This is a genomic window from Bacillus sp. Root131, from assembly GCF_001429475.1.
GTDB lineage: Bacteria > Bacillota > Bacilli > Bacillales > Bacillaceae_G > Bacillus_A > Bacillus_A thuringiensis_S.
Map to the genome: position 1 here is coordinate 533,900 of NZ_LMJQ01000001.1, position 57,671 is coordinate 591,570.

Here is a 57,671-nt window from a genome sequence, read left to right on the forward strand (position 1 = left end):
AGAGCTAGGGATTGTGACAAAGGTGATTCTGGTTGGTATATCGGTCCTGTCGATGAAACAGAAGAAACTGACGGTGAATTAGAAGCATATTACGCATATCAGCTACTAAAAATTAGACCTTCAATTATTCAAGTTTTAGCCTTACCTTATGAATATCTGGTAGTTTTTGAGAAAGATAAAATCAAAGCCATTTTAGATGATAATGATGTCGATGTTTGGAATGGAGTTACAAACTAAGATTAGTTAAGTTCTAAAATAATTGAGAGGGCTTAACCGCATGAACTCAAAAATCCCGGAAATTCTAGGAATATTAGACGGTTATGAGAAAAGGGTAATTTTAGTAATTATAGAAACTGAAGCAATGGTTTAAATTAAGCTAGAAACTTACAGGATGGAAAATAATCAATAATGAATAAATTATAAAAGAGCATCCCACCATTAAAAACTGAACTGCACCCCAATTGTTAGACACAGTCTAACAATTGGGGTGCAGTTTTTCTATGGTTAAATTCACAACTGATGAAAAAATATACATCGTTCAACGTTATTTGAACGGAAATGAAAGTTACCGAGAAATTAGTAAAGCTATTGGTATAAGAGACACCGCAATTTTGAAATGGGTAAACCAATATAAACAAAATGGCTTTTTATTTGAAAATAGGATGTAATATTTTATTCATATTCCGTTCATAAACTTTCCGTAAAATGATTGTAGCGAATATAGAAAGTTTGCAACAGGAGGAATAGAATGAAGAAATTATATAATGCGGCATTTATTTACTTAATTATTGGTTTATTATCAGGTGTATTTGCAAGAGAGTATACGAAAGCACAAGGAATTAAAGGATCCACAATGTTGCAATTAGTGCATACACATGTATTAGTGCTCGGTTTTGTATTCTTTTTAATTGCTTTAGCTTTATGTAAAGTGTTTCATGTACAAGAAACAAAGAGCTTTTGTGCATGGTTTGTTGTTTATAATGTAGGAGTAATCTTTACTATTGCTACAATGCTATGGAGAGGTCTTTTACAAGTAAATGGAACTGACTTTTACGGTTTAAGCCATATGGCTGGATTAGGTCATGTTATTATAAGTATCGGGCTCGTTTGGTTTATGATTTTGCTCAAAAAGTCTTTTAAATAGATAGGAGTGAGAAGAGTATGATAGCACTTTTATCAAGTGTCATAGCGTTTTGTATGGCTGTTGGAGTAATGTTTCTACGTTTTAAAGCAGCGAAAAAGCCGGTAACGAAAAAGAAAATTATATTACCACCAATTTTTATGAGTACAGGCGCGATGATGTACTTTTTACCAGAGTTTCGATTAACATCGTTAGAAATAGTCGAGGCAATTAGTATAGGGCTTATTTTCTCTATTTTTCTTATTAAAACAACTAAGTTCGAAATAAAAGGCGAACATATATTTATGAAACCGTCAAAAGCATTCATATTTATTTTAGTAGGCTTATTAGCTGTACGCGTGGCATTAAAGTCATATTTAAGCCAATCAATTGATTTGGCAGAGTTAAGCGGAATGTTTTTCTTACTTGCATTTGCGATGATTGTGTCGTGGAGAATTGCGATGTATCGCTCGTTTACTAAATTAGAAAAGACAATAAACAGAGCTGGAATTTCTATATAGGAAATCCAGCTCTGTTTATGTTTTATTGAAATTCTTTAGCGCGGAACTCATTTGCTTAATTTTAAACGTATTTGAGCATCTTGTAATGCAACTGGTGTAACGTTAAGACCATTAGGATCAACAATTTTTGTATTTAATAAAATGGAATCTAGGCTTCCACGAAATGTTTCTGTATAGTTTTGACGCAACATTTGTTGTTCTTGTTTTTCATCAACTGTTAATCCAGATGTTCTTTCTTTTTTTGATAATTCATTAATACGGAATAAAATGTTTTGCATTTTGTTCACCTCTTATTTAAATTTAAATTAGTAACTTACTAATTTATAGTTATTGTAACTTGTTTAGTTGTCTGTGTCAATACTATCTAAAATTTAGTTAAAAATTGACGAAAAATTATAACAATAATAGAATGAAGTGTATTGAATAATTAGTTTCACAATTATACATAAAACGCTAGGGGGATTATTATGAAATCAACATTTTTTGCTCAAAATAGAGAACGATTAGCAAACACATTACCAGAGGAATCCATTACGATTTTATTTGCTGGACAAGCACCTCATATGTCAGCCGATGCACATTATAAATTTGTACCGAATCGTAATTTTTACTACTTAACGGGAATCGGTGAACCAAATGTTATTTTTATGCTGAAAAAGTTTGGGAATAGTGTAGAAGAGACACTTTTCATTGAAAAATCAGATCCAGTAATGGAAAAATGGGTTGGGAAAACAGTTTCTAGCGAAGAAGCAGAGGGAATTTCAGGTATAAAGAAAGTTGTATATTTAGATAGCTTTGAAAAGACAATGTCAAATATACTTTTTACAGAAAATGCGAAGCATCTATATTTAGATATAGAAAGTCGTGAGTGGAATGGTATGGAGACAAAAACATTAGCATTTGCTAAACATGTAAGAGAAAAATACCCACACGTAACAATTGGTAATGTATATCCGAACATTTGTGAATTACGAGTATTTAAAACAGAAGAAGAAATTGAAATTATTAAAGAAGCGATTGCTATAACGAAAGACGGTATTTACAACGTACTTAAGCATGCAAAAGCAGGCATGATGGAGTATGAATTAGAAGCACAATTTGATTTTACACTGAAATCATCTGGCATTAAGCACCATGCATTCAATACAATTTTGGCGAGTGGGAAAAATGCTACAGTTCTTCATTATGAAGATAATGATGCACAAATTCAAAATGGTGATTTAGTATTGCTAGATTTAGGCGCTCAAAAAGACTACTATAACGCTGATATTAGTTATACATTCCCGGCAAATGGAACATTCTCTAGTCGCCAAAAACAAATTTATAATATTGTATTAAAAGCATTAAAAGAAACAACAGAGATTATTAAGCCAGGATTAAAGTTCGCTGCATTAAATGAGCATACAAAAAAGGTACTGGCAGAAGAGTGTAAAGCAATTGGTTTAATTCAAGAAGATGAAGAGTTATCAAAATACTATTATCATGGTGTCAGCCATTTCCTTGGTTTAGATACACATGATGTAGGAACATATAAAGATAGAGTGTTAGAAGAAGGTATGGTTATTACGATAGAACCAGGTCTTTATATTGAGGAAGAGTCAATTGGTATTCGAATAGAAGATGATATTCTTGTAACGAAAGACGGGTATGAAAACTTGTCAAAAGATATCATTAGAGAAGTTGAAGAAATTGAAGAATTTATGAGTATAAATAATGAACATGTAAAAGGAAACCAAGCTGTAGTTAAATAATAAAAAGTCATCACTAATTTATTTGAACTTTATCTCGAATCGCGGACAATTAAAAAATCCATGATTCGGGATAGGGTTCTTTTATCTTCGAAATACTAATCTTTAATTATTAATCCTAATAAAGTTGCAAACTGAACAGCTTGATATGTTGATACTTTACATCCTCTTAAATCGTTCACTGAAACTGTAAGCGTATCAAAGCTAGAAGAACTAATATCTATCCCCTTCAGTGATGTCTGATCAAAATTAGCTTCATCAAGACTACATAATTGGAATTCAACTTTTTTAAGTTTACAGTCAAAAAAATCTGCAATATTTAATGAAGTTTCATTGAAGATGATTTTTTCTAGTTTGGAATTTCCAAATGCCGCTAAATTCAAAATTGAATTCTCAAATTTAACATTTCCTAAGCTAGATTCTGTGAAATTTACTCCGATTAATTTACTGTTTTTAAATTCGACTCTGTGAACAGAAGAATTGCTTAAATTAACATTTGATAAATCACAGTTTTCAAAACAAACATCTGTAATATCAATATTGCTAAAGTCTGTATTAGTAAACTTACAGTTTTTTATCACCGCATCATATAATCGTACTCTATCTACAGATTCATTTTCGAAAGTGGAGTCTATAATTTCACACACTTCCAATGTTGGATCTTCTTCATAAAAAATATCTTGAAAATTCTTTGAAGATAACTCTGGTGAAATTTTTGGTCTATCAATTTTCATCGTATATCAATCCTCTTCTATTTGATATATTTGTGTAATTTGAGTCTATTGTCTGTGAAGAACATTAGTTCTTATTATACAAAAATCTAAGTTCTTTTGTGAAGAGCATTTTAGCTACATTTTTCTTATTTAATAATAGAAGTGTTATTGTTTCTTAAGAAATAACGTCAAAACAAATACGAGAACGGCTAATATAGTCGCTACAAGGAAAGCATTTTGTATTTCTAAAATATTCGCCTCTTGTAATGTCTCCACTTTTAGTAATCTTCCAATTAGCTTACGTAAAATCTAATTACATCTCCTTATTTTCTTGAAAATCAACTTCTATAATGATTTTGAAAAAGGAGGGATTTTCCATGAAGCGATTTGTATTAAAAGCTGTTACGGTCTCTGTAATATTTTTAATTGCTGCATGTTCTTTGGCCACAAATACAACAAATGATCATAAAAATATGAAAGATAAAAAAACAATACAGACTGAAACAGCTACAAAACCATTGAAGGTTCAAAAAGGACCAGAAGTTACTTTAATAGCGAAAGAAGAAAAGCAAAAGTTAAGTAACGGTGTTATTGTTCCAGTCTGGACATTTAATGGATCATCTCCTGGTCCAGAAATTCGGGTGAAAAAAGGTGAAAAGGTGAAAGTGACATTAAAAAATGAATTATCTGCACCAGTATCTATTCATTGGCATGGATATCCTGTCCCAAATAACATGGATGGAATTCCAGGCGTGACACAAGATGCAGTTGAACCAGGAAAAAGTTTCACTTACGAATTTGAAGCGAACGTACCAGGAACGTACTGGTATCACTCGCATCAAGATTCTGTAAATCAATTAGATAGAGGTTTGTATGGAGCGCTCATTGTAGAAGATACAAAGGAAAAATATGATAAAGATTACACATTAATGTTGGATGAATGGGTTACAGATAAAGAAGAAATGAATAAGCAGTTAAAAGAAATGACAAAAGGGCAAATAGGTAATAAATCTAAAGGTAATGAAAATGAGGAAAAGAATGATGATAAGAACGGCATGGATCATTCTGGTATGGACGTGGGCAGTGATCAAAAAGACTCTAGTAATATGGAAGGAATGGACCATGGAAATATGAAGATGGAAGGTCATGATATGAGTATGTATGATTTATTCACAATCAATGGAAAAAGCGGTGATTTAGTAGTGCCATTGAAAGTGAATAAGGGAGATAAAGTTCGTTTTCGACTCGTTAATGCTGGTTATCTATCACATGATATACATGTTCACGGTCATGATATAAAAGTAATTGCGACAGATGGTCAACCAATAAACGATCCAAAAGTTATAAAGGATAAAGTAATTTCAATCGCACCGGGCGAACGTTATGATATTGAATTTACTGCTAATAAAACTGGGAAATGGTATGTTGAAGACCATTCGAAAAATAAAGGTGCAAAAGGAATGAAAGCTGTTATTGAATATGATGGCAGCAAAGAGATGAAAGATAAAGCAGACGAAAAAGAAAAATTACCGAAAGTAGATATAATGAAATATGGTACTAAAAAATTAGGTAGTTTCACGTTAAATCAAGAGTATACTGCCACATATAATATGGACTTAAATACGCAAATGAATGGAAATGAAATGGTATATACAATTAACGGAAAGGTATTTCCGGATATTGACCCAATTCAAGTAAAAAAGGGTGATTTAGTAAAAGTGAAGTTGGTAAATCGTTCTAAAATGGATGATCACCCAATGCATTTACACGGGCACTTCTTTCAGGTGTTGAGTAAAGATGGAAAACCGATAAAAGGTTCTCCAATTGTAAAAGATACATTGAACTTAAAACCAGGAGAAGAATATGAAGTAGCCTTTGTAGCAGACAATCCCGGTGAGTGGATGTTCCACTGTCACGACCTACATCATGCTTCAGCAGGAATGGTAACGGAAGTGAACTATACAGATTATAAATCTGACTATGTTCCAAACCAAAACATTCCTAATAAGCCAGAATAATAGGAAGCAGTTATCCTATGGATAGCTGCTTATTCATTTTTGTTGCAAGTACTAATGTATATGTTGATTATGCCCAGGTGCAGGAGTATGATCTGGGAATGTCGCGAATACGGCAACGATAATTACTACACTAATTGAAAGTAATAACAAAAAACGCTGTTGGATAAAAGTAGAAAAGTTCTCCGATAACAATTGAATCACACAGGACATAGTAATCGTTATAGTAAGTAAAAGGCTAATGAACAATATACTATGAGCTTGTTGAGCGTTTAACATTTCTGTAATCATTGCTCCCATCATACTTGCCATTAATCCAGAGAACATTCCTTCTAAAGCAGTATATAGATGAAAACGTAGACCCACTAATTAAAATAGCAAGTAAAGTAGAATATAGTAATTCCCCCTTAAAGAGAATGCCTAAATAAAAACCAATACTTAAACCGATACTCATACTAAAAGACATAATAAATACCATATACTCCATTAGGGTACCCTTACGTTTGGAAATATTGGATGCAATAAGAATTGAGGTACAGCAAAGTGTTAAGGTAGTTAACGTATAAGCAAACATTATGATACCTCCTTGTCCTATCGTTCATTTCATCATATGTGTACTTATGATAATTTATATCTGCATATTATCTGCACAATTTCATAGATGTAAGCAAAGGAACGCTTGATTTTTTAGGGCGTCTTTTTTAATTGTAAGCATGTGAAAGAAATTGTTATATTATGAGTTTCTATTGTGAAGCCATAAAGAATAAGCGTATAATATTATAGGTCTCACATTTGCGAGACAAACCGCGAATGATAAATAAGATTGTTGTTTTATCATCGCTTCTAAACATATAGACAATGAAAGTAACACTGGAATACAGATAGGGAGTTATAAAATGAAATTAATTATTGCCGAGAAACCAGATCAAGGGTTGGCTCTTGTTTCACAGTTTAAATATCGCCGGAAAGATGGATATTTAGAAGTAGAAGCAAATGAGTTATTTCCAAATGGAGCGTACTGTACATGGGCAATTGGTCATTTGACGCAGTTATGTAATCCAGAGCATTATCACGCAGAGTGGAAAAAATGGTCACTTAATACATTACCGATGATTCCAGAGCGTTTTCAATTTGAAGTAACAAAGTCAAAGTATAAGCAATTTAACGTTGTGAAACAGCTGTTACATAATCCACAGGTAACAGAAATTATTCACGCAGGCGATGCTGGGCGTGAAGGGGAACTAATCGTACGAAATATTATTAATCTTTGTAACGTGCAAAAGCCTATGAAGCGTCTATGGATTTCGTCTTTAACGAAGCAAGCTATTTATCAAGGGTTTAAAAATTTACTTGATGAATCAGATACAATTAATACGTATTACGAAGCATACACAAGATCTTGTGCTGACTGGGTTGTTGGCATGAATGCATCACGTGTGTTTAGTATTTTGTTAAAGAAAAAAGGAATGAATGATGTATTTTCTGCTGGTCGTGTCCAAACACCAACGTTAGCATTGATTGTAAAGCGTGAGAAAGAAATTGAAAACTTTAAGTCAGAGCCTTTCTGGGAAGTGTTTGCAACCTTTAATATAGAAGGAAAGAAATATGACGGGAAATGGGAGAAGGATAATGAATCCCGCTTAAAAGACCCTGATATGGCGAATAAAATTGCGGCATTTTGCCAAGGGAAACCGGCTGTTGTGAAGGAAATGAAAACGGAGCGTAAAGAGTTTCAGCCGCCGCTTTTATTCAACTTATCATCACTGCAAGCAACGGCAAATAAAGCCTTTAAGTTTTCACCGAAAAAGACGCTTGATATAACGCAAGCACTCTATCAAAAAGGGATTGTTTCTTATCCACGTTCAGATTCTAACTATGTTACTCAAGGAGAAGCAGCGACTTTCCCTGATATTTTACAGAAGTTAAGTCAGTTTGATGAATATAAAGGTTTATTACCGGCTCCGGTTGAATCCATTATGAACAATAAGCGTTATGTAAATGAAAAGAAAGTAACAGATCACTACGCGATTATTCCGACAGAGCAAGTTACAAATCCAAGCAAACTATCAGGTGATGAAAAGAAAATTTACGATATGATCGTAAGAAGACTAATTGCGGCGCATTATGAAGTAGCGATTTTTGACTATACAACGATTACAACTCTTATAGACGAACGTGCTGCGTTCATTTCGAAAGGAAAACAGCAAATTCAAGAAGGTTGGCGTAAAGTTATTTTCCAAGATGATAAAGATGACGAAACAATTCTTCCAATTGTTGCTGAAGGCGAAGAAGGAAAAGTTGTAAAGGTGAAAGTGAAAGAAGGAAAAACACAGCCGCCGAAGCGTTATACAGAAGGACAACTTATTACGTTAATGAAAACGGCAGGTAAGTATTTAGAGAATGAAGAGCTTGAGAAAGTATTAAAGAAAACAGAAGGTTTAGGTACTGAGGCAACTCGTGCAGGTATTATTACGATGCTGAAAGACCGTAAATATATAGATGTGCAGAAAAACCAAGTGTATGCGACCGATAAAGGAAAAGTATTAATTACAGCAATCGGTGATAAAATACTCGCTTCACCAGAAATGACTGCAAAATGGGAGCAACGCCTTGCGGAAATCGGGGAAGGTACAGCTTCACCAGCTACATTTATGGAACAGACGAAAAAGCTATCAGCTAAAATTATTGAAGACGCAGTGGAAATGTCTGAGAAGTGGGATTTCACGGGACTACATGTTGAATCGATTGAACGAAAAGGATCGAAATTTACAACGGGTAAAAAGGTTGGTAGCTGTAAAAAATGTGATGGCGATGTAATTGATAAGTCAACGTTTTACGGTTGTTCTAACTATAATACAACGCAATGTGATTTCACCATTTCAAAGAAGATATTAAGTAAAACAATTTCGCAAAAGAATATGACAAAGCTCTTAAAAGGTGAAAAGACTGATTTAATTAAAGGCTTTAAAAAGGGCGAGAAAACGTTTGATGCGAAATTAGAGTGGAAAGATAATAAGATTAATTTTGTATTTGAGAATTAATTTGTTAAAAGAGCATGACATAAAACTGTCATGCTCTTTTGTTTTTTCTTTTATATAAAATTTAACGATAAAAAAAATCCTTTAAATAATAATTTTTTATTGTAAAACGATAAATTTTGTATTAAAATCAAAATCATAATAAATGAGTGAGGTGCTTTTGTTAAAAGGTAACAACCTTATTTTTAAAATTAGAGGAGGTATAACTATGAACAGTAACAATTTGATTGTTAAACATATGGATAACCCCCATGAGTTGGAGAAGATGTATAGAAAAGATCCGAAAGCTTTTAAAAAAGCATTCTCACAAGCATGGGGCCAAAACCCTGATTCTCAAATTCTAGGTGCTTGGTATGAAAGGTTGCATTTTAAGGAGAAAGTAAATAAAGAAAAAACATCTTTGTTTCAAAAAGGTTTCTTATTCATGGGCCTTTTAGCTATTCTGGCCGGCATAAGCACTAGAATCATTTTCCACTTTGTTGAGCAGGAAGCAATTGCTCCAATTAATTTGGCTTTTGGTGTAATTCCCTTTATTGCTGCTTATTTTGTTTACAATAATAAGCCGAAAAAAAGTATTATTTATTCCCTTATAGCGTTATTCCTAGTTTCCGGGGTGTATCTTAATACGTTGCCAATAAATTATAAAGACAGTACCATACTTGCGTATTTACATCTTCCTATATTTTTATGGGTCTTAGTAGGGCTTGCATTTACAGGAAATGAATATTCAAAAGGCAGTACAAGATTAGCCTATATTAAATTTAATTTAGAATATTGTCTTCTCTACGGGAGCATGGCAGTGAGCGGAATGATACTAGCAATATTCACCATGCGTTTATTTAGCTTTGTTGATTTAGATATAGGAGAATTCTATTTTAGTAATGTTGTTTTATTTGGAGCAGCGGCTCTCGCTATTGTGACTGCATACTTAGTATCAATGAATCTTAAGCTTGCTAAAAATATTACACCATACATATCTAAAATTTTTAGTCCTCTCGTCCTGATTACCTTGCTTATCTATCTTATAACGGTAATTTTGGTCGGGAAAAATCCATTCTTGGATCGCAATTTCCTAATGGCCTTCAACGGAATACTGCTTGGTGTATTGGCTGTTACTATATTTTCTATCGTTGAGAGTGACTCAGACGAGAAAAAGAGTATTTCAGATTATATAAATTTTGCCTTAATTGTTCTGGCACTTATTATTGATACTGTTGCATTGTCAGCCATCGTATTTAGACTTTCTTCTTACGGGATTACACCTAATAGACTAGCTGTTTTAGGTGTAAACATACTGATCTGGGCAAATCTAATTTGGATTATGTTTTCCTATATGCGTTTCTTGCAAAATAAATCAGGACCAAAAGCTATCCAAGATGCCGTTACGAAGTATTTGCCAATATACGGACTTTGGGCAGCTTTCGTCATATTTACGTTTCCTATCATTTTTAATTAGAAAGGATCTGTTAATGCGGGAGTGGTGAGGGCTAATAATCATTGGGGGATGAACAAAACCCCCAATGATTAAAGTTTCACTTTATTATAATTGGTATTATTACGTTTGTAGTTTCGGTAATTTCATTTGTAATGATAAATAAGAAATAAGTGTTGTATGTAATCTTTCCATAATAAAAAACGTCCCAAAATGGGACGTTTTTTATTATGCGTATTGCCGTTTTTTCTTAATAAGCAACAAAACTTGTGACACACAAGCTAGTACTGGTAACTCAATCAATGGTCCAATAACGAGTGCAAGTGCGATAAGAGGCTCATCTGGAAAAGCGGTCACAGCGATAGCGAGTGCAACAGGTGAGTTTCTTGCTAACGTTGTTAAGCTTAGACTTACTGTATCTTTGTAAGATAAATGCATCATGCGCCCGATAAATTGTCCTAGTAAAAAATTAATGATGAAGAACAATAGAACAGGAACGAGTAATAATAAAACGACATTCATATTTTGCAGTAAATATTTACCTTGTGATGCAAACATCGCTACTATTGCTAAACTTAAAAATACAATTTGAGCAGAGCTGAAAAACGGAATGAGTTTATTCTCGAGAGTTTCAGCTTTTTTCATTTTATTCATAATGAATTTTGTAGCATGTGCAAGTATAAATGGTAAGACGATTACGATAACAATACTTTCTACTAAAACAAAAACCGCTACAGTTTTCATGACACCAGCAAATAAAAATAAATAAATTGGAAGGAGTAGAACTTGCAAAATTAAATTTACAGGTAAAATTGCAGTAGAAAGTGCTACATTTCCTTTCGCTATTTCAGTAAAGATTAAGTACCAATCTGTGCATGGAGTAACCATTAACATTATAAATCCAACCCAAAGTGCTGGATGATCTGAAAGAAATAGTGCCCCTAACCCCCCAAGCGAGTAAAGGTGTCCATAAGAAGTTAATAGTAAGACTTGTTCCAGCAAATTTTAAATTGCGAAATCCGTTTTTTATTTCTTTTAATGGGATGCTGAGGAATAATCCATATAGCATAAAAAATAAGAAGGGAACAATAAACTTGTCTGAATACGTATGTATCATATTAAATTGTCCGAGTACGATGCCGCATGTAACAGCAAAAAGAATAATAAAAGTTTGAATCTTTTCTATAGTGCTCATGAGTAAATCCTTTCTATATTATGAATTTTCCTCTCTAATTTTATTATACAAGTAATACAGATGTATTTGGTGTTCAATTATATTTTAGTTAATATTTTTAAATTGAGATTTTATTTTTTATCAAAAGTTACTTGACTAAAATAAGTTACTATATTACAATCACTTACATAAGGTAATTAAATAACAAAAAGTTTTAATTGGCTTTACTTAAGGTATCAATTGGAACTTTTTATTGGAATAAGAATTTTTATGATGATGAATAATGAATATGATAAGAAAGTTTAGGTGAAGAAAATGGGATTATTTAGCTCGTTATTTGGTAAAAAAGAAGAAAATAAGAATGTAGAGGGGAATAAAAAAATGTCAAAAGTATTATTTGTAAAAGCAAACGATCGTCCAGCGGAGCAAGCAGTTAGTTCAAAAATGTATGAAACATTTGTAAGTACTTATAAAGAAGCAAATCCAAATACAGAAATTACGGAATTAGATTTATTTGCATTAGATCTTCCTTATTACGGAAATATCGCGATTTCAGGTGGATATAAACGTAGCCAAGGCATGGAGTTAACAGCTGAAGAAGAGAAGGCAGTTGCTACAGTAGATCAATATTTAAATCAGTTTTTAGAAGCTGATAAGGTTGTATTTGCATTCCCATTATGGAACTTTACAGTACCAGCACCATTAATCACATATATTTCATACTTATCTCAAGCTGGAAAAACGTTTAAATATACAGCAAATGGCCCAGAAGGTTTAGTTGGTGGTAAAAAAGTAGTTGTGTTAGGTGCTCGTGGTTCAGATTACTCTTCAGAACAAATGGCTCCTATGGAAATGGCAGTTAATTACGTAACAACTGTACTTGGATTCTGGGGAATTACAAATCCAGAGACAGTTGTAATTGAAGGGCACAATCAATATCCAGATCGTTCACAACAAATTGTTGAAGAAGGTCTAGAAAACGTTAAAAAAGTAGCAGCGAAATTTTAATTCATGATAGTAAATGGAAAAACCAACATGGATGACCATGTTGGTTTTTTAGTCTATTTTTCATGTTAAAAAATGTATATTTATAAAATAAAAGAAAAGTTCGAAAATAGTATTGCAAAATATTATATAGCAAACTATAATGAGTTCAAGAATAGTTGATACTTAAATTAAATATTCAGAAAATTCAATTAGTTAAAATTGGAAAATGAGATAAGGAAATTTGAATGGGGGTTATATTATGGCGAATAAAGTACCGTTTTCGTTCATAGTAGTTATTGGATTAATGTTATTTGCACTATTTTTTGGAGCGGGAAATTTAATTTTCCCAGCGATGCTTGGTCAATCAGCAGGAGAGAATGTATGGATTGCTAACGCTGGATTTTTAGTAACTGGTGTTGGACTACCATTACTAGGTGTACTAGCATTTGGTTTTTCAGGTAAAGATGATTTGCAGTCATTAGCAAGTCGCGCTCACCCAGTGTTCGGGATTGTGTTTACAACAGTTTTATACTTAGCGATCGGTCCGTTATTTGCAATACCGAGAACAGGAAATGTATCTTATGAAATTGGTCTTAAGCCGTTTATGCCAGAGGGAGTAGGTTCTACACCTTTAATTCTTTTCACAATTATATTCTTTAGCATCACTTGTTTTTTTTCGCTAAATCCCGCGAAAATTGTCGATATTGTTGGAAAAATTTTAACGCCAATTAAGTTGACTTTCATCGGTATTTTAGTAATCGTTGCTTTTATACATCCGATTGGAGATATGCAAGCACCAGTGGAAGCTTATACATCACATGCATTCTTTAAAGGATTCCAAGAAGGATACTTAACGATGGATACGCTCGCATCATTCGTATTCGGGATTATCATCATCAATGCTATTAAAGAAAAAGGTGCAAAAACGAAAACACAAATTATGGTCGTTTGTGCAAAAGCGACAATAATTGCAGCATCTATTTTAGCAATTATCTATACAGCTCTTTCTTATATGGGTGCTTCAAGTGTTGCAAAGCTTGGACATTTAGAGAACGGTGGAGAAGTATTAGCGAAAGTTTCTAACTACTATTTTGGATCATACGGCGGAGTATTATTAGGATTAATGATTACAGTAGCGTGTTTAACAACTAGTGTGGGACTTGTATCAGCATGTTCTTCATTCTTCCATAAGTTATTCCCAAATGTTCCTTACAAAGCAATTGCAATCACGCTCTGTGTATTTAGTGCCATTGTTGCAAACGTAGGATTAACACAATTAATCGCAGTTTCTGTTCCAGTATTAACAGCAATTTATCCACTAGCAATCGTATTGATTTTCTTAACATTCTTCCATTCATTATTTAAAGGAAGAGCGGAAGTTTATCAAGTAAGCTTGATCGTAACATTTATCATCAGCTTATTCGATGGATTAAGTGCAGCTGGAGTTAACATTGAAGTAGTAAGCCAAGTGTTCACTAAATTCCTTCCGATGCAGGAAGTAGGACTAGGCTGGATCTTCCCAGCGATTATCGGTGGATTTATCGGATATGGCATTAGCATTTTAAAAGTGAAAAACCAAGTTCAACCAGCAACTAGAGCAGATAAGAAAATAGGTTAAATAAAAAAAGTTATAGACTTGTTTCTATAGCTTTTTTTGTTACTATTAATAATGAGAAAAAATAAAGTAGTAGGGGAAATAAAATGAAAAAAACAATTGATCATATCGGAATCGCAGTTCGTGATATAGATAGTACGATACGTTTTTATGAAAATGTGTTACTAGGAACTTTAATAGATCGTTACGTAAGTGAAGCTCCTGGTGTGGAAAGCGAAGTAGCCATTCTTGAAGTGGATGGAGATAGAATTGAATTACTTGCACCGACGAATAATACGACATCTCCAATTGCCCGTTTTATTAAACAAAAAGGTAAAGGTGTTCATCACGTTGCGTATCGAGTAGATGATTTAGATGTGGCTTTAGAGGAATTGAAAGAACAAGGTATTCGAACGTTAAAGCATACACTTCGAATTAATAAACACGGCAGAAGATTAATCTATCTTAACCCAGCGGATACAGAGGGAACAATCATAGAGTATTGTGATTATCCGGAAGAGAAATAGAAGAAAGATATTTTTAAAAAGGTGTTACGTAATAACGTAATACCTTTTTATTTATGTATTTCACACTTTCTTCACAAATGATTCACGATAACTTTTCTTCTTCAGGAACTTACGTAAATATATTTTATGATATAATAACAATCGACTTTAAAAATGTAAGTAGTATCTATGAAGGTAGTTACTATTATATTGGAAGTTTAGAGGTGAGAGAGAAATAAATAGTTATACTGTATAGAAGATTATATTTAATAAGGTTAATATTTCGCCCGATAATCTAACTTGGGAAGTTAAAGTAATGAAAATATAGCGATGAGGAAGAAAGAAGTGAAATGATTGTGAAAGTAATGAGAAGGTTAGGGGCATGGCTATTACTTGCGTGTGTGCTTATCATATTGATACCGAAAAGTACATCTGCTCATGCGTACGTTGTGAAATCAAACCCTGTTGAAAATGAAACTTTGAAGAAGGCACCATCTGTTGTGAAAATCGAATTCGATGAGGACATACAAGTTTCAAGTTTTAATACATTGTACGTGAGGGATACATCAGGTAAAAGGGTCGATTTGAAAGATGCTCATATTGATAAAAAAAACAAAAAACTATTAGAAGCAGGATTAAAAGAAAATCTGAAAAACGGACTCTACTCTATTCAGTGGAAAGTGATTTCAGCTGATGGACATCCAATTCAAGGGGTTATTCCATTCCGTATTGGATTAGCAGAAGCGGGAACAGACGATGTACAAGTGGAAGAGATGGGGTATGTCCCGCAAATCGATATGATTATGGAACGTGGAATTTTATATGCGAGTTTCTTGCTATTTTTAGGAGTTCTCTTCTTTAATCTTATTATGTATAAAGGGAATGCAACCTCGGTTCGATCAAGGAGTAAGAACATAATATGGATCTCCTTATTTGGGATATTTATTAGCTTGTTATTCAACCTACCATTGCAAGCGAAAATAAATGCAGATGTTTCATGGCTAGAAGCATTCAATCCTTTACTCTTAAAAGAAACGTTACAGCTTTCTGTTTTTGGATATGTATGGATTACTCAAATGGTTCTTATTAGTTCACTTATAATTGTGACGTATTTTGCGATGAAGTGTGGGAAGCTATCGTCGTTTAAAGTATGGAGTATTCCAATAGTATTGTTTATCGGGATACTTGTTATGAAAGCCTTTAATAGTCATGCATATGGTTTGAAGTTTAAAGAGATTGCTGTCGTTATGGATTTTCTGCATTTATTTGCAGCTTCATTATGGATTGGCGGTCTATCATCCATTATTCTTCTTTTACGTAAAGAGGATGACAAGTGGAGTATGTATTGGGATATGATTAAGCGTTTTTCACCGTGGGCAACAGGTGCTGTCATCGTGATTTTAATAACAGGTCTTTTTAACAGTACATTTTTTATTCCAACAATCCACTCTTTATTTGATACGAAGTATGGATTAGCTTTATTAGCAAAAATACTTTTATTCATTTTCATGGGGATATTGGGAATTGTACATTATGTGAAAGGGAAAATGAGAGCGCAGAAGGGATTAGGCGCTACGGTGAAAGTAGAGTTTATCATCGGAATTATCATTTTTGTCATCGTAGCTTTTATGACAAACGTACAAACACCACCGATGCCTCCTACTGGACCTTTTACAGAAAGTAAGCAACTGGATAATGGGTATGAACTTACTTTACATGTAAGTCCTAATAAAGTAGGACAAAATACATTTCATATTACTTTAAAGGATGAAAACGGACAACCTGTTACTGATATGGAGCAAATTATTTTAACTACTCAATCATTAGATATGAATATGGGAAAAGGTTCATTTAAAGTTTCAGCAGTTTCACCGGGAGAATATGAAGCAGAAGGTATGTATATTAACATGACAGGAAACTGGAATATACATGTTCATGGATTAACAAAATCTCTGGATAGCTTCGATACAGATTATAAATTTATTGTAGGTGGCAGATAAAGAGGCGTTATAGATGAAAGGGAGTTAATAGAAAATGAAACGTATAAAAAAATTAGGAACAACAATGATCGCAACAATAATTGCAATGGGAATCTTTTCGTTACCTGTTAGTGCTCATGTGACGGTAAAGCCAGAAACTTCTGATGTTAATTCATGGGAGACTTACACAATAAAGGTACCAGTTGAAAAAAATATAGCAACAACAAAAGTCACACTAAAAATACCGTCTGGCGTTGAGTTTCAACAGTATGAGCCAGTGCCAGGGTGGAAAGTGGAAGCGCAAAAAGATAGTGCTGGAAAAGTGAAAACTGTAGTATGGGAAGCGACAGGAGAAGGGATTTTAACCGGTCAATTCCAACGATTTACTTTCGTCGCTAAAAATCCGGATAAAGAGCAAAAAATAGCTTGGGACGCATATCAACAATATAAAGATGGAGAAATTGTTGAATGGACAGGCGATGAAAAAGCTGAAAAACCACATTCACTTACTACAATTGCAAAAGGTACGTCATTAACAGGAGAACATGGTGAAGTGTCTAGTGTAGAAAAGAATGAAGGCACTAGTAATATGCAAGTAATAGCGATTGTCTTATCTATTTTGGCGATTGTATCGTCGGTTGGTGCGTGTGTTTTTGTAGTACGTCGTAAAAAGTAAGACGTAAGAAAGAGCCTACAAACAGTAGGCTCTTTCTTACGTTTATTTCAATTCAACTTGCTGCCTTATAGCAAGTGCTTTTGGTTTTATATTTACAAAACAAATGCTCACAACAATAAATAATAACCCAATAAATAAGCTCATTGTAATGGCCTCATGTAAGAAAATTGAACTTACAATAATAGCGATTAGTGGAATGAGGAATGTATAAGCCCCAACTTTACTTGCTTCACCAGCTCCAACAAGTGTGAAGTATGCAAGCCACCCCATTGCAATAACGAAGAACGAAATAAAGAGAAGTACGCTAACAAATGGTATACTCCAAGCGATACTAGACCAGCTTTCAAACTCTGAACCAAATCCAATTAAGCAAAGCCCGCCAATAATGAGCTGAAGTGTTACCATCCAAATGGAATTAACGCGGTGCCCAGTCTTCTTAATAAATACTGTTCCAAGTGCCCAGCCAATAGCGCATCCTATCGCGAGAAGGATTCCGATAATAGAGATATGTCCAGTTAAACTACTAGAGCTAATGACACCCACGCCAATAAATCCAAGAACAAGCCCAAAAATTTTTAAGCCGTACATAGATTCTTCAAGCCAAATCCATGAGAAAATGCCGAGTAAAACAGGTTGTAGAAATACAATGGCGGAAAATAACCCAGCTGGCATATATTGAAGGCCTACAGTTTGTAATCCGTAAAATATAATGATGTTAAGTAAAGAAGAAATAACGTATAAATGCCAAGTTTCTTTTAAGTGTAACTCTTTGTATTTCGGTAATGCGAAAAGGAGTAAAATGAATCCTCCAATTAAAGTTCGAACGCCTGCAAATAAAACGGGTGGTGTATAATGCAGGGCAAACTTAGATAAAGGCCAATTGATTCCCCACATGAAAACGAGAAAGGTAAGGATTATGGCCGTCTTAGTTCGAGAAAGCTGTGTCACGGTAAGACCTCCTTGTTGTTATTCATTTCACTATGATATGATATCGACTGTAATAAATAAAATGAATCTTTTTTATGGGGAGTATAAGTGATTAGTTATGACCATTACACAACTGCAAGTATTAATAAAAACCGTTGAGTTAGGTAGTTTTACGAAGGCAGCTCGGGTGTTAAATATGACGCAGCCAGCTGTTAGTCATGCGATTTCAAGTATTGAGTCAGAGATAGGAGTTACGATTCTTATACGTGATAAACGAAAAGGATTAATTGTTACGGATGTAGGAAACAGAATTCTTGTACATATTAGAGAGATTTTGAACGGTGTAGAGAAGATTGAACAAGAAGTTGCGATGGAGAAAGGGCACGAAGTTGGGACGATTCGAATTGGGAGTTTTCCGAGCGCTTCTGCACATTTCTTACCCAAAATGATAAACCTTTTTAAGGAGAAGTATCCGAACTTAGAAGTCGTTCTTTGTGAAGGAACGATTAAAGAAGTTGAAGATTGGTTAGTATCGAGGGTTATTGATATAGGAATTGTTATTTTGCCTAATAAAGATATGGAGATTGTTCCATTAACGAAGGGGAAAATGGTTGCTATCTTAAGAGAGGATCATCCTCTCTGTAAGAAGGACGCTCTTACAATTTGTGATTTAGAGAATGAACCGATCATATTATGTAAGGGTGGATACGAACCACCCATTATTGATATGTTTAAACAAGCAAACGTACCACTTCGGGCTGAATATGTAATTTCGACAGTTACTACAGCTTTAAATATGATTCAAGAAGGATTGGGCATTGCAATATTAGCTGAATTATCTTTAACGAATTTACCAAAAAATGTGCAAACGAGAGAATTGGAACCACAAGTATGGAGAGAAATTGCTTTAGCTGTTCCTTCATTAAAGGATTCTTCAATCGCTGTGCAGCTATTTATTGAAGAATTTCAATCGCTATTTGCAGAATAAAAAGAGGTGTCTCATATATCATAATGGGACACTTTTTAATTTACTTATAAAAAATCTATGAAAAGGATTGACTTATTTTTTAGTTGTAACTATAATGATTACATCGAGGTGGTGATTACGATGAAAATTAGTAGCCGCTTTTCCATAGCTGTTCATATTTTATCTATTTTGAAAAACAATCCATCTTCACTTTGTACTTCAGACTATATGGCTGAGAGTGTCAATACAAATCCAGTAGTCATTCGTAAAATCATGTCGTACTTGAAACAAGCTGGCTTTGTTTACGTAAATCGTGGACCGGGTGGCGCGGGATTACTAAAGGATTTATATGAAATCACATTGTTAGATGTGTATCATGCAGTGAACGTAGTCGAAGAAGACAAGCTATTTCATATTCACGAGCAACCGAATCCAGATTGTCCAATTGGGGCGAATATTCAAGCGGTGTTAGAAATTATTTTAATTCAAGCACAATCCGCGATGGAAGAAGTTTTGAGAAATATTACAATGGGGCAGTTGTTTGAAACTTTGCAAGAAAAAATGAATGCTTAAATCCTATTTATATTTTTTTGTCATTAATGTAACTGATTTGATTACAACAATAAAGGTAAGGTGTAAAAGTTATGACTGTAAAAATGAAAGTATACTCAGATTTTATATGTCCGTTTTGTTTTTTAGCAAAAGGTCCATTAGATGAGGTAGCGAAAGAGAAAGATGTAGAGATTGAATGGATGCCATTTGAATTACGTCCAAGTCCATATTCAAAAATAGATCCATGGAATGAACCAGAAAAATTAGGTTCATGGGATGCTTTCATTCTTCCGACAGCGAAGAAGTTAGGAATTGATATGCGCTTGCCACGTGTTTCACCACATCCATATACACATTTAGCTTTCGAAGGATGTCAATTTGCGAAAGAACGTGGACTAGGTAATGAGTATCATCACCGCGTATTCACAGCATTTTTCCAAGAAGAGCAAAACATTGAAGATATTGATGTGTTAACAAAATTAGCGGTAGAAGTAGGACTTCCTGAGGCGGAATTTAAAGATGCTTTAGTAACTCGTAAATATAAAGAAAAGCATCAAGAAGCAATTCAACACGCATATGATGAAGCGAATATTATGGCTGTTCCAACTGTCATGATTGGAGATGAAGTCATTCAAGGGCTTGCTAGTAAAGAAACACTAGAAAGGGTCATTGATAAAGAAATTGAAAAGGATAAAACAAATTCATTTGAAGGTATGCAATGTAATACCGATGGATATTGCTAATTCGCTTGTTATGAAATAACAAAATAAATTATTAAACAAACATTTGGAGGAATTAAAATGTCAGCAACTACAACAAACTTAAAAGAAGCAATCGTGAACCGCCGTTCAATTCGTAAAGTAGCAAAAAACGATGCAATTACGAAAGAAAGAATTGAAGAAGTGTTAAAAACAGCTTTACACGCACCAACATCTTTCAATATGCAAAGTGGTCGTATGGTTGTATTAATGGATGGAGAGCATGAAAAGTTTTGGGATATTGTTAAAGAAACACTAAGAGCTCGCGTACCAGCAGAAAACTTTGAAGCGACTGTAGAAAGATTAAAAGGTTTCCATACAGGTGTTGGGACTGTGTTATTCTTTGAAAATCAAGCAACAGTAGAAAAAATGCAAGAAAATGCACCATTATATAAAGATCAGTTCCCATTCTGGTCTCATCAAGGAAATGCAATGTTACAACATACTGTATGGATGTTATTATCGGCTGAAGGAATTGGTGCATCATTACAACATTACAACCCAATCGTAGATGCTGAAGTGAAAGAAACTTGGAACATTCCAGCAGAGTGGAGCTTAGTAGGTCAAATGCCATTTGGTGAACCAAACGAACAACCAGCAGAAAGAACGTTCTTGCCTACTGAAGATGTAGTGAAATTTTATTAAGAAATACAATATGTAACGAGAAGGAAGCTGTGCTTAAAAACAGCTTCCTTTTTGTAGTGGTGTTAATTTATGCGCATTTAGGGAAGAAATATAAGAAATAATACGGTGAGAAGGGAATTAGAAAAATGAATGATGAGAAAAAATATACAGTGGTAGGTACTGATGTTGAGGAAGTAAAGCGTTTAAATAAAAATTCAGGATTAACGTATAATCAAGTGAAAGAAATGTTAGCAAAGCAAATGCAAAAAAAGAAGTAATTAGATTGAAATCTTTCATTTTTTCATTTAGCATTTTGATTGGAGAGAGTTAAGTAAAAGGTAACTCTCTTTTTCGTGTAACGAAGCACCTTATAGAGTGGAGGAAGCAACATGAAGAAATGGGTAAAGGTAACGCTGTCTATCACTGGAGGCATTGTCTTATTAGCGTGTGCCGGCGGATATTACGTGTATAAAAATTATTTTCCAAAGGAACCTGAGCGTATTGTATATGATAAAGAAAGAGTGCTACAACCGATACATAATCAGCTTAAAGGAATCAATATAGAAAATGTAAAGATAAAAGAAAAAGAAGTCGTAAATGCGACTGTAGATGAGCTTCAAAAAATGATTGATGATGGAAAGTTGTCATATGAAGAATTAACGAGTATTTATCTCTTTAGAATACAAGAACATGATCAAAATGGAATAACATTAAATTCTGTTACAGAGATAAATCCTAATGCGATGGAAGAAGCAAGAAAGTTAGATCAAGAGCGGGGTAGAAACAAAAATTCGAATTTATATGGTATTCCTGTCGTTGTAAAAGATAATGTACAGACGGAAAAAGTGATGCCGACTAGTGCAGGAACTTATGTATTAAAAGATTGGATTGCAGATCAAGACGCAACAATTGTGAAGCAGTTGAAAGAAGAAGGAGCATTTGTTTTAGGAAAAGCGAATATGTCTGAGTGGGCGAACTATTTATCTTTTACAATGCCAAGCGGGTATAGCGGGAAAAAAGGACAAAATTTAAACCCGTACGGTCCGATTACATTCGATACTTCAGGATCAAGTTCAGGATCTGCTACAGTAGTTGCGGCAGATTTTGCGCCGCTTGCAATTGGAACAGAAACGACGGGATCGATTGTTGCACCAGCGGCGCAGCAATCAGTAGTTGGGTTACGTCCATCTTTAGGTATGGTAAGTAGAACAGGAATTATTCCATTAGCTGAAACTCTTGATACAGCAGGACCTATGGCAAGAACAGTAAAAGATGCAGCAACGTTATTTAATGCAATGATAGGTTATGACGAAAAAGATGTTATGACAGAAAAAATGAAAGATAAAGAAAGAATTAATTATACAAAGGATTTATCAATAGATGGATTAAAAGGGAAAAAGATAGGGCTTCTTTTTTCTGTAGACCAACAAGATGAAAATAGAAAAACAGTAGCAGAAAAAATAAAAAAAGACCTTCAAGATGCAGGTGCAATATTGACTGATTATATTCAGTTAAACAATGGGGGTGTAGATAATTTGCAAACTTTAGAATATGAGTTCAAGCATAATGTAAACGACTATCTTTCACAGCAAAAGAATGTACCGGTAAAATCGTTAGAAGAGATTTTAGCGTTTAATAAAAAGGATAGTAAAAGACGAATAAAGTACGGACAAACATTAATTGAGGGGTCTGAAAAATCTGCTATAACGAAAGAAGAGTTCGAAAACGTAGTACAAACGAGTCAAGCAAATGCAAAAAAAGAGCTAGATAGGTATTTAGTAGAACAAGGTTTGGATGCTCTAGTTATGATTAATAACGATGAAGTTCTTCTATCAGCTGTAGCTGGTTATCCGGAATTAGCGGTTCCTGCTGGATATGATAAAAATGGAGAACCAATCGGTGTAGTGTTTGTAGGGAAACAGTTTGGTGAAAGAGAGCTTTTCAATATGGGATATGCGTATGAACAGCAGTCTAAAAATAGAAAATCACCTAGTTTATAAAAAGATTATATGAAAAATAACTGGAGTCCACCGAAATATGTTGGTGGATTCCAGTTAAACGAATCTAACAATATGAAAAGAAAAAAAGGATTCTTCTTAATTAGTAAGAAAGATTGTCTATAGGAGTTCATAAAATGTAATATATTCAATTTCCATCCATTGAAGGGGGAGGTTAATTTTTAATGAATGAAGTAAAGAGTTTTTTTCGAAGTAGAGGGTTTCAACGGTTTCTCGTTTTAATAATAGTAGCGCTTGTATTATATGCATTAAAAAGTATGATCAATTTAATATTAATTACGTTTATACTGACGTTTTTAATGGATCGATTTCAACGTTTTATTTCAAGAAAATTGAAAGTAAACCGGAAAATTGTTATTGCATGTTTGTATATAATACTAGTTTCCTTTATAGGCACAACGTTATATAAATATTTACCTGTGCTGACGATACAAATTTCACAATTAATTTATCAATTTAAACTGTTTTTTCAAAATCCACCTGATAATGAAATCGTTAAATATGTACTTTCGACAATTAATGGGATGGAAGTATCAAAATATATAGAACAAGGTGTAGATGTCATATATCAATCAATAGCAAATATAGGGAAGGTAAGTTTACAAATATTATTATCTCTAATTTTAAGCTTATTTTTCTTATTAGAAAAAGAGCGTATTATTACATTTACATCTAAGTTTAAAGATAGTAAGTTAAAAATCTTTTATGAGGAAATTGCATATTTTGGTGAAAGATTTGCAAGATCGTTCGGAAAAGTAATTGAAGCTCAGTTTTTAATTGCCGTTGTAAATTGTATTCTTACTGTCATTGCATTAATTGTTTTAGGATTTCCACAGCTACTTGTATTAGCTGTTATGGTTTTCTTACTAGGGTTGATTCCTGTTGCAGGTGTGATTATTTCTTTGTTTCCACTTTGTATCATTGCTTACAACGTAGGCGGAGTTATGTACGTAGTATACATACTCGTGTTCATAACAGTAATCCACGCTCTTGAAAGTTATTTTTTAAATCCGAAGTTTATGTCTGCAAAAACAAATTTACCAATCTTTTATACATTTATGATTCTCATCTTCTCAGAGCATTTCCTCGGAATATGGGGGCTTATTATCGGGATACCAATCTTTATCTTTTTATTGGATGTACTTGATATAAATAATGAGGATGCGACTAAAAAATAAGAAATGATAGAAAATCATTAAAAAGTCATAGGGGATAATGAAAATAAAAAAGCAATCCAAAATAAATTGGATTGCTTTTTATCTTAATTAAAGAACCGGAGCCATTGTTTCTTTTAATACTTGAACAGAGTGATCGAATTTTAATTCTTCTTCTTCACTTAATTCAACCTCTAAAATTTCACGAACACCGCCGCGATTTAAAACAGCAGGCACCCCGATATAAACATCTTTTTGACCATATTGACCTTCTAAGTAAGCTGATACAGTTAATACACTATTTTCGTCGTTTAAAATTGCTTTTGTAACACGTAGAAGTGACATACCGATACCATAATAAGTTGCGCCTTTACGCTCAATAATATGGTAAGCTGCATCACGGACGTTTATGAAAATTTTGTCTAAATCTTCTTGATTATACGTGTTGTCTTTTTCAAGCAGTGTTTGTAGTTTTTGGATACCAACGGAAACATGACTCCAAACAGGAAGTTCAGTATCGCCGTGTTCTCCGATAATATAAGCGTGAATGTTGTGTGGACCAATATCGAAGTACTCACCTAACATATAGCGGAAACGAGCAGAATCAAGCGTTGTACCAGAACCGATTACACGTTCTTTCGGTAAACCAGATTCTTTCCAAGTTACGTAAGTTAAAATATCTACAGGGTTTGTTGCGATTAAGAAGATGCCATCAAATCCGCTATCCATAATACTGCGAACGATTTGTTTAAAGATTTTAGCGTTTTTCTCAACTAAATCTAAACGTGTTTCGCCTGGTTTTTGTGGTAATCCAGCTGTAATAACTACAAGGTCAGCATCTTTACAATCTTCGTAGCTGCCTTTCCATACTCTAGTTGGAGCTGGTGCGAATGGAACAGCATGACTTAAATCCATTGCCTCCCCTTCAGCTTTTGCCTCATTTACATCGACTAAAACAAATTCTTCAGCTACGGCTTGGTTAATCATGCAGTAAGCATAACTACATCCAACTGCTCCTGTTCCTACTAATACAACACGGTTAATACCTTTTTTCATTTCAAAATTCCTCGCAATTTCATTGATTTTATTATGTAAGATAATACGTCTTACTTCTATAGAGTCATATCTAGTTTATTACATTTTATAAAAGATATTCAAGTATTTGAAAATGTATCCGTGCAAATCCGCGAACAAAACATAGGAATTCAGTGAACCGAATATAATTCAGTAAAATCCTTTGTAAAAGGGGAAATGGCATGGGGAACCCATTAGCAATGGAAGAAATGCTTCATATTATTCATGCAGGGCTTGTCAAAAAGAATAACCCAAAACGGATTACGATTGCAGGTGCAGGGATTTCTGGATTAGTTGCAGGTTCTTTATTAAAAGAGGCTGGGCACGAAGTAACGATTATAGAAGCAAATAACAGAATAGGTGGCAGGGTGTATACGATTCGGGAACCATTTAGTGTGGGTTTATATTTTAATGCGGGACCGATGAGAATCCCTGACACCCATAAGTTAACCTTAGCGTATATTCATAAATTTAAACTACCTTTAAACCTTTTTATAAATAAAACTTTTGCAGATATCATTTATACGAATAACATTCAAACGAGATTGAATGTGTTTGAAAATGATCCAAGTGTACTTGAATATCCGGTTTTGGATAAAGAAAGAGGAAAAACGGCAGAAGAGCTAATGATTGAGGTATTAGAACCAATACTAAATTATATTAAGAAGGATCCTGATAAAAACTGGCTTATCGTTGAAAAAAAGTATAAAACGTATTCGCTTGGTTTATTTTTAATGGAGTATTATTCAGATGGTGCAATAGATATGATTGGGGTACTTCTTGATATGGAAGCTTATATGGGAATGTCCTTAATTGAAGTATTACGTGAAATGATTTTCTTTACTTCAACGACGAAATATTATGAAATAACTGGTGGAATGGATAAGTTATCGAATGCATTCTTACCACAATTAAGAGAACATATTTTAATGCCATATAAGGTTGATAAAATTATACAAGAAGATAATAAAGTAATGTTACAAGGAAATCATGAACAAACGTTAGAGCAATTTACAATAACAAGTGATTTTGCTATTATTACAATTCCATTTTCAGCGTTAAGATTTGTAGAAGTTCAGCCATACTATTTATTCTCTTATTTTAAAAAAAGAGCAATTCGTGAATTAAATTATATTGCTGCAACTAAAATTGCAATAGAGTTTAAAAGTAGATTTTGGGAGAAAGCGGGACAGTGTGGCGGTAAATCTATTACTGATTTACCGATACGGTTTACATACTATCCGAGTTATGGCATTCATACTCCAGGACCAGCTATCGTAATAGCAAGTTATACGTGGGCAGATGAGGCGTTAACATGGGATAGTCTCCCGCAAAGAGATCGTATTCGTTACGCATTAAAAAATTTAGCGGAAATATACGGTGACATCGTCTATAGTGAGTTTGTCACTGGAACATCTTTTAGCTGGAGTAAAAATCCGTATTCTTGCGGTGCATTTACAGCTTTCGAACCAGGCCAAGAGCTCGAGTTATTTCCGTATATTACACCACCATCTGGAAAAGTACATTTTGCAGGAGAGCATACGACATTAACACATGGATGGATGCAAGGGGCAATTGAGTCTGGAGTAAGAGTTGCATATGAAGTAAATGAACAGTGAATCTCTTATATTTACAAATGGTCATTCTTTTAATAAAATGATAAATATAAATCGTAATTATTACGCTTTGAATACATTTGAAGTAAAGAAATGGATGGTCGGTTGAATGAATAAAGTGGAGATTCATATATTAGGTGGTTTTTTAGGTAGTGGAAAATCAACATTATTACAAAATTTATTGTTAGCAGAGAAAAAGAAGAATAGAAAAGTTGCAGTATTAATGAATGAAATTGGTGAATACTCGGTAGATACAGATATTATTGGAAAAGAGAATGTTTTAAGAGAACTTCTTAAAGGCTGTATTTGTTGTACGTTAAAAGAAGAGCTTGAAATACAATTACATTCGTTATACCAACAAGAAAGACCAGATGTCATTTATATAGAAACGACAGGTGTTGCGCATCCAATTGAAGTGTTAGACGCGTGTGTCTCGCCAATTTTAGCTCCTTTCCTGGAAGTGAAATCAATTGTAGTCGTTTTAGATGCAGTAAGGTGGTTAAACAAAAGTATATTAAGTGCAAATGTACAACAGCTATTGCATGAGCAACTGAAATTTGGTAGTCACATTCTTGTTAATAAAGCAGATTTACTAACAGATGAAGATAAGAACATAGTACTTGAAGAAGTAAAGACAATAAATGATCATGCGAAAATGTATGAGACAAAGTATTGTAATATATCTTTAAAAGATATAGAAGAAGCAGAATTTCCAAATGATGAGGAACATGAGACACTACACGTTAAACAGCATTTACATATACAAACGATGACGTATCAATTTACGAAACCGATTGATCAAGACAAATTATATGAATGGCTTTCGAATTTACCAGATAGTATTTATCGAGTGAAAGGCTTTGTGAAATTCCATGGAGATAAATACCCTCACCTATTCCAATATTCGTTCGGAGTACCGACTTTACTGGAACAAGATTTCGGTTTCCCAACAAACTTAGTAGTAATTGGAGAAGGAATAGATAAGAAACGATTGGCTGAAGGGTTAGAGAAAGTAGAACTTAACTCTAATTAAGGTGAAAAGACTAACTTAAAAAATAAGTTAGTCTTTTTGTATGGCCATTACTAAAATGAAACAGTATTTTCAATTGGATTGCAGAATATATATTGATTGTATGTCCGTTTCTATTACATAGGAAGGTGATTATATATTTGTGCCGAATGTAGAGGGTACTACAAGAGTTTTCCATTATCTATCGTATTAGTTAGTCATGATTACGGACAGGGGATTTTGGCGTGTTTGATTCTATCAGAAAGTAAAGTATGGGGAGGATCACAATGTCGATGAAAAAACGTAAGTGGCTAAAGACAATGTTTACTGGTTGTGTTTTAGGTTCATTATTAATAACGGCAGCTTGTTCAGGAAAGAAAACAAGTACAGAGGATGAAAAAACGATTAAGGTAGGAGTCCTTGCTTCTTTAACAGGACCGCTAGAATCGTATGGAAAACAAACAGTGAACGGATTTGAATTAGGGTTAGACTATGCAACTGGTGGGACTGGGAAAGTAGATGGGAAAAAGATTAAGTTTGTTGTAGAAGATACAGAAACGAAAGCGGATGTAGCAGTGAAGAAAGCTACGAAGTTATTAGAAGAAGAGAAAGTTGATTTTTTAGTTGGATCGTCTAGTTCAAGTGATACGTTAGCGGTTTTACCACTGGCAGAAGAATATGAAAAGATTATGGTTGTAGAACCGGCAGTTGCGGATAGTATTACCGGGAAGAACTGGAATAAATATATTTTTAGAACTGGAAGAAGTTCCTCACAAGATGCGATTGCAGGAGCAGCAGCAATTGCGAAAAAAGATGTAAAGATTGCGACATTTGCCCCAGATAACGCTTTTGGTCGTGAAGGGATTGCTGCATTTAAAGCGGGTGCGAAAAAATTAGGTGCGAACATTGTGAATGAGCAATACGCGGATACAAATTCAACAGATTTTACAGCGAATATTCAAAATATCATTAGTTCAAAACCAGATTATTTATTTATCGTTTGGGCAGGGGCAAATTCACCTTGGAAACAGTTGAAAGATATGAATGTGGAAGCGCAAGGTATTAAAATTTCTACAGGTGCGCCAGATATACCAGCATTAAAAACAATGGATGCATTAGTAGGTATGCAAGGTTTTTCTGTATATTATCACACACTTCCAAAAAATAAAGTGAATGATTGGCTAGTTGAAGAGCATAAAAAACGTTTTAATGGTGCAGTGCCAGATTTGTTTACAGCGGGAGGAATGTCAGCAGCAATTTCTATTGTAGAAGCCTTAAAGAAAACAAAAGGTGATACAGATGTAGATACCTTGATTAAGAAAATGGAAGGAATGGAATTTGATACACCAAAAGGAAAGATGAAGTTTAGAGAGAAGGATCACCAAGCGATGCAGACACTGTATTCTATCACATTGAAAAAGCAAGACGGTATTGATTATCCGGTGCCAGTGTTAGAGCGAGAATTAACGATGAAAGAAACAGAACCACCAGTTCAAAATAAATAGACTGAATTTTCTGTTGTTTTTGTATAAAGAGGGGGGCCCCTCTTTATACATATTTCTTTCATACTCACGGCTTTAAAGGGAGGGGATTTCGTGACACATTTGTTAGAGACGAAAAATCTTAGCGTATCTTTTGGTGAAGATCATGTTATTAAAGATGTAAATTTAACTGTCCAAAAAGGAAAACTCATTTCTATTATCGGGCCAAATGGTGCGGGGAAGACAACATTATTTAATTTACTAAGTGGACAGATTTCACCAACAACAGGTCAAGTGTATTTTAAAGGGCAAGATATTACAAAACTATCGATTTCAGATCGAACACGCTTAGGAATCGGTCGCTCTTTTCAACTTACAAACATATTCCCAGAATTAACAGTACTTGAAAATGTTCGTTTAAGTGTTCAATCATTCGTACAAGATTACTATAGCTTTTTCCCGAATCCAGCAAAATTTAAGCAACAAGTTGGAGAGGCGAGACGTTTCTTAAAAACAGTATTACTCCACGAGAAAGAGAACGTATTAGCGAAAGATTTGGCACATGGGGAGAAAAGAAAGCTAGAACTTGCGATGTTATTAGCTTTAAAAACGGATGTGTTATTACTTGATGAGCCGACGGCAGGTATTTCGGTTGAGGAAGTCCCTGCTATATTACAAGTGATTGAAAATATTAAGAAACATCCAGAGAGCACAATTGTACTTATCGAACACAAAATGGATATGATACTAGGTTTGTCAGATCATCTTATCGTTTTATTTCATGGAGAGTTATTGGCTGAAGGATTGCCAGAAGAAATTATAAAAGATGAGCGTGTACAAAGTGCTTATTTAGGGGGATTATATAGTGGCACTATTACAAGTGAATAATATAGAAACGTATTTAGATCAGTTTCATATTTTGCAAGGAGTATCTCTTACTGTTGAGAAAGGGACGATTACTGTACTGTTTGGTAGAAACGGGGCAGGGAAAACAACGACATTACGCTCAGTTATGGGGTTTCACCGGATTGCAGATGGTGAAATTTATTATGATAGTGCAAAAGTAAGTGGATTACCTACACATTTAATTTCAAGGAAAGGAATAGGGTATGTACCAGAAAATCAAGGTATTTTTCATGATTTGACAGTAGAAGAAACATTCGCTCTTGCTAGGGGGAAAGGTGAAGAAGTAGAAGGGAAAATAGAGTGGATGCTGGAACTATTTCCGGATTTAAAGCAGTTTTGGAATAAGAAAAGTGGGCTCTTGAGCGGAGGGCAAAAGCAAATGTTGGCTATTTCAAGAGCGTTTATTAATAGTGATGGATTATTACTTATTGATGAACCGAGCAAAGGGCTATCCCCGATAATGGTGGAGAAATTAATGGTAGCTATTTTGAAGATGAAAGAGAAAACAACAGTTTTACTTGTTGAGCAAAATTTTATGATGGCTAGTCAAATTGGCGATTATTTTTACATTATGGATAACGGACGAATTGTTCATAACGGTTTTATGAATGAATTAAAAAAGGATAAGGAAATGTGTCATAAATATTTAGGAATCTCTTAACATGAACCCGAGGTGAAAAGGATGGATGTGTTAATAAATTTATTTGTAAATGGGATTTCAACAGGGATGCTCATTTTTTTGTTAGCATCAGGTCTTTCACTTATTTTCGGTCTAATGAGCGTTTTAAACTTTGCACACGGTGGTTTATTTGCGTGGGGAGCATTTACAGGTGTTTGGTTATTTAATATGACAGGAAGTTATATATTAGCTTTAGTTGGAGCAGTAGCTATGGGAATGTTCCTAGGATTTATTTTAGAAAGGTTTCTTATTAGACCAGTATATGGAAATCATGTTCGACAGCTGCTCGTTACGCTTGGAGGAATGCTCGTTCTTAGTGAGTGTATTAAAATATTTTGGGGGCCAAACCCTATTAGTGCAAAATTACCGTTATGGTTACAAGGAAGTTTTACATCCGGAGGTATTATATTAATTAAATATCGTCTATTTGTTATTTTGATTGGGATAATTATTTACATTGCACTACTATTATTACTCAAAAAGACGAAGATAGGTCTTATGATCCGTGCTGGTGTAATGGATAAAGAAATGGTTCAAGCGCTTGGTATTAATGTAAAAGCGATATTTTCTTTCGTCTTTTTATTAGGAGCAGGGATGGCAGCTTTGGGAGGATTCTTATTAGCACCGTATTCGGGCGTTATTTTCGCCGAGATGGGCATGCAGTATGCAATTTTAGCATTTATAGTAGTAATTATCGGTGGATTAGGAAGCGTACAAGGTTCAGCTATTGCTTCTTTAATTGTCGGATTAGCTGGTGCTTTTACAGCGTATTTTATACCAGATTTATCACTTGCAATTAATATGTTAATGTTACTATTTTTCTTAATAGTGAAGCCAACTGGACTTGTTGGTGAAAAGGGGTGAAATGGTGAACAACACATCGGACCGAATTAAAGTATACTCCGGAGTATGTATGCTCATTTGTTTAAGTGTATTTCCGTTCGTAAATGATTCACGGAGCCTGTTAATTTTGTTCACTCAAATCTTCATCTTTGCTATTTTTGCAATGAGTTTTGATGTATTGCTTGGGTATACAGGAATTGTATCGTTCGGTCATTGTATGTTCTTTGGGATAGGAGCATATGGGGTAGCGCTTTTATTTGATCGACAAGGCGTATCAATAACGAACTTTTTAATTGGAATAGTAGCTGCAATTATCGTTTCAGCAATCGTTAGTTATATAATTGGTTTGCTTTCTTTACGATTGAAAAGTCATTTTTATGCAATGTTAACACTTGCTATTTCACAGTTGTTTTTCGTACTTGCTGAAAAATGGCGTGGGCTTACTCACGGAGGAGATGGTTTTACATTTGGGGTACCAGAAATATTCCGTGATCGTTTTACTTTTTATTATGTATCACTTGTATGTTTATGCTTCATTTTTATTCTATTACGTCTTTTTACAAAGTCTTCTATTGGGAAAGTATTAAAGGCAATTTCACAAAATGAACAACGTGTTGAAGCACTTGGATATAAAGTCCTCCATTATAAAATAATCGCAAGTGTAGTCGCAGGAATAGTAGCTGCAATTAGCGGTGGTTTATTTGTTATTACATTACGCTTTGTCAATACGACTGTATTTTCAATTGAAATGACACTAAATGCACTCTTAATGACAATGATTGGAGGAGTCGGAACATTAATTGGAGCTATTGCTGGATCTGGGATTATTGAATCACTAAAATATTATTTATCAGAACTAGCGACGGAATATCCGATTTTTGAAAGATGGACGATTATTCTAGGTTTATTGTATATTATCGTGCTACTTGTTTTTCCGAAAGGATTGGTTGGGACGGTTAAGAAATTGAAGGGTTTTAAAAGGAATAAGAAGGAGAAAAGTACAGAAGTGGAGCAAAACGTGTGAAAAATCAATTGTATACAAAATAAAAATCCCTCTTTTATATTCGTTAAAGAGGGATTTTTATTTTGAAAAAAGTTTGTAATCAAAGTCATTTTATTAATCAAATAGTTCATCAGGGATATGCTTTATAAAGGTTTGATTCGTAAAAAAATGAACAGCTAAATTCTCAAGGGGAACATCTTCAATTATTACTAATGTATCATTTTTAATCGGTAAAAATGCTATTCCTTTTCCATCAGCAATAAACTCTTCCATAAGCGAATAAGAATCCAACTGTTGAAGTTGTCGCTGAGATAGATTGTTTTCTTTTAGAAATTGTATTGTCTTATTCCTAAAAGGGCACTTTTTGTCATTGCTAACGAAGAAAATTTCTTTTGAATAATCAATGGTACATTTTTCTTTCGCTTTTAATAAGCCTACAGAAATTGAGGTTGTGAACACTTTTTTAAACGATGCGTCAGGATAATCCTCATAAGTTATGACCATATCAACTTTTTGTTGCTGCAGTAATTTTTGCAAATGACTACTACTTTCTACATATATTTGATAATTTCTGAAATTTACTTTAATACGCTTACTTAAATAATTTGTCAAAATAGATTGTGACGTCGCTATTATATAAGAAGAACCACTCGTTTTAATTTCATCTTTTACTTCTTCTAATAGAGTTAATATTTTATTCGTGTAATCTAATAAAATGTCACCAGCAGGTAACAAGGAAACACCTTTGTTATCTCTATGTAGTAAAGGCGTTTCTAATTCTTGTTCTAATTTTTTGATTCGCTCAGTTACGTTCGGTTGAACATATCCTAACTCTTTAGCAGCTTTACTAATAGAACCCTCACTGGCCACAGTTTTGAATATAATAAGATCATTTATTTCCATGTATCTCAGCCCCTTATGCACTATCATTATAAATGATACCAAACATAATTTATACCTATTTTACGTTAGCCGCTTATCGATTTATCATAATGTATATAAGATTGAAAGCGAGTGATAAACATGATTGGAATGCAATATAAGGTCATTCTTCCAAAGGATTATGACATGGAAATTATTAAGAAAAGGGTAAAGGATAATGGCTATAAAACTGATGGTTTCCAAGAACTAAATTTTAAAGCTTATTTAATTACGGAAACGGAGAAAGACGGGAATTTTTATAACTGCTATGCACCTTTATATATTTGGAATGGTCATGAAGGGATGAATAAATTTATCTTTGAAGGGTATTACGATAACATTTTACAATCTTTTGGATGGCAACAAATACATATAGGTGTTCCATTAGTGGTTAATCTAAGTGATGGATTTAAGAAAAGTAGATATGTTGTTGAATATGCAGGAAGTATTTCTCAAAGTAAAACGTTGATTGGGACTCAATTAAGCACGATAAATGAAGATGTACAAAACAACGAAAAGTGTTTAGGGAATGTAATCGTTTATAATCCGGATAAATGGGGATATAGTAGGTTTGAGTTTTATGAAGAGAAGCCTGAAATGGTAACAAATAAAGGTGTTACAGTATATGAGATTTTGCACATTTCACGATGAAAACTTGTTGAAATTAAATTAAGAAAAAGGAATGAAAATGTATGCCTTTTGTGAACGTTTATTATCATGAAAATATATTAAATAAAGAAGAGTTGAAAAAGATAGGTGAATGTATTCATCTGTCATTAATTGAACATTTTAACATCCCTGAAAATGATTTTTTTCAAATGTTTTTACCTTATTAACAAAATCACTTTTTATATAATCCATATTATTTATTAGAAAGAGGAGAAAAGAGAACGGAGAATATGATTTATGTTTCTATTACATGTGGACCGGAAAGAACGATAAAACAAAAAAGGAATTTATATCAGTCGATATCCTTGAAGGTTTCTAAATGCTCGGGGATAAAAAGTGCAGATATTTTTATTACGCTAAATGAGACATCTGCTGAAAATTGGTCATTTGGTCAAGGATTGGCACAATTGGTAAAAGTGAAGGGTGAGTGAAATGATGAATGAATCAATTGAATATTGTATTCAAGAGAAAATGAGAGAAAAGGCACCTGCATTTGCTCATTATAGTGAAGAGATATTGTTTGAGGAAGTGTGGCGGGATGATACTTTAACATTAAGAGAAAGAAGTTTATGTACAGTGTCGGCATTAATCAGTCTTGGTCATACAGAACAATTACTATTTCATTTGCAGTTGGCCAAACAAAATGGAATTGCAGAAAATGAAATGATTGCATTAATAACGCATATGGCTTTTTATGTTGGCTGGCCCAAAGCAGTAACAGCTTTAAATATAGCAATGAATGAAATGGAAAGTTAAGAATAACGATAAGAAAGAATTCATTAAATATGAATTCTTTCTTATCGTTATTTATGCAATACTCTAATGAAATATTTTTCACTTTTTCTCTTGCTTTTTTATCAATTGCGTAGTAAAGTGATGGTAAAATTAACGCTAGGAAGTGACAAAACATGCGTGATAATACGATAGGATCATTAATATGGTTACGTTTAATACGATTTACGAACCAAAGTAATCAAATGTCAAATGAGTTTTTAAAACGTTTTGATTTAACGACAGCTCAATTTGATGTGCTTTTGCAAATACGTACGTATCAACCACTAACACAAATGGAGTTAGCTGAAAAGGTAACTGTTACACAAGGTGGCATTTCTCGAATGTTAACTCGTCTTGAAAAAGAAGGATATATTGTACGAAAACAAGATTGGAAAACAAAAACAATTAGTCTTACAGAGCAAGGAGAAGCAGCTTTAGAGAGAGCATTGCCAGAGCAACTTGCATTTCAATCTTCGTTTTTTGATGATGTATTAAATGAAGAAGAGCAGAAAATATTATACGAGCTGATGACGAAAGTGCATAAGCATAGTGAAAAAAAAGAATTACCGCAAAAGTAATTTTTTTACAATATCAATTGACTGATCAAGTGATGTTGTAAGTAATGGAGAGATACATTTGAATTACCAACGTTTTTAGAAGAGAAACTAATATTACTTCATTAAAGGAGAGAGTAACTATGGAAAAATACCGTATAGATACAAGAAAAGGAATTGAGTTTGGATTATATTCAATTGGTGATCATGTTTTAAATCCACATAATGGGGAGAAAATTACGCCAGAGAAAAGAATTCACGAACTAATTGAAACAGCTAAGTTAGCAGATGAGGCAGGGCTTGATGTGTTTGCTGTCGGCGAAAGTCATCAAACACATTTTACAACGCAAGCTCATACAGTTATTTTAGGTGCGGTCGCGCAAGCTACGAAAAATATAAAAATTGCAAGTTCAGCAACGATATTAAGTACATCTGACCCAGTTCGAGTATATGAGGATTTCGCTACCATTGACTTGATTTCTAATGGTCGTGCTGAAATCGTAGCTGGTCGTGGATCTCGTATTGGAGGATATAGTTTACTTGGTTATGACGTGAATGATTATGAAGAATTATTTGAAGAGAAGATGGATCTTTTATTAAAAATTAATAACGAGGAACATGTAACATGGAATGGACAGTTCAGAGCACCGCTCGCACATGCATCGGTTATTCCAAGAGCGAAAAATAATAACTTACCAATTTGGCGTGCAGTTGGAGGTCCACCAGCTAGTGCAATTAAAGCAGGACGTGCAGGTGTGCCAATGATGATAACAACACTTGGTGGTCCAGCAATTAACTTTAAAGTGTCAGTAGATGCTTACCGCGAGGCTGCTCAGCAAAGTGGATTTGATCCAGCTAGTTTACCAGTTGCGACAACGAGTTTATTTTATACGGCAAAAAATTCACAAGATGCACTTAGTGAATATTATCCTCACATTAATGCTGGTATGCTTACACTGCGCGGTGGTGGGTATCCGAAACAGCAATTTACAAATGCAATAGATTACCGTGATGCTTTAATGGTTGGTAGCCCACAACAAATCATTGAGAAAATGCTTTACCAATATGAATTGTTTGGCCAACAACGCTTTATGGCACAAATTGATTTTGGCGGTGTACCATTTGATAAAATTGAGAAAAATATTGAATTAATTGCTACTGAAATATTACCAGCCGTTAGAAAACATACAGCAAAATAAATAAAAAAACTGGGAGTCTAATTGACTCTCAGTTTTTTATTTGTTATGGAAAAATGACAAAAAAATGAACTTTTAGTCGAGGGAGAGGGAAGTTGTTTTCTATTTTTGAATAACATTATTTCGAGTTTGAATTTTGAAAATACATTTTTCTCTTGACAAAAAATAAGCATTTATCGAGGGTAGTTTCGAGGACATTTTTTCGGTTGAAAGTCAAGTGTATGAAGAAAAAACGATTGTTTTATAGATATAAAAGTAAGAAGTATATTGAAAAAACACATTTTGCTAATGAAAAAAATCTGATTCAAAAAAATGACAAAAGACATATTTCAGACAAAATGATGTCAATAATACGTCAAAAATAACCTGAATTTACTATGCAGGTATATTATACAATTCGATTAACGAATAAAACACTACAGAAATAGTGAAAAGGTAAAAATTAGCATTGCAATAGTTTGAAAAACTGAAACTTCATATTTTTCGACAATACATACAAAATGTTTTTGTCTTTTCGTATTTCTTAATAATTGAGTTTGATAAGATTGCTCAATTAACTTTTATTATAAAAACTATGAAGGAAGTGATTTTAGTATGGAAACGCTCGAATTGGCACGAATACAGTTCGCATCAACAACGATTTTCCATTACTTTTTTGTTCCGCTGTCAATTGGTTTAGCTTTTATTATTGCGATCATGCAAACGTTGTATGTGGTAAAAGGGCAAGAAGTATATAAGAAGATGGCAAAGTTTTGGACGCAATTATTCCTTATTAACTTTGCAGTAGGTGTAGTAACAGGTATTTTACAAGAATTTCAGTTTGGTATGAACTGGTCAACGTATTCACGTTTTGTAGGTGATGTATTTGGTCCCTCGCTTGCAATTGAAGGATTACTGGCATTTTTCATTGAGTCTACATTCCTAGGTTTATGGGTATTCGGTGAGGATAAATTACCGAAGCGAATTCACTTAATGTGTATTTGGCTCCTTTCAATTGGAACGATGTTATCAGCATTCTGGATTTTAACTGCAAGTGCATTTATGCAGTCACCTGTCGGGTATGAAATGGCAGCTGATGGTCGTGCACAAATGAATGATTTCTTAGCCATTATTCAAAACCCACAACTATGGGTACAATTCCCGCATACAATTACAGCAGCAATTGCAACAGGTGCATTCTTTATTGCGGGTGTAAGTGCATGGAAAATTACAAAAGGACAAGAAACTGTAGTATTTAAAAAATCTTTCCGCATTTCTATCATTGTTGGAACAATTACAACGGCGCTTGTATTATTCTTCGGTCATGCACAAGCGCAACAATTAATTAAGACACATCCAATGAAGATGGCGGCAGCTGAAGCACTATGGAATACAAGTGAGGATCCAGCGCCATTTACAGTATTTTCGAAAATTGATACAGAGAAGAAAGAAAATTCGTTTGAAATTCAAATCCCTTATATGCTAAGTCTATTATCGTATGATAAGTTTAGCGGTCAAGTTGAAGGGATGAATCAAATTCAAAAACAATATGAAGAAAAATATGGACCTGGGGATTATATTCCTCCAGTGCATACAATGTTTTGGAGTTTTAGAGCGATGGTAATGAGTGGAACATTCATGCTTCTTCTAGGAGCTTACGGATGGTTCTTATCAAGAAAAGATCGTTTAGCTGAAAAAACGTGGTATTTAAAATTAATGGTGTATGCAATTTCTCTTCCATTCATCGGTAATACAGTAGGGTGGATTATGACTGAAATGGGTCGTCAACCTTGGGTTGTATTTGGTGTAATGAAAACAGAAGATGCTGTATCACCAAATGTAACATTCGGTGAAGTATTATTCTCACTTATTTCATTCACATCAATGTATTTAATTATGGGTGGAATTTGTGTGTACTTATTTGTTCGTACCATTAAGGGCCACACGAATAAGAAAACGAAAAAGGATTATCAAAGCCATGATCCATTTGATAAGGAGGAAGAGTATGTTATCTCTTAATGAGTTATGGTTTTTAGTTATTGCAATCTTATTTGTTGGATTCTTCGTACTGGAAGGTTTCGACTTTGGGGTAGGAATGGTTTCGAGGTTTTTAGGAAAGAATGATTTTGAAAAACGAGTTTACTTAAATACAATAGGACCGTTCTGGCACGCGAATGAAGTATGGCTTGTTTGTGCTGGTGGAGCCATGTTTGCGGCATTTCCGCACTGGTATGCAACTTTATTTAGTGGTTTTTATATTCCGTTTGTATTTATGCTTCTTGCTTTAATTTTAAGAGGTGTTTCCTTTAAATTTCGTGCGAAAATAGATAATCATAAATGGAAGAGTGCGTGGGATTGGGGGATGTTTATTGGAAGTATGTTACCTCCTATCCTTTGGGGAGTTGCGATTGCAAACTTTATGGTAGGTGTACCTATTGATGAGAGTAAAAATGTTGTAGGTGGATTCCTGCAATTACTTCATCCATTTGCGTTACTTGGGGGAGTAATGTTTCTCCTACTATGTATTGTTCACGGATTACAATTTCTTACGATACGTACAACTGGTAAATTGAGAGAACGTGCACGAATTGCTGCAATAAAAATTGCACCATTTTCATTAATTACACTTCTTGTTTTTGCTGGTGTGGGGTTATGGAAAACCGACATTTTCACTGCTCATGGAACAGAATGGATTATGGTACCAATCGGAGCTTTTGTAGCACTATTAGTGTCCACTTTATTAAATAAAAGAAGAAGAGATGGTTGGGCTTTCTTTATGACGAGTTTAACAATCATTTTACTAAGTGCGAGTGTATTTATCGGTATGTTCCCACGTGTTATGATTAGCTCTTTAGGAGCAATGAATGATTTGACAATTTACAACGCAGCATCAGGAGCTTATGCATTAAAACTTATGACTTACTTTGCGATTGCTATTTTGCCTTTCGTTATCGGAAGTCAAATATGGAGTTATTATGTATTTAGACAACCTGTTAAGTCAGACAACGATTTGGAGTACTAATGAAAAGAAAAAGAGGACTTCCGTCTTATCCCGGTAGCCGTATTTTATATGTAGCGTTAACGATTATTAGTATTTTAGAAGCTTTTAGTATTATTGCGCAAACAATCTTTTTAGCACGAGCTATTACGTTTTTATTTCATGGAGAGACAGTACAAACAATATTAAGTGAAATTGTTTATTTTGGTATCGCGTTTGCAGCGCGTCACATAGTAGTTCGAACATCACAAATATTAGTGGAACGTTTTGCCGAAAAAACAGGGTCGTTACTAAGAAAACAATTGATACAGGCATATTTCACATTAGGTCCAAGGTATGTTCAAACGGTTGGAACTGGTCATCTGGTTACCTTATCAATTGAGGGGATTGAGAAATTTAAAACATATATTGAATTAACGATTCCTAAAATGATTAGAAGCAGTATCGTTCCAGGTCTAATTGTACTATATGTTTTTACGCTAGATATTGAGTCTGGAATCATTTTAGTTGTAACGATTCCTATCGTGATCATATTTATGATTCTTCTCGGATTAGCAGCGCAAAAAATGGCAGATAGTCAGTATGAGATATATCGTGTACTTTCGAACCATTTTGTAGATACGTTAAAAGGTTTAGAAACATTAAAGTATTTAGGGAAAAGTGAACAGCACGAAGGAAAGATTGAAAAAGTAAGTAAAAGATATAGAAAAGCAACGATGCGTACTTTGCGAGTTGCTTTTCTTTCTTCTTTTGCATTAGATTTCTTTACGAGTTTATCAATCGCGTTTGTGGCAGTTGGATTAGGGATACGCTTAATAGATGGAACGATTATACTATTACCAGCCCTTACAATTTTGATTTTAGCTCCGGAATATTTTCTGCCGATTAAACAAGTGGGAGCAAATTATCATGCGACATTAGATGGACAAATTGCGATGGAGCAAATAGAAGAGATTTTGCAACAACAAAAAGGAATAGAAAAGAAAGATTTAAATGAAGATATAGTATGGAATGCCTCTAGTAGCTTGAAATTACAAGATATCAAAGTTAATAATACTGAATCTGAGAAGGCTATATTAGAAAGGATTAATTTTACTTGGGAAGGTAACGGTGCTATTGGTGTTATTGGTGAAAGTGGTGCGGGGAAATCGACGTTAATCGACGTATTAGCCGGGTTTTTATCTCCTTCGAGTGGAAAGATGTTAGTAAATGGTCTAGAAGTTGATGGATCTACTCGTGAAGATTGGCAAAAAAATATTGCTTACATTCCGCAGCAACCTTATATTTTTCCGCTTTCATTAAAGGATAACATTCGTTTTTATGAAACAAAAGCAACAGATGAAGAAGTTGAAAGAGTTATTAATGAAGTCGGCCTTCGTTCACTCGTTACATCACTTCCAAATGGGATGCACGAAAGAATTGGGGAAGGTGGACGTATGCTAAGTGGCGGACAAGAACAGCGTGTTGCTATGGCGCGTGCACTTTTAAGTAAAAAACCAATCATTTTATTAGATGAGCCTACGGCACATCTTGATATTGAAACCGAATTTGAAATAAAGCAAGCGATGTTACGTCTATTTAATGGAAAGTTAGTATTTTTAGCAACTCACCGTCTACATTGGATGAAACAAATGGACCATATCCTTATTTTAAATAAAGGGGAAATGAAAGAAAGTGGGACGTATGAAGAACTTTTAGAGAGTGAGACATTACATTTTCATAGGGAAGAGAGGGGAGAGAAATGAGTAACTGGGTTAAACCTTATATAAAACAAAATAAAGGTAGAATGACTTTAACTATTTTCCTTGGTCTTCTTGGAGTTAGTTCAGGAGCGATGTTACTTTTTATTTCAGGTTATTTAATCTCAAAATCTGCCCTTAGACCAGAAAATGTAATGGCTGTATATGTTCCTATTGTTGCAACAAGAGCGTTTAGTATAGGGCAAGCTGTGTTTCATTATATAGAGCGCTTAGTCGGACATGATGTCGTACTACGTATATTAGAAAAAATGAGAACGAAGCTATATAGAATAGTAGAACCACAGGCGTTATTTTTCCGTTCTCGATTTCAAACGGGTGATATGTTAGGAGTGTTATCCGAAGATATAGAGCATTTGCAAAACCTATATTTACGTACAATATTTCCTAGTATATTAGCGCTAGTTGTTTATAGTATCTTCGTACTTGTTATCGGTGCATTTGACCTTGTGTTTGCACTTATTGTAGGTTGTATGTTAGCTATTATCGTGTTTCTTCTTCCATTTGTATCATTACTTTTGATGAAGAAACACCATGTTACTTTAAAGCAAGGCAGAAGCCGTTTGTATCAACAACTGACGGATGCTGTTTTTGGATTATCTGATTGGCAGGCAAGTGGTCGTAAAGGTGAATTTATTAATGAGTATGTAAAACAAAATGATCAGTTGTTAAAAATCGAAAAGAGAGTGAAACGCTGGTATCATATTCGGGACAGTATCATTCAATCAGTAGTAGGTATTGTAGTTATTTCGATGATTATATGGACTGGAAATGAAGCGGCAAGTGAGCAAATTGCTCCTACAGTTATCGCAGCTTTCGTATTAATGACTTTATCTGTAACGAATGCGCTTATTCCTATTGCAGATGCCATCGATCGAATCCCGTCGTATGTAGAATCTACCCATCGTCTTAATGGCGTAGAAAGTGATATTGTTTTACATGATAAAATGGATTTGTATGGAGATAATGATTACGTTGAACCAAGACATGTAGATATTGAACTGAATCACGTATCGTATAGTTATCCAGATAGTAATGAGATTGTATTAAAAGACGTATCATTACAAATAAAAGCAGGGAAGAAAATTGCTATTTTAGGCAGAAGTGGGACAGGGAAATCTACTTTACTAAAATTGTTAACAGGGGCGTTAAGCCCAGTAAACGGCCAAGTTGTATTGAATGGTGAACGAGCTCATACGAATCTTTTATCTAAATATATTTCTGTATTAAATCAAAAGCCCCATTTGTTTGATACGACAATTGGAAATAATGTACGAATTGGCAAACCAGAGGCGACGGATGAAGAGATATGGAAAGCTTTAGAGAAAGCACAATTAGCTTCACATATTACTTCTCTTCCGGACGGATTACAAACAAAAATGCATGAAATGGGAAAGCGGTTTTCTGGTGGTGAAAGACAAAGGGTTGCTTTTGCTAGAACTCTTATGCAAGAAACACCCATCATTGTACTTGATGAACCGACTATCGGTTTAGATCCGAAAACAGAATTGTCTTTAATTGAAACAATGTTTTCTGCAACGGAAGAAAAGACGGTTATTTGGATTACGCACCATCTTGTAGGAATAGAACATGTAGACGAAGTTATATTCCTTGATCGTGGCCAAATTGTCATGCAAGGTAGTCATAAACAACTTCTGAAAGAAAATGAAAAGTATCGTAAACTTTATGAGTTAGATAAAGGAATATGATTTGAATAAGCAATAATTGTAAAAATAGCTACGCCTAATGGTGGAGCTATTTTTTTGTTAGATTGCAGGTGTATATGATTGTTACGAATTAAAAATGAATTTCATATTATACATATAATGGAGGGGATGTACATGAAGGAGCAGTATAAAATCATTGTTTTAAGTGATGAATTATCCGGGGAGAGGATTCGAAATACATTAGACAAAAATAAATGTAAAACAATAGTTCATGTTGTAGACGTTTCAGATGTTGTTCGAATAGAAAATTCTTTTCAATATATAGTCATTTGGAGAGTGGAAGCAGAAAAACTTACAAATGACTTGATAAATAGGGGTGTGCAAAGTTCAAAAATTATTAATTTAACAAAATACATGTATGAATGGAAGGATAAATTAATTTCTATCTATCAAATAAATCCAGAGCTTATGTCTTTATACATTTCTATGAAAAAAGCAAAGAGTGATCCGACGTATGAATTGTTTGCTACCGGTTTGTCTTATCCACATTGTGGCATAAGTACGGAGCTCCTCTCAAAAAAGTCAATAAAATTAACACTTCCATCGCAAGATCTATACTATGATTATTTAATAGCGTCACAACTTCTATCAAACACTCATTCATTTCAATATTGTTTAATAGGAATAGCCTATTTTTCATTTTTCTTTGATATGTCGTTATCATCTGAATCATATAGAATTCACAAAGTATATTATCCATTGTTTCAAGATGGTCATCATACTGTAGTTCATTCTCCTCTACCCACTGATGGATTCTCACATCTAAATACTCCGAAACCACTTCTTTCTATTTTTAATTTGCATTTTGAATATATTTTATTAGATGAACTAAAAGATGAATCATTGGTACTGCCTTGGATAAATGCTGAATGGAATACTACTCCTCTTTACATTCCTTTTGAAGAACACGGGAAAATAAGAGCAGCTTCACACGCTAAATTGGCGTATCCTCATACTTTAGTTGAAAATAAAATGATTTTTAAGAAATATTTAGAATTACTATTAAAAAACGATATAAAGCCATTAATTGTTGTATTCCCTGTTACTTCACATTATTTCAATTGTAGTAGTAAGAAATTAAAAGAAGATTTTTATAAAGTTATAAATGAGTTTCAAACTCAATATTCTTTTCAAATCATAGATCTATTTGATTCGCCATTATTTTGTGAGGATGATTTTTATGATAGTGATCATATGAATAAAAAAGGTGCAAATAAAATGTCCGCGTTATTAAATATGTTTATTCAGGAACGAAAAGTATGATATTTTGTTTCATGTTTGCATAAAAGTATATAGGCTCCATACAGTTAAAGTAATGTGATTTTTGTGTCGCGTATATAAATAATATGCGAAGAGGTGAGAGAGTTAAAATGAGAAATCGTATTGAAAGAATTGAAGAGGTCGTAGAGCAACTTCCGTTGGTAAGTGTGTTAATTCCTACGTATAATCGTCCTCGCTACTTTGAAAAGGCGTTATGTAGTGTGTTAGAACAAACGTACCCTAATATAGAAATTATAGTTGGAGATGACAGCACGAATGACGAAACAGAAAAGGTGTTACAAAAATATTTATGTGATCATTTAAATATTATTTATATAAAAAACAGATCAACTCTCGGACAATTTGAAAATGCGCTAATGTTATTTCATGAAGCGAACGGTGAGTATATAAATTTTTTAATGGATGATGATATATTTCATGTGAATAAAATTGAAAAGATGATGAAGTATTTTTTCAATGATCTAGATAATGAAATTAAGCTAGTAACATCTCATCGTCAAGTAATTGATGATAAAGGGAAAGAACTACGACATATTTATTCAACTGTCCGTTTATTTGAAGAGGATACGATTATAGAGGGAATAGAATTAGGAAATAAGGTAATTGTGGATCAAAAAAATTATATTGGAGAACCAACAACAGTTTTATTTCGTAAAAATGAGTTACAAGAACCGTATGGGATTTTTGATAAGAGGCGGTATTTATGTAATGTAGATATAGCTTCATGGTTATCTTTATTAAGTGAAGGAAAAGCAGTATATATAGCAGAGACACTTAGTTACTTTCGATTACATCCAGATCAACAGTTAAATGAATCTAATAAAATGATGGATGGGTTAGAAGATTTTTCACACAGTATTATAGCGGGAGAAAAATATGGTTTCTTATCCAACGAAAAAGATTTAGACAAAGCGATAACTAATTTTCTAGATTATGCAAGAAGGATAGTTCCATCATCGATATTATATACATTAGACTATTACCAAAAAATTAGAGGAAAGAAAATAAATATAGAAAAGAAAAAACAGCATATAAATAATAATTCTTCTTTACCGAAAGTAAGTATACTTATTCCTGCATACAATAGACCTTATTACTTGGAATTAGCGCTCAACAGTGCTCTGAATCAAACATATGAAAATATAGAAATTATTATTTCTGACGACAGTACAAATAATGAAGTCAATGTTATGATTCAACCGTACTTACGTGAATATGAGTGTATTACATATGTTGAAAATGAAACGCCATTAGTTGCTGAAAACTTTAATAAGTGTATAGAACTTGCGAATGGGGATTATATAAACTTTTTATTAGATGATGACTTATTTCATCATGAAAAGATCGAGAGAATGATGAAATACTTTTTGGCATTAGAAAACATTTCATTTGTGACGTCATATCGTGAACTGATTGATGAGAATGGAGAGATATTACCACCTTCAACATTGAATATGAAAATCGCGAAAGAAACAACACTTTTTGAAGGAAAAGAATTAGGGAATTATATGTTAAAAAACTTAAAAAATATAGTTGGTGAGCCGACAACTGTTTTGTTTAATCGGGATTTGTTTGAAGGTAAGTTTGGGTATTTTAAAGGAAAGGCTTATTCTGCTATTAATGATATTGCAACTTGGATAGATATGATGAGAAAAGGAAAAGTAGTTTATATACAAGAACCTCTTAGTTATTTTAGACAACATAGTGGACAAAATCAAAAACAAATGCATTTTATGTTAATGACAATTGAAGAGTGGATTGAATTAATTATAGATGCATATAATAGTGGATTTTTAAGTTCTGAAAGTGAGTATAAAGAGAGTTTATCTTATTGTTTAGAAAATGCGGGATTTATAGTTAAGGATGCAGTAAGAAACGGCGAAATAGATCAAATTTATAATGAAAAGATAAAAAAAGGGTTACACAAATTAGTTGCTCACATGTTTGAGAAAGAATTCTGTTATTGTCAATATTGCAATCAACAATTTGAAAAATTTTCACCTTGGCCAGCACATTATGATTTTCCGAAATATAAATTTGAGATGTGGAATAAAGATACAGGGATATGTCCAGTTTGTAATTCGATGGATCGTGAAAGATTGTATCGTACATACATTGAAACGGAAACAGACTTGTTAAATAGAAACTATACTATGCTTCATATTGCACCTGAAGCGAAGTTAAGAGATTGGTTTAACGAGTATAAAAATATTACGTACGTATGTGGTGACTTAGAACCAAAGGATCCATTAATGAAGGAAATTGATGTTACAAGGATTACATATGATAGTAATACCTTTGATGTAATATTATGTAGCCATGTGTTAGAACACGTTCCTGATGATGACAAAGCAATGCGAGAGTTATATAGAGTGTTAAAGCCAAATGGATGGGGAATTATTCAAGTACCAATCGTAATGAATGTAGATTTTATTGTAGAGAATGAATTAATTGTAACACCACAATTGAGGAAATTAGCTTTTGGTCAAGAAGATCATGTGAGAATTTATAATCAATCGGGATTTATTCAACGATTAATGAATGCAGGATTTAAGGTGGAATTATATAACATAGCGGAAAAACAAGGAATGAAAAGTGCTAGGAAATTTGGATTATCTGAAACAGATATGCTCTATATTGTCCGAAAATGATAGGAAGGAATAGATAGATATGGAGAATATTCCTTTTTTACGTGCTTCAACTGTACCTGTAATTGAGTATTTGGACGAATTGAAGGAAATTGATACATCTCACATATATACGAATTATGGACCTATAAATCAACGTTTTGAGGAAACAATTATGTCGGTATTTTTTCAAAACAGGGGAGCTGTTACAACAGTAGCAAACGCAACGTTAGGGTTAATGGCGGCTATTCAACTAAAGAAAAGAAGAAAGGGAAAGTATGCTCTCATGCCTAGCTTTACATTCCCTGCGACTGCCTTAGCCGCTATTTGGTGTGGATTGGAACCTTACTTTATTGATATTTCAATAGATGATTGGTATATGGATAAAACGGTACTTTTGGATAAGATAGAAGAATTAAAAGAAGAGGTTGCGATTGTTGTCCCGTACGCCACTTTTGGATCATGGATGAACTTAGAAGAATATGAAGAATTAGAGAAGAAGGGGATTCCGGTTGTCGTAGATGCGGCACCGGGATTTGGATTAATGAATAGAGGGATGCATTACGGTCAAGATTTTAGTGGAATGATCGTATATAGCTTTCATGCAACAAAGCCGTTCGGAATTGGTGAAGGAGGGCTCATATATAGTAAAAACGAAGAAGATATACAACGTATTAAAAGAATGGGGAATTTCGGATTTGATAAAAATCGTGAATGCACGATGATGGGGTTTAATTGTAAAATGTCTGAATACGCAGCAGCTATTGGGATTGCGACTATAAAAAAGTGGGATCAAAAATTAAAAGAACGCACCCGTATTTCTGAATGGTATAAACAGTTGTTACAAAATACTGGGTTAATGAAAAAAGGGTGGAAAGTCCAAAAGACAGAAGCAGTTATTCACCAATTTATGCCTATCATTTGTCCAGAAGAAGTTCGCAACATACAAGTAATAGAAGAACTGAAAAAACAGAAAATAGAAGCTAGATTATACTTTTCACCATCTTGCCACCAACAAGTTCTTTTTAAAAACTATAAGTCTACAGATTTAACAAAAACGAATAAAATAGCTAAACGAATCGTAAGTTTACCTTTATGGGAAGGAATGACGAAAGAACTAGTAGAGCAAATTGTAATCTGTTTAGAGCAGAAGGTGGTGTTGGTAGATGAATAGTTTTTATAGTCAAGAAGAACTAAAGAAAATTGGGTTTTTATCTGTTGGGAAAAATGTATTGATTAGTAAAAAAGCAAGTATATATAATCCGGGTGCTATATCAATTGGTAATCATGTAAGAATTGATGATTTTTGCATTTTAAGTGGCAAAATCACAATTGGAAGTTATTCGCACATATCAGCGTATACAGCGTTATATGGAGGGGAAGTTGGGATTGAAATGCATGATTTTGCAAACATCTCAGCTAAAACAATTGTATATGCAGTACTTGATGATTTCAGTGGAAATACATTAATGGGGCCAACCGTCCCGAATCAATATAGGGATGTGAAAGCAGAAAAAGTTATTTTAAAAAAACATGTGATTATTGGTGCTAATTCTATTGTTTTTCCAAATGTAACTGTAGGAGAAGGTACGGCAGTCGGCGCGATGAGTATGGTAAAAGAGAGTTTAGATGATTGGTATATTTACGCTGGAGTTCCCGTAAGGAAAGTAAAACCTCGTCAAAAAAAGATGCTAGAGTTAGAAATTGATTTTTTAAAAAGCATTCATTCTTAACAAAAAAGAATGAATGCTTTTTATTTTTATCCCGCTATTTGCCGGTAAAGATTCGACTGGTGAGGGCTAATTAAAGTTTCACTTTATGATAGAGCAGAGTGTATCTTAACTTATTATGTTTTAAATTTTGCTGACCAAGGCAATACTGAGCCATAGTGAATGTAAAGTTGGAGGGCGAGCGTATATGTTTGATGAGGATGGGATTGTATTAATTATGGAACCAGCTGATGAAAGAAACTTGAGGAGATTTATTTTTTCAGTGCCAAAGTCAGTGTATGAAAAGAAGGGGCTTACATTACACTATGGAACAGCTATAGGACAAGGATATATGGATATAATTGAAGATATTATAAGCGTACATATAGAAATAGATGTTGTAACGATAATAGGGCATGTAAGAGGATAAATAGCTATTTGAAAAAGGTTATAAACAATTTAGCTAGAAGTTATGTATAGAGAAAACTACAGACAATTATAAAGACGAAGGGAGTCTAAAATGAAAATAAAATCAATTTTATTAGTATTTATAGTTTCAATTGGTTTAATGGGATGTTCAATAGTGGAGGAAGGAAAGAACTCGATAGATTATGCTCAAAAGGCGACAGACTATGTAAATGAAATAAGTGCATTTGCAAATGATGCACCAGCATTAGCAGAAAAGGCCGTTAATGATAGTGAGGCTCGAAAAGAATTAGAAACGAAGCTTAGTGAAATTAAACAAGATATACCCGCATTCAATGAATTAACGCCACCTGATGTAGCAAAGGATCTTCATCAACAAATCGTCGGATATAACGAAAAGTTAAATACGTTAATTGATACGGCGATGACAAAGATAGAAGAAGGGAAAGTGGATGTAGAGCAATTTAAAAACTCAGAGCTTATGCAGACGGTAGATCAAGTTCGAGATTTGAAAGATAAGGTGCAAAATTTAGGTCAATAGTAAAAAGCTCCGTTTGTGATAAACGGAGCTTTTTACTATTGGATACAATAAACGATTACACCAAAGATAATAATCATGTTACCGATGAGTTTACGTTTCGTTATTTTTTCCCCTAGGAAATACCAACCGAAAATTAATATGATGATATAACTTAAGGATTCTAATGCTGATGCTTGTTTTAATTCCATGCCCTTCATGGCGATTACATTTAATCCAGCGTTAAGTACAAATAAAGAGTAGCCGATAATAACATAAGGATTCACATATTCTTTTATTCTAGAATCGTATTGTTGTAAAGTAGCTTTTTTTAATAATATTTGTGAGTAATTAGCTAAAATTATCCCGAAAATAAATAATAACATATAACTATTCATCTTTTGTCACCACCACAATTCCGACGATAATAATAGCTGCACCAAGTAAATGATTCCACTGAATCGTATCTCCAAATAGAAATACTGACCAAAGCATTGACCATAGTATAATAATCCCGCGATGTGAATATGCTTTTGAAATTTCGAAATGTTTAATTACTTGTTGCCATAAAATTGCATATCCGAATAAAAGTACAACTAGTCCGAAATAAGCAATAAAAAATGAGATTGAAGCAATTGGAAATTGAGCTGCCCATTTCATGTAAACCATAATGATAGAATATATCAAAAAAGCTACATGTAAAAATACATAATTTTTAATAGTTGGTTTCATTTATTCACTCTCTTTTGCATATAAATATATATTTATACCTAATTTTTCTAATGATAGATATTGGAACGTATTTTGTTTAATCTTTCACATTCCAAAGTATATAGTATCATGGCTTTTATTGTAAAACAATAGGAGCCATGCATTCATTTTTTCCAAGGTTCTACAATATGTATCGTTTTATTTGTTGCATCTAACTCTACTTGAACACCGATAGGCATGGTAATCATTGGATGTGTATGACAACAATCGAAGTCGGCTAGAAAAGGAATTCTTTGATTTTGAAGTACTTCTAATAGTATTTCAAAAGGTTTTCGATTTGTACCACAATCATCAAATTGCTCATGTTTTCCAAGAATGATACCTGAAATTTTATCGAATACACCGTTAATTTTAAGGAATGAAAAGCTTCTTTCGATAGTAGCTGCATCTTTTGAACTGTCCTCAATAAAGAGAATATCGCCCTCTTGAATATGTGGCATATAGGGGCTACCAAAAATTCCTTGTATCGTGTTTAAATTCCCGCCAATAATACGCCCAGTAGCTTTTCCATCAATTACTGAAATCCAATTGTTTGGTCGAAGTTCTTTCTCCTTCGTCTTTTTTTCCCAATTAATAAATTCATCTGACCAAAATAATGGTTGTTTTATATGATAAGGAAGAGATTGATCATGTAGTAAAGTTTCTGCAAAATATTTGTATGTGCAATTAACAAAAGGTTCAAATTCGCCAAAGGAAGGGACGAGAGCTGGCCCATAAAATGTAGGAATTCCTGTTTTAACATAAATTCCTAGTAATAAAGCAGTTGCATCTGAATATCCAATCATTATTTTAGGGTTATTTAGAAAAGCATCATAATCAATATAAGGTAATAGTGAATTTGAATTCATCCCACCAATTGTTGACATAATACAAGAAATATTAGGATTTCTTATCAAGGCATTTAGTTCCTCAGCGCGCTCTTGTATACTACCAGAACGATAAAAATCATATCGACCTGTTAATGAACCTTCTAATATATGAAACCCTTTCTGTTGTAAGTAAGATTTTGCTCGTTCAAATCTTTTTAGAGAAGTGTAAGTTACTGGTGAAGAAGGGGAATAGATCCCAATTGTGTCTCCGTATTGCAATGATTTTGGAAGTAGCATTTGAATGAATCCCTTCTATTAAATAGTTTATCCCGCTATTTGCTGTGCAGTAAGATCCCCACCTCAAAATTCAGTGAAAGCGAAGAAGTTAGGTGGGGGGCGGGCTGCCCGTAAAAGCCCGATTGGTGGGGCTGATTAAAGTTTCCTTTATTTACGAGAATTTATTATTGAATATTCTTACGTTTCAATATTGTAAGTTTACCATAAATAAATTAAAATAATCATTGCTGTATATGAATAAACATACCTTTTTGCCTTGACTGTATAAAGGAATTGTTGTTAAGGTTAAATGTGAGTGTATAAAAGGTTTGCTAAAGGAGTTTTGAAATGAATCGGTTAAAATGGGGAAGGATGACAGTCCTATTAGTCATTATTTTAGGGGTATGTTGGTTCTTATTCCAAGGAAATCAAAAGAGCGTAGCAAATGTAGAGGGACAACCTTTGCAAGTGGCAGAACTACCTAAAGCAGGATTTTCTGAAAAAGTAGTCCCGCCAAAGTACATCCCACCAGAAATTAATGCAAAAGCAGCTATGATTATCGATGCGAGTGATGGAGATATTATTTATCAATATAATGAAAATGAAGCTTTTGCACCGGCTAGTATGTCTAAGATGATGACAGCGTATCTCCTACTAGAGAGTATACATAACGGGAAAGTTCGCTGGGAAGATCCAGTTAAAATGAGTGCGAAGGCGGCACAAACAGAGGGAGCGAGAATCCCAGTACAAGTTAATGACACATTAACTGTTAAAGATTTATATCATGCATTAATGATTGAGTCAGCTAATAATTCAGCTGTGGCTTTAGCAGAACATATGGCAAAATCGGAGAAAGATTTCGTTCAGCTTATGGATGCAAAAGCGAAACAGTTAAAAATGTCGGAACATGCTAAATTTGCAAATGCTTCTGGATTACAAGAGCCAGATGGAAGTGAAACAAAAATGACGGCTGCTGATGTAGCACAATTGGCGTATCATCTTATAAAAGATTATCCGGAAATATTAGAAGTGACTCACTTACGCCAAAGTCAGCTAGCATTTAATAATATTAATGTTATAAGCACAAACGACATGTTAAACAAAAATAATAAAAGTTTATATATAGAAGGAATGGACGGACTAAAGACTGGATTTACAGATAGTGCAGGATACTGTTTTACTGGGACTGCCAAGCAAGGTGATAATCGAATTATTACAGTGGTCATGGGGACATCAAGTAAAACAAAACGTTTTACAGAGACGAATAAGTTAATGTCGTATGCATTTGGATTAGTTAATTAAGTAAGTAAAATACCAATCTAGATCGCTACATAAGTAAGACTGTTTGTTGTTACTAATTTTAGATAACAACAAACAGTCTTTTTATTTTAACTTTAAAAAGGGAAAAGATTCTAAATACAAGTGTTATCATTTGAGTTTATTTATTGCTGTGATATTATAAAGTTATAAGCTTATTAATAATAAGCTTGAGGGGCGTAATATGATGTATACATATGAAATAGCCTCAATTGAAAATTGGAGGGAATTATGATGGCAAAAGATTTTTACTCAGCAATTGAAGACAGAAGATCTATTTATGCAATTAGTAAAGAGCAAGTAGTTTCTGATGAGAAAATTCAAGAAGTGATTTATCATGCTGTAAAACATACACCTTCAGCTTTTAATTCTCAAAGTGCTCGTGTTGTTGTTTTATTAGGAGAACAACATGATAAATTATGGGATATTACGAAAGAAACGTTAAGAAAAATTGTACCTGAAAATAACTTTGCACCTACTGAAGAAAAAATGAATGCATTTAAAAGTGGTTATGGAACGGTTTTATATTTTGAAGACAGTGAAGTAGTGGAAGGCCTTCAAGCAAACTTTGCATTATATAAAGATAATTTCCCAACTTGGTCTCAGCAATCATCAGGAATGTTACAATTTGCAATTTGGACAGCTTTAGAAATTGAAGGGTTTGGTGCTACGTTACAGCATTACAATCCGCTAATTGATGAAGAAGTGAGAAAAGAGTGGGATGTTCCAGGAAATTGGAAACTCACTGCGCAAATGCCATTTGGTAAACCGGTAGTACAGGCTGGTGAAAAAGAATTCCAATCGTTAGAAAACCGTGTAAAAATTTATAAATAATTTGATAAAAGGTGAACAGGAATATAACCTGTTCGCCTTTTTTTATAAGTAATAAGGTTTTTTTTGTCCTTCATTTTTTATCTGATTTTTCAATTCATCTTTACGTGTTTCAACAACTGATATTTTTTGTAATGTTATCATTGAAACGAATTGAATAAAAGCATAGTACAGCTCTATATTTTTTTGTATAGGATCATCTATTATATGTCTCACAAATATGCCTCCTCTTTTTATTAGGATATGTATATAATACTATGGTTATCCTATAAATTCTATAATCAGAAAAAGAGAACAATTGGTATAGTGTGTGCTTTCTTTAAAGGAGAAATGGTTTTTATAAAATAAATCTTACAATTCGTCAAATTATTTCAAAATTGTAGATAGTATAGAAAATTAGTTTTCTAAAAATATTATACTATTGATTAATAGAGTGATTTTTGTCATGATGAAAGTATACTTTATGTAAGGAGCTTTATAAGGAAATACATAATGTAGTTTGTATTAGGTTAATAGAATTTTTTATAGAAGATAGAAAAGGGATATTTTATATTGAGATATTAAATGAAATGTCGAATTTTTATGCGATATACAAGAAATTTGAAAAAATCATTGCAAAAACACTATGTTTAATGATAAAGTTCACATGAAGTTCACACGGATTTCACTTTGTTCATTTAAAATGAACTCTGTGTGAAAAATAAAACTCTTGCTAAAAAATGGAACTGGATGAATATTTTACTTTGATAATATTGTAAAGTATTAAAGTTTTAAGTTTTTTTTAAGAGGATAGTAGGGAAAGGAAGTAAAGACAACTTATGAAAAAAGTAATTGCAGGTTTAGCAGCAGCTTCTGTAGCTGGCGTTGCAGTTCCAGGAATGGATTCTGCTCATGCACAAGTTTCAAATGAAGCGCTAAAAGAAATTAATGGACAAACTCAAACTCAAACGACTGTAACTGAAACAAAAACTGTAGAAACAACTTCTGAATTAAAATACACAGTAACTGCTGATGTATTAAATGTTCGTTCAGGTGCTGGTACAGGACATAACGTTATTTCTAAAGTAAAATCAGGCCAAGTGCTACAAGTAGTTGGACAAGAAAATGGTTGGTTCAAAGTAAACGTAAATGGTCAAACAGGTTATGTAAGTGGTGACTTCGTAACGACTGGTGGCAAAACAGGAACGACTGTTCAACAAGGAACAGGTACTTACACAGTAAACGTTTCTTCACTTAACGTACGTACAGGCCCAAGTACATCTCATACAGTATTAGGTTCTGTAAACAAAGGTAAAACAGTACAAGTTGTAGGTGAAGTACAAGATTGGTTTAAAATCAACTTCAATGGTGGAACTGGATACGTAAGCAAAGACTTCGTAACAAAAGGTGGTTCTGCTGTATCTAACGAAACACAACAACCAACTACAAACAACAATACTACAACAGTTCAAACTGGTGGTTCTTATGTTGTTAACACTGGTGCTTTAAAAGTACGTACAGGCCCAGCTACATACAACGCTGTAATCGGTGGAGTAACAAATGGTAAAGTATTAAACGTTACTGGCGCTGAAAATGGTTGGTACAAAATTAACCATAACGGCCGCACAGGTTACGTAAGTGCAGACTTCGTTAAGTTTGTAAAAGGCGGAGTAAATAACGTTACAAATAACAATAACAATAACAATAACGTTACAAATAACGTTCAACAACCAGGTAAAGACGTACAAAAACCAACAACAGGTGGAGATACATCTTCAATCGCTGGATTCGCTAGATCTTTAAATGGTTCACCATACAGAACTGCTGGTACAACACCTGCTGGTTTTGACTGCAGTGGATTCATTCACTACGTATTAAATCAAACTGGTCATAAAGGCGCTCGTCAAACAGTTGCTGGATACTGGAGCTCTAAAACAAAAACTAGCAATCCACAACCAGGTGATTTAGTATACTTCCAAAATACTTATAAATCAGGTCCTTCTCACATGGGTGTTTACTTAGGAAACGGTCAGTTCATTAGTGCAGAAACAGATGCAACTGGTGTACGTATTAGTTCTGTAAGTAACTCTTACTGGAGCAAGCACATTTTAGGTTACACAAAAGCATACTAAGAAAAAGTAGTTTTATATACTTTTCGTATAGAGAAAAGGCTTTCCAAGGAAACTTGGGAAGCCTTTTTATAGTTGAATAAATTGGAAGTTTAATAGTTTTTATTTTAACTTTCCATTTAAAAATCGATCATATAAGTCGTGGAAATAGTTAGGACGAAATAAGTTCGCTGCATGTCCTGCTAAAGGTATTTCCTTGTATAGAACGTTAGGTAAAATAGATTTCAAATCAAATAGACAAGATTTATAGAGATGATCATGCTCTCCCATTACCCATAGTATAGGGTGAGGGAGTGATTTTAATTTAGATTTTAAATCGAATTCTAACCGATGTCGTAATGACTGGGCAATTATGGATGAATGTAATTGTAATCCGAAACGGTAGTAAATATTTCTTGAAATGACTGCGAATGGATTTGCTTTTAGTATACCACTTGGAAAAATAGTATTTGCGTATTGAGAGAGCCATTTAGAGTATTCATCTCCTCGCTTCTCCCAAAAATTTTGAAATACATTATATAAACGAGAAGGGTTATTGTAATGTCCTCCAATATGACAAATACTTAATACTTTTTCTGGATGCATTTGTGCAAAAATTGTAGAGATGTAACAGCCGTAACTTAGTGCACAAATATGAGCTTTTTTAATATTTTCTTGTTCATATAAGTTTAATAATTGATCTACGAGGCGCTGTAATGAAAAGTCGATTGCTTCTCCTTTATCATCACCGTGACCTAATAAGTCATAAGTTATAATGTTGTAGGAGGCAGAAAATCGTTTTTGCTCCTTTTTGAAGGCGCGACGATTACCAACTAACCCATGAATAAAAATAATTGTTTCCTTTTCAGAATGTATATTTGTTTGCAAAAAGGATACTCCTTTCACTAACTGGAGATTTATATCGTGTTGTAAATTATTTATAATTTACATAGAATAATATTAAGTACCAGGTAATAATATCAGATGTTTATATCTGTTGTAAAGATGAGTTTTTATGTATATTTTGTAAAAATAGAAAAAGTGTGTTTACATTCAGTTTACATTTGTATCGTATTCTAATTTTAGAAAGAACAGATTTGTTTAACACGAGGAGATGAACAGGAATGGAAGTTAGAAATGAAATGAAGAAAAAAGGGAGTTGGAGGCAGTTTTTACGCCTTATTCAAGATACAAATCCTCCGAAAGGAATTTTAGTTTTTGCATTATTAATGAGTTTGCTTTCTACGGGAGCGAGTTTATTTATTCCCATGCTAACAAAAGGATTAGTAGATAATTTTTCGCTTTCTTCAATTAGTGCAGGACAAATTGTT

General features: G+C 33.7%; 54 protein-coding genes and 4 pseudogenes (2 of these 58 running past the window's edge). 46 read left to right on the forward strand and 12 right to left on the reverse strand.

From position 1 onward, the window contains the following. From ASE54_RS02720 to ASE54_RS02735, 4 genes and pseudogenes are all read left to right on the forward strand, one after another. On the forward strand, positions 1–237 hold the final stretch of the coding sequence (locus ASE54_RS02720) for a hypothetical protein (protein WP_000849724.1). Its footprint begins 378 nt before the window's first position; only the last 237 of its 615 coding nucleotides appear in the window; its start codon lies off the left edge, out of view; it ends in the stop codon at positions 235–237. A 263-nt stretch (positions 238–500) separates the two neighbouring features. Further along, positions 501–644 (forward strand): annotated as a pseudogene (locus ASE54_RS02725) (transposase); the annotation flags it as partial. A 104-nt stretch (positions 645–748) separates the two neighbouring features. Further along, a complete protein-coding gene (locus ASE54_RS02730; RefSeq protein WP_000737876.1) occupies positions 749–1,144 on the forward strand; it encodes a DUF2871 domain-containing protein in 396 nt (131 codons plus the stop codon). Positions 1,145–1,161: 17 nt separating this feature from the next. Next, positions 1,162–1,641, forward strand: a complete 480-nt coding sequence (locus ASE54_RS02735; protein ID WP_000561066.1) for a cytochrome c biogenesis protein CcdC — start codon at positions 1,162–1,164, stop codon at positions 1,639–1,641. A gap of 47 nt (positions 1,642–1,688) precedes the next feature. On the opposite strand, the gene ASE54_RS02740 is transcribed toward ASE54_RS02735, so the two are convergent. Continuing rightward, positions 1,689–1,919 (reverse strand): DUF896 domain-containing protein, encoded by a 231-nt coding sequence (locus ASE54_RS02740; protein ID WP_001179616.1) that lies wholly within the window; start codon positions 1,917–1,919, stop codon positions 1,689–1,691. Between the two features lie 189 nt (positions 1,920–2,108). Between ASE54_RS02740 and ASE54_RS02745 the strand changes: the two genes are divergently transcribed. After that, positions 2,109–3,392 carry an aminopeptidase P family protein gene (locus ASE54_RS02745; protein ID WP_000842964.1) on the forward strand — a complete coding sequence of 428 codons (1,284 nt, stop codon included), beginning with the start codon at positions 2,109–2,111 and terminating at the stop codon, positions 3,390–3,392. A gap of 95 nt (positions 3,393–3,487) precedes the next feature. Here ASE54_RS02745 and ASE54_RS02750 read toward each other — a convergent pair whose 3' ends face one another. Then, positions 3,488–4,123 carry a pentapeptide repeat-containing protein gene (locus ASE54_RS02750; RefSeq protein WP_000687269.1) on the reverse strand — a complete coding sequence of 212 codons (636 nt, stop codon included), beginning with the start codon at positions 4,121–4,123 and terminating at the stop codon, positions 3,488–3,490. Positions 4,124–4,479: 356 nt separating this feature from the next. Between ASE54_RS02750 and ASE54_RS02755 the strand changes: the two genes are divergently transcribed. Beyond that, positions 4,480–6,120, forward strand: a complete 1,641-nt coding sequence (locus tag ASE54_RS02755) for a multicopper oxidase family protein (RefSeq protein WP_000820013.1) — start codon at positions 4,480–4,482, stop codon at positions 6,118–6,120. A gap of 51 nt (positions 6,121–6,171) precedes the next feature. Here the strand turns inward: ASE54_RS02755 and ASE54_RS02760 are convergent. Beyond that, positions 6,172–6,691, reverse strand: a pseudogene (locus tag ASE54_RS02760) (hypothetical protein). A 322-nt stretch (positions 6,692–7,013) separates the two neighbouring features. Here ASE54_RS02760 and topB point away from each other — a divergent pair. Continuing rightward, entirely contained in the window at positions 7,014–9,158 is a 2,145-nt protein-coding gene (gene topB, locus ASE54_RS02765) for a DNA topoisomerase III (protein ID WP_000766767.1), read from the forward strand. Positions 9,159–9,363: 205 nt separating this feature from the next. Next, entirely contained in the window at positions 9,364–10,611 is a 1,248-nt protein-coding gene (locus ASE54_RS02770) for a DUF4153 domain-containing protein (protein WP_001087656.1), read from the forward strand. 204 nt (positions 10,612–10,815) lie between these two features. On the opposite strand, the pseudogene ASE54_RS02775 reads toward ASE54_RS02770, so the two are convergent. After that, a pseudogene (locus tag ASE54_RS02775) lies at positions 10,816–11,782 on the reverse strand (bile acid:sodium symporter). 294 nt (positions 11,783–12,076) lie between these two features. Here ASE54_RS02775 and ASE54_RS02785 point away from each other — a divergent pair. The 5 genes from ASE54_RS02785 (at position 12,077) to ASE54_RS02805 (ending at position 17,503) form a co-directional block, all read left to right on the forward strand. Next, positions 12,077–12,769 (forward strand): FMN-dependent NADH-azoreductase, encoded by a 693-nt coding sequence (locus ASE54_RS02785; RefSeq protein WP_000522502.1) that lies wholly within the window; start codon positions 12,077–12,079, stop codon positions 12,767–12,769. A 238-nt stretch (positions 12,770–13,007) separates the two neighbouring features. Beyond that, complete coding sequence (gene brnQ, locus ASE54_RS02790; RefSeq protein WP_001284783.1) at positions 13,008–14,366, forward strand: branched-chain amino acid transport system II carrier protein; 1,359 nt, start codon at positions 13,008–13,010, stop codon at positions 14,364–14,366. A gap of 83 nt (positions 14,367–14,449) precedes the next feature. Next, positions 14,450–14,869: a VOC family protein gene (locus tag ASE54_RS02795; protein WP_000750851.1), complete on the forward strand. Its 420-nt coding sequence runs from the start codon at positions 14,450–14,452 to the stop codon at positions 14,867–14,869. Between the two features lie 329 nt (positions 14,870–15,198). Beyond that, positions 15,199–16,848, forward strand: coding sequence for a copper resistance CopC/CopD family protein (locus tag ASE54_RS02800; RefSeq protein ID WP_003261861.1), 1,650 nt, complete (start codon positions 15,199–15,201; stop codon positions 16,846–16,848). 34 nt (positions 16,849–16,882) lie between these two features. After that, on the forward strand, positions 16,883–17,503 hold the full coding sequence (locus ASE54_RS02805; protein ID WP_000821388.1) for a DUF1775 domain-containing protein: 621 nt from the start codon (positions 16,883–16,885) through the stop codon (positions 17,501–17,503). A 42-nt stretch (positions 17,504–17,545) separates the two neighbouring features. On the opposite strand, the gene ASE54_RS02810 is transcribed toward ASE54_RS02805, so the two are convergent. Further along, positions 17,546–18,451: a DMT family transporter gene (locus ASE54_RS02810; protein WP_000192804.1), complete on the reverse strand. Its 906-nt coding sequence runs from the start codon at positions 18,449–18,451 to the stop codon at positions 17,546–17,548. 97 nt (positions 18,452–18,548) lie between these two features. Here ASE54_RS02810 and ASE54_RS02815 point away from each other — a divergent pair, with 97 nt between their 5' ends. The 7 genes from ASE54_RS02815 (at position 18,549) to ASE54_RS02845 (ending at position 24,527) form a co-directional block, all read left to right on the forward strand. Continuing rightward, on the forward strand, positions 18,549–19,418 hold the full coding sequence (locus ASE54_RS02815) for a LysR family transcriptional regulator (protein ID WP_000156761.1): 870 nt from the start codon (positions 18,549–18,551) through the stop codon (positions 19,416–19,418). Positions 19,419–19,538: 120 nt separating this feature from the next. Beyond that, positions 19,539–19,970, forward strand: a complete 432-nt coding sequence (locus ASE54_RS02820; protein ID WP_000704085.1) for an Rrf2 family transcriptional regulator — start codon at positions 19,539–19,541, stop codon at positions 19,968–19,970. Between the two features lie 71 nt (positions 19,971–20,041). Then, positions 20,042–20,692, forward strand: coding sequence for a DsbA family oxidoreductase (locus tag ASE54_RS02825; RefSeq protein ID WP_000216673.1), 651 nt, complete (start codon positions 20,042–20,044; stop codon positions 20,690–20,692). Positions 20,693–20,749: 57 nt separating this feature from the next. Continuing rightward, complete coding sequence (locus tag ASE54_RS02830) at positions 20,750–21,352, forward strand: nitroreductase family protein (protein ID WP_001277014.1); 603 nt, start codon at positions 20,750–20,752, stop codon at positions 21,350–21,352. A gap of 125 nt (positions 21,353–21,477) precedes the next feature. Then, a complete protein-coding gene (locus tag ASE54_RS37350) occupies positions 21,478–21,609 on the forward strand; it encodes a hypothetical protein (RefSeq protein WP_000997344.1) in 132 nt (43 codons plus the stop codon). Between the two features lie 111 nt (positions 21,610–21,720). Next, positions 21,721–23,331 carry an amidase family protein gene (locus tag ASE54_RS02840; protein ID WP_000759472.1) on the forward strand — a complete coding sequence of 537 codons (1,611 nt, stop codon included), beginning with the start codon at positions 21,721–21,723 and terminating at the stop codon, positions 23,329–23,331. Positions 23,332–23,513: 182 nt separating this feature from the next. Then, positions 23,514–24,527, forward strand: a complete 1,014-nt coding sequence (locus ASE54_RS02845) for an AI-2E family transporter (protein WP_001006602.1) — start codon at positions 23,514–23,516, stop codon at positions 24,525–24,527. Positions 24,528–24,614: 87 nt separating this feature from the next. On the opposite strand, the gene ASE54_RS02850 is transcribed toward ASE54_RS02845, so the two are convergent. Further along, the gene (locus tag ASE54_RS02850) at positions 24,615–25,559 is read right to left on the reverse strand and encodes an L-lactate dehydrogenase (protein WP_000715322.1); all 945 of its coding nucleotides are present in this window, start codon (positions 25,557–25,559) and stop codon (positions 24,615–24,617) included. A gap of 200 nt (positions 25,560–25,759) precedes the next feature. On the opposite strand from ASE54_RS02850, the gene ASE54_RS02855 reads away from it, so the two are divergent. From ASE54_RS02855 to ASE54_RS02885, 7 genes are all read left to right on the forward strand, one after another. Beyond that, the gene (locus ASE54_RS02855; RefSeq protein ID WP_000527999.1) at positions 25,760–27,196 is read left to right on the forward strand and encodes a flavin monoamine oxidase family protein; all 1,437 of its coding nucleotides are present in this window, start codon (positions 25,760–25,762) and stop codon (positions 27,194–27,196) included. Positions 27,197–27,302: 106 nt separating this feature from the next. Further along, a complete protein-coding gene (locus tag ASE54_RS02860; RefSeq protein WP_001044926.1) occupies positions 27,303–28,226 on the forward strand; it encodes a GTP-binding protein in 924 nt (307 codons plus the stop codon). Positions 28,227–28,489: 263 nt separating this feature from the next. Then, positions 28,490–29,707, forward strand: a complete 1,218-nt coding sequence (locus ASE54_RS02865; protein ID WP_000061995.1) for a substrate-binding domain-containing protein — start codon at positions 28,490–28,492, stop codon at positions 29,705–29,707. Positions 29,708–29,797: 90 nt separating this feature from the next. Continuing rightward, positions 29,798–30,571 carry an ABC transporter ATP-binding protein gene (locus tag ASE54_RS02870; RefSeq protein WP_000149311.1) on the forward strand — a complete coding sequence of 258 codons (774 nt, stop codon included), beginning with the start codon at positions 29,798–29,800 and terminating at the stop codon, positions 30,569–30,571. Next, positions 30,549–31,250 (forward strand): ABC transporter ATP-binding protein, encoded by a 702-nt coding sequence (locus ASE54_RS02875; RefSeq protein WP_001196709.1) that lies wholly within the window; start codon positions 30,549–30,551, stop codon positions 31,248–31,250. The genes ASE54_RS02870 and ASE54_RS02875 overlap by 23 nt, the downstream gene beginning before the upstream one ends. A 21-nt stretch (positions 31,251–31,271) precedes the next feature. Further along, positions 31,272–32,132, forward strand: a complete 861-nt coding sequence (locus tag ASE54_RS02880) for a branched-chain amino acid ABC transporter permease (RefSeq protein WP_000382788.1) — start codon at positions 31,272–31,274, stop codon at positions 32,130–32,132. A 49-nt stretch (positions 32,133–32,181) separates the two neighbouring features. After that, entirely contained in the window at positions 32,182–33,135 is a 954-nt protein-coding gene (locus tag ASE54_RS02885; protein ID WP_025989010.1) for a branched-chain amino acid ABC transporter permease, read from the forward strand. Between the two features lie 93 nt (positions 33,136–33,228). Here the strand turns inward: ASE54_RS02885 and ASE54_RS02890 are convergent, their stop codons facing one another. Further along, positions 33,229–34,017 (reverse strand): LysR family transcriptional regulator, encoded by a 789-nt coding sequence (locus ASE54_RS02890; RefSeq protein WP_000404994.1) that lies wholly within the window; start codon positions 34,015–34,017, stop codon positions 33,229–33,231. Between the two features lie 120 nt (positions 34,018–34,137). Here ASE54_RS02890 and ASE54_RS02895 point away from each other — a divergent pair, with 120 nt between their 5' ends. From ASE54_RS02895 to ASE54_RS02965, 15 genes and pseudogenes are all read left to right on the forward strand, one after another. Further along, positions 34,138–34,686, forward strand: a complete 549-nt coding sequence (locus ASE54_RS02895) for a DUF4865 family protein (RefSeq protein ID WP_000579907.1) — start codon at positions 34,138–34,140, stop codon at positions 34,684–34,686. Positions 34,687–34,727: 41 nt separating this feature from the next. Continuing rightward, positions 34,728–35,135: pseudogene (locus ASE54_RS35600) on the forward strand (tautomerase family protein). A gap of 1 nt (position 35,136) precedes the next feature. Further along, complete coding sequence (locus tag ASE54_RS02905; protein WP_000980842.1) at positions 35,137–35,460, forward strand: carboxymuconolactone decarboxylase family protein; 324 nt, start codon at positions 35,137–35,139, stop codon at positions 35,458–35,460. 152 nt (positions 35,461–35,612) lie between these two features. Next, on the forward strand, positions 35,613–36,056 hold the full coding sequence (locus ASE54_RS02910; protein ID WP_001205524.1) for a MarR family transcriptional regulator: 444 nt from the start codon (positions 35,613–35,615) through the stop codon (positions 36,054–36,056). Between the two features lie 119 nt (positions 36,057–36,175). Next, the gene (locus ASE54_RS02915; RefSeq protein ID WP_000417550.1) at positions 36,176–37,231 is read left to right on the forward strand and encodes an LLM class flavin-dependent oxidoreductase; all 1,056 of its coding nucleotides are present in this window, start codon (positions 36,176–36,178) and stop codon (positions 37,229–37,231) included. 591 nt (positions 37,232–37,822) lie between these two features. Beyond that, the gene (cydA, locus tag ASE54_RS02920) at positions 37,823–39,226 is read left to right on the forward strand and encodes a cytochrome ubiquinol oxidase subunit I (RefSeq protein WP_000448870.1); all 1,404 of its coding nucleotides are present in this window, start codon (positions 37,823–37,825) and stop codon (positions 39,224–39,226) included. After that, entirely contained in the window at positions 39,213–40,229 is a 1,017-nt protein-coding gene (gene cydB, locus ASE54_RS02925) for a cytochrome d ubiquinol oxidase subunit II (protein WP_000950083.1), read from the forward strand. The genes cydA and cydB overlap by 14 nt, the downstream gene beginning before the upstream one ends. Next, positions 40,229–41,950, forward strand: a complete 1,722-nt coding sequence (cydD, locus tag ASE54_RS02930; RefSeq protein WP_000824023.1) for a thiol reductant ABC exporter subunit CydD — start codon at positions 40,229–40,231, stop codon at positions 41,948–41,950. The genes cydB and cydD overlap by 1 nt, the downstream gene beginning before the upstream one ends. Next, the gene (gene cydC / locus ASE54_RS02935; RefSeq protein WP_000073640.1) at positions 41,947–43,671 is read left to right on the forward strand and encodes a thiol reductant ABC exporter subunit CydC; all 1,725 of its coding nucleotides are present in this window, start codon (positions 41,947–41,949) and stop codon (positions 43,669–43,671) included. The genes cydD and cydC overlap by 4 nt, the downstream gene beginning before the upstream one ends. Positions 43,672–43,803: 132 nt before the next feature. Next, complete coding sequence (locus ASE54_RS02940; RefSeq protein WP_000664257.1) at positions 43,804–44,952, forward strand: hypothetical protein; 1,149 nt, start codon at positions 43,804–43,806, stop codon at positions 44,950–44,952. A 107-nt stretch (positions 44,953–45,059) separates the two neighbouring features. Then, a complete protein-coding gene (locus tag ASE54_RS02945) occupies positions 45,060–47,621 on the forward strand; it encodes a glycosyltransferase (protein ID WP_001245913.1) in 2,562 nt (853 codons plus the stop codon). A gap of 19 nt (positions 47,622–47,640) precedes the next feature. Continuing rightward, positions 47,641–48,771, forward strand: coding sequence for a DegT/DnrJ/EryC1/StrS family aminotransferase (locus tag ASE54_RS02950; protein ID WP_000427951.1), 1,131 nt, complete (start codon positions 47,641–47,643; stop codon positions 48,769–48,771). Next, positions 48,764–49,330 (forward strand): acyltransferase, encoded by a 567-nt coding sequence (locus ASE54_RS02955; protein ID WP_001084172.1) that lies wholly within the window; start codon positions 48,764–48,766, stop codon positions 49,328–49,330. Before ASE54_RS02950 ends, ASE54_RS02955 begins: the two co-directional genes overlap by 8 nt. Positions 49,331–49,514: 184 nt before the next feature. After that, a complete protein-coding gene (locus ASE54_RS02960) occupies positions 49,515–49,736 on the forward strand; it encodes a hypothetical protein (RefSeq protein ID WP_000459099.1) in 222 nt (73 codons plus the stop codon). Between the two features lie 90 nt (positions 49,737–49,826). After that, positions 49,827–50,273, forward strand: coding sequence for a DUF6376 family protein (locus ASE54_RS02965; RefSeq protein ID WP_000695203.1), 447 nt, complete (start codon positions 49,827–49,829; stop codon positions 50,271–50,273). 35 nt (positions 50,274–50,308) lie between these two features. Here ASE54_RS02965 and ASE54_RS02970 read toward each other — a convergent pair whose 3' ends face one another. The 3 genes from ASE54_RS02970 to ASE54_RS02980 all read right to left on the reverse strand — a co-directional run bounded on the left by ASE54_RS02970 (position 50,309) and on the right by ASE54_RS02980 (position 52,126). Continuing rightward, complete coding sequence (locus ASE54_RS02970) at positions 50,309–50,647, reverse strand: EamA family transporter (RefSeq protein ID WP_001089871.1); 339 nt, start codon at positions 50,645–50,647, stop codon at positions 50,309–50,311. After that, positions 50,640–50,981 carry an EamA family transporter gene (locus tag ASE54_RS02975; protein ID WP_000805128.1) on the reverse strand — a complete coding sequence of 114 codons (342 nt, stop codon included), beginning with the start codon at positions 50,979–50,981 and terminating at the stop codon, positions 50,640–50,642. Before ASE54_RS02975 ends, ASE54_RS02970 begins: the two co-directional genes overlap by 8 nt. A gap of 143 nt (positions 50,982–51,124) precedes the next feature. Then, complete coding sequence (locus ASE54_RS02980; RefSeq protein ID WP_000926336.1) at positions 51,125–52,126, reverse strand: S66 peptidase family protein; 1,002 nt, start codon at positions 52,124–52,126, stop codon at positions 51,125–51,127. 327 nt (positions 52,127–52,453) lie between these two features. On the opposite strand from ASE54_RS02980, the gene ASE54_RS02985 reads away from it, so the two are divergent. Continuing rightward, positions 52,454–53,407 carry a D-alanyl-D-alanine carboxypeptidase family protein gene (locus ASE54_RS02985; protein WP_001080883.1) on the forward strand — a complete coding sequence of 318 codons (954 nt, stop codon included), beginning with the start codon at positions 52,454–52,456 and terminating at the stop codon, positions 53,405–53,407. A gap of 246 nt (positions 53,408–53,653) precedes the next feature. Next, positions 53,654–54,256 carry a nitroreductase family protein gene (locus ASE54_RS02990; protein WP_002083262.1) on the forward strand — a complete coding sequence of 201 codons (603 nt, stop codon included), beginning with the start codon at positions 53,654–53,656 and terminating at the stop codon, positions 54,254–54,256. 42 nt (positions 54,257–54,298) lie between these two features. Here ASE54_RS02990 and ASE54_RS02995 read toward each other — a convergent pair whose 3' ends face one another. Next, positions 54,299–54,469: a hypothetical protein gene (locus tag ASE54_RS02995; protein ID WP_001215911.1), complete on the reverse strand. Its 171-nt coding sequence runs from the start codon at positions 54,467–54,469 to the stop codon at positions 54,299–54,301. A 602-nt stretch (positions 54,470–55,071) separates the two neighbouring features. Between ASE54_RS02995 and entFM the strand changes: the two genes are divergently transcribed. Then, positions 55,072–56,364: an enterotoxin EntFM gene (gene entFM, locus ASE54_RS03000; protein WP_000755524.1), complete on the forward strand. Its 1,293-nt coding sequence runs from the start codon at positions 55,072–55,074 to the stop codon at positions 56,362–56,364. A gap of 99 nt (positions 56,365–56,463) precedes the next feature. Here entFM and ASE54_RS03005 read toward each other — a convergent pair whose 3' ends face one another. After that, positions 56,464–57,228, reverse strand: coding sequence for an alpha/beta hydrolase (locus tag ASE54_RS03005; RefSeq protein WP_001194308.1), 765 nt, complete (start codon positions 57,226–57,228; stop codon positions 56,464–56,466). Between the two features lie 236 nt (positions 57,229–57,464). Here ASE54_RS03005 and ASE54_RS03010 point away from each other — a divergent pair, with 236 nt between their 5' ends. Beyond that, on the forward strand, positions 57,465–57,671 hold the start of the coding sequence (locus ASE54_RS03010) for an ABC transporter ATP-binding protein (protein WP_000453881.1). It continues 1,554 nt past the right edge of the window; the window shows 207 of its 1,761 coding nt (coding positions 1–207); it begins with the start codon at positions 57,465–57,467; its stop codon lies off the right edge, out of view.

Bases quoted from the DNA above. Each gene is read 5' to 3' on its own strand.
- ASE54_RS02990 (WP_002083262.1), top strand. From the start codon at position 53,654: ATGATGGCAAAAGATTTTTACTCAGCAATTGAAGACAGAAGATCTATT.
- ASE54_RS02940 (WP_000664257.1), top strand. From the start codon at position 43,804: ATGAAGGAGCAGTATAAAATCATTGTTTTAAGTGATGAATTATCCGGG.
- ASE54_RS02945 (WP_001245913.1), top strand. From the start codon at position 45,060: ATGAGAAATCGTATTGAAAGAATTGAAGAGGTCGTAGAGCAACTTCCG.
- ASE54_RS02825 (WP_000216673.1), top strand. From the start codon at position 20,042: ATGACTGTAAAAATGAAAGTATACTCAGATTTTATATGTCCGTTTTGT.
- ASE54_RS02745 (WP_000842964.1), top strand. From the start codon at position 2,109: ATGAAATCAACATTTTTTGCTCAAAATAGAGAACGATTAGCAAACACA.
- cydA (WP_000448870.1), top strand. From the start codon at position 37,823: ATGGAAACGCTCGAATTGGCACGAATACAGTTCGCATCAACAACGATT.
- ASE54_RS02915 (WP_000417550.1), top strand. From the start codon at position 36,176: ATGGAAAAATACCGTATAGATACAAGAAAAGGAATTGAGTTTGGATTA.
- ASE54_RS02815 (WP_000156761.1), top strand. From the start codon at position 18,549: ATGACCATTACACAACTGCAAGTATTAATAAAAACCGTTGAGTTAGGT.
- ASE54_RS02910 (WP_001205524.1), top strand. From the start codon at position 35,613: ATGCGTGATAATACGATAGGATCATTAATATGGTTACGTTTAATACGA.
- ASE54_RS02975 (WP_000805128.1), bottom strand. From the start codon at position 50,981: ATGAAACCAACTATTAAAAATTATGTATTTTTACATGTAGCTTTTTTG.
- entFM (WP_000755524.1), top strand. From the start codon at position 55,072: ATGAAAAAAGTAATTGCAGGTTTAGCAGCAGCTTCTGTAGCTGGCGTT.
- cydB (WP_000950083.1), top strand. From the start codon at position 39,213: ATGTTATCTCTTAATGAGTTATGGTTTTTAGTTATTGCAATCTTATTT.
- cydC (WP_000073640.1), top strand. From the start codon at position 41,947: ATGAGTAACTGGGTTAAACCTTATATAAAACAAAATAAAGGTAGAATG.
- ASE54_RS02740 (WP_001179616.1), bottom strand. From the start codon at position 1,919: ATGCAAAACATTTTATTCCGTATTAATGAATTATCAAAAAAAGAAAGA.
- ASE54_RS02895 (WP_000579907.1), top strand. From the start codon at position 34,138: ATGATTGGAATGCAATATAAGGTCATTCTTCCAAAGGATTATGACATG.
- ASE54_RS02980 (WP_000926336.1), bottom strand. From the start codon at position 52,126: ATGCTACTTCCAAAATCATTGCAATACGGAGACACAATTGGGATCTAT.
- ASE54_RS02805 (WP_000821388.1), top strand. From the start codon at position 16,883: ATGAAACGTATAAAAAAATTAGGAACAACAATGATCGCAACAATAATT.
- ASE54_RS02855 (WP_000527999.1), top strand. From the start codon at position 25,760: ATGGGGAACCCATTAGCAATGGAAGAAATGCTTCATATTATTCATGCA.
- ASE54_RS02770 (WP_001087656.1), top strand. From the start codon at position 9,364: ATGAACAGTAACAATTTGATTGTTAAACATATGGATAACCCCCATGAG.
- ASE54_RS02970 (WP_001089871.1), bottom strand. From the start codon at position 50,647: ATGAATAGTTATATGTTATTATTTATTTTCGGGATAATTTTAGCTAAT.
- ASE54_RS02820 (WP_000704085.1), top strand. From the start codon at position 19,539: ATGAAAATTAGTAGCCGCTTTTCCATAGCTGTTCATATTTTATCTATT.
- ASE54_RS02845 (WP_001006602.1), top strand. From the start codon at position 23,514: ATGAATGAAGTAAAGAGTTTTTTTCGAAGTAGAGGGTTTCAACGGTTT.
- ASE54_RS02785 (WP_000522502.1), top strand. From the start codon at position 12,077: ATGGGATTATTTAGCTCGTTATTTGGTAAAAAAGAAGAAAATAAGAAT.
- ASE54_RS37350 (WP_000997344.1), top strand. From the start codon at position 21,478: ATGAATGATGAGAAAAAATATACAGTGGTAGGTACTGATGTTGAGGAA.
- ASE54_RS02850 (WP_000715322.1), bottom strand. From the start codon at position 25,559: ATGAAAAAAGGTATTAACCGTGTTGTATTAGTAGGAACAGGAGCAGTT.
- ASE54_RS02880 (WP_000382788.1), top strand. From the start codon at position 31,272: ATGGATGTGTTAATAAATTTATTTGTAAATGGGATTTCAACAGGGATG.
- ASE54_RS02960 (WP_000459099.1), top strand. From the start codon at position 49,515: ATGTTTGATGAGGATGGGATTGTATTAATTATGGAACCAGCTGATGAA.
- topB (WP_000766767.1), top strand. From the start codon at position 7,014: ATGAAATTAATTATTGCCGAGAAACCAGATCAAGGGTTGGCTCTTGTT.
- ASE54_RS02890 (WP_000404994.1), bottom strand. From the start codon at position 34,017: ATGGAAATAAATGATCTTATTATATTCAAAACTGTGGCCAGTGAGGGT.
- ASE54_RS02950 (WP_000427951.1), top strand. From the start codon at position 47,641: ATGGAGAATATTCCTTTTTTACGTGCTTCAACTGTACCTGTAATTGAG.
- ASE54_RS02840 (WP_000759472.1), top strand. From the start codon at position 21,721: ATGAAGAAATGGGTAAAGGTAACGCTGTCTATCACTGGAGGCATTGTC.
- ASE54_RS02830 (WP_001277014.1), top strand. From the start codon at position 20,750: ATGTCAGCAACTACAACAAACTTAAAAGAAGCAATCGTGAACCGCCGT.
- ASE54_RS02750 (WP_000687269.1), bottom strand. From the start codon at position 4,123: ATGAAAATTGATAGACCAAAAATTTCACCAGAGTTATCTTCAAAGAAT.
- ASE54_RS02955 (WP_001084172.1), top strand. From the start codon at position 48,764: ATGAATAGTTTTTATAGTCAAGAAGAACTAAAGAAAATTGGGTTTTTA.
- ASE54_RS02735 (WP_000561066.1), top strand. From the start codon at position 1,162: ATGATAGCACTTTTATCAAGTGTCATAGCGTTTTGTATGGCTGTTGGA.
- cydD (WP_000824023.1), top strand. From the start codon at position 40,229: ATGAAAAGAAAAAGAGGACTTCCGTCTTATCCCGGTAGCCGTATTTTA.
- ASE54_RS02965 (WP_000695203.1), top strand. From the start codon at position 49,827: ATGAAAATAAAATCAATTTTATTAGTATTTATAGTTTCAATTGGTTTA.
- ASE54_RS02905 (WP_000980842.1), top strand. From the start codon at position 35,137: ATGATGAATGAATCAATTGAATATTGTATTCAAGAGAAAATGAGAGAA.
- ASE54_RS02795 (WP_000750851.1), top strand. From the start codon at position 14,450: ATGAAAAAAACAATTGATCATATCGGAATCGCAGTTCGTGATATAGAT.
- ASE54_RS02985 (WP_001080883.1), top strand. From the start codon at position 52,454: ATGAATCGGTTAAAATGGGGAAGGATGACAGTCCTATTAGTCATTATT.
- ASE54_RS02800 (WP_003261861.1), top strand. From the start codon at position 15,199: ATGATTGTGAAAGTAATGAGAAGGTTAGGGGCATGGCTATTACTTGCG.
- ASE54_RS02885 (WP_025989010.1), top strand. From the start codon at position 32,182: ATGCTCATTTGTTTAAGTGTATTTCCGTTCGTAAATGATTCACGGAGC.
- ASE54_RS02865 (WP_000061995.1), top strand. From the start codon at position 28,490: ATGTCGATGAAAAAACGTAAGTGGCTAAAGACAATGTTTACTGGTTGT.
- ASE54_RS02730 (WP_000737876.1), top strand. From the start codon at position 749: ATGAAGAAATTATATAATGCGGCATTTATTTACTTAATTATTGGTTTA.
- ASE54_RS02860 (WP_001044926.1), top strand. From the start codon at position 27,303: ATGAATAAAGTGGAGATTCATATATTAGGTGGTTTTTTAGGTAGTGGA.
- ASE54_RS02755 (WP_000820013.1), top strand. From the start codon at position 4,480: ATGAAGCGATTTGTATTAAAAGCTGTTACGGTCTCTGTAATATTTTTA.
- brnQ (WP_001284783.1), top strand. From the start codon at position 13,008: ATGGCGAATAAAGTACCGTTTTCGTTCATAGTAGTTATTGGATTAATG.